Here is a 57671-nt window from a genome sequence, read left to right as displayed (position 1 = left end):
ATGATCTTTATGATCACAAAATACTCGTGAGCCGCTATAACGTTAATGCTTTGCCTGACGAGCTTAATAAACGTTTAATTTCAGATGATCTTCATCTTATTCAGCATATGGCAATAACGGGCCATGGTATTGCTTTATTGCCGTTAATTTTGGTGAGAAGTGCATTAGAAGCAGGGGATTTATGTTGCGTATTAGCGGATGAAAAGCATCCAGAGATTAAACTTACGTTGGTTTATCCTGCTACTCAATATTTACCTGAAAAAACCCGAGCAATGGTTAAATTACTCCGAGATGTTTTTGTTCATGGGGTGGAGAGTTTGTAAGTTTTATATTAAAAACGCCGACGTGGATATTCGTCGGCGTTAATGGACAGATCAGGCTACTGAGCTTTCTTTTCCATTGCTAGTCGATATTCATCAACATCATGGACCCATGACGGTTTATTGATATATTTTCCGATAGCGATCGCTGGAATAATAAATAAAAACATGGTGGTAGCTTCTTTCAAAAACGCAATAGCTTGAGCTGTATCATGTGATAAATAATTGAGTAGAGCGAGGGCGCAGGTAATGATCCCCAACATAACCAACACCGCAAATCCAACTAAGGTTAAACCAAGAAGTTCACGAAAATAGAGTTTAGACGCTTTCATTTTACACTCCTTTACTGTGATCGCGGGCGCGTCTGGGGGCGGAGGGATCACAGAGGCTATTCAGTCCTAAGAATAATTACGCTGTTATTAATACTACTCTGATTGGAAGAGGGAGTAGTGATTTGGATCACAAAAATATTTTCATGATTATGAACGTGAGAAAATTCATAGTTTTATGAGATAAGAACATCATTTTTTAATAAAAATAAGTGAAAAATCATATGTATATCTAAAAAGCAAATTAAATACCTAATAATTATTTTTTAATCTTTAAAAATGCAAAATAACAAATCAATTAAATATTAATGAAATAAAATTCTTACTAAAGTTAACAGTGATAAGAGATATTATGATTTCTTGGTATTTTAGTTGGATAATTATGTACCATTTTCTGAAATAAATACCAATTGAAAATATCGAAGACCTTTTCTCTATTAAATAACGTATATTTGTATGATAGCTTCATTAAATATGTACTTGTTCAAATAAGGATATATTTATGAATAAGATTTTTGGCTTTTTAAAGAGCATGACTTTTCCTAGTGCATTTACCATCCTCTTTTCTATTACTATTATTGCGGTTGCATTTACTTGGATTATTCCTGCTGGTTCCTATTCAAAGCTGTTGTATAACACCAGCGATAAAATGTTGCAGATTACCTCTCCTGCCGGTGAAGTAACACAAGTTAATGCAACTCAAACTGAACTGGATAGATTAAATATAAAAATTAACATCGAGCAATTTACCTCTGGTGTAATACGAAAACCAATTGCTATCCCAGATACTTATGAAGAAGTTGCTCCAGTTCATAAAGGGATGATGGATGTAACACAAAGCATGGTTGAAGGCACAATTGAAGCTGCTGATATTATGGTTTTCATTTTAATTTTAGGCGGAATGATCGGCATAGTTAACAAGACAGGTTCCTTTAATTCAGGCTTAATTGCACTCTCTCGTAAAACGAAAGGGCATGAATTTTTACTTGTTTTTTCAGTGAGTCTTGTGATGGCTTTAGGTGGAACAACCTGTGGTTTAGAAGAAGAGGCGGTAGCATTTTACCCCATTCTTGTACCAATCTTTTTATCCTTAGGTTACGACTCTATTATCTGTGTGGGTGCGATATTTCTAGCTGGTTCAATGGGGAGTACTTTTTCTACCATAAATCCATTTTCTGTTGTTATCGCATCTAATGCTGCAGGAATTCCATTTACAGAAGGGATTATTTTTAGGACTTTAGGTTTAATCATCGCTTTTTCTGTTGTTATTTCTTATTTGTATTGGTACGCCAAAAAAGTAAAACAGACACCTTCTTTCTCTTATACCTATTCTGATCATGAAGCATTTGAAAAACGATTTTTAGAAGATGTAAATCTTGATGCTCCCGCTCCATTTAATATTAGGAAAAAATTAATTCTTACTCTATTTGTTGCTGCATTTCCACTAATGATATGGGGGGTCTCTGTCGGTGGGTGGTGGTTTCCTTCGATGGCCGCATCATTTTTAACTATCACCATCGTGATTATGTTTATTTCAGGTTTAAAAGAAAAAGAGCTCATTGATTCATTTATTAAAGGAGCTTCAGAATTAGTCGGTGTGTCCCTTATTATTGGCTTAGCAAGGGGAGTCAATATCGTATTGGATCAAGGTATGATCTCAGATACGATTCTTTTTTATGCTTCTAATATTGTATCTGGCATGGAAGGCAGTATTTTTATTATATCGATGATGTTTGTCTTCTTTTTGCTGGGCTTTATTGTTCCTTCCTCTTCAGGGCTTGCTGTTTTATCAATGCCAATAATGGCTCCATTAGCAGATACCGTGGGGATCCCAAGAGATATTGTGGTTTCAGCTTATAACTGGGGCCAATATGCAATGCTATATTTAGCACCTACTGGACTTATATTAGCGACGTTACAGATGCTAGATATGTCATATAATAAGTGGTTAAAATTTGTATGGCCTATGGTGCTCTTTGTCCTTAGCTTTGGTGCTATTTTGCTTGTGATTCAGGTGAAACTGAGTGGTGCCTAGTAACGTAACTATATAAGGTTTACTGGAGAATTCATTCTTCATGGTTTGATAAAGGTAGCGTGTCATTTAAGACCCAATGAAAAGCTTTCGCAAAGAGGGCTTTTCCATCTGTATCAATAACTTGTCCATGTGAAAGAATAATTCGGTCAAAAGGCCAAGTAAGAATTTCTTGTAAAGACTGGCGCATTCGAGTTTTATTGTGAAAGCTCAATCGCCAGTAATAAGGCATAGCAGGGTTGAAATAACAACCATTGATTAAACCTAATAAAATTGAAATAGGAGAGGTTCGATTTTTTAACCACACCAATGAATCCCCGATAATTAATGTACGAGACAAAGGATCACAAAATATTACTTCTTCCATGGTGTCACTGCCTTTAAGAACGGTTTGCAGTAATTGTCCATGCCATAAAGGTTCAGTTTTAGTGTTTAGGGTGCCATCAAAAACCAGATCAGAGCGTTTTTGTTGTAACCCTGGCGGGGCATAAAAATAAGCCGATGGATAAGCTAACCACCATTCAGATAAAAACAGATGGTGGTTAAGGTTTGGTGTAACAACCATTGCAACGTGTCCGAGCGTTGATAGCTCAAGTTGCAGTTGTGTGGTCAGTTGGATTGGCGAATGAATGAAGAGTTTCTCGTCCGCTAATTTAATGATGGTCATACGACTACCAACAGCAATCCCCAATTGTGAAAATTGCCCATCTTGGTACCAGATACGATCCTTCATCCATTCAATCATACGACTTCCTTATCGTTATTAAATCCCCATTAGACCAATAAGCTCTTCTGCTGTGGTTATGGCTTCCTGACGATTGGCAATTCCTAACTTTTGATATAAATTACGGATATGAGTTTTAATGGTTGTTGCTGCAACATCAAGCTCTGATGCAATTTGTTCATTACTGTAACCTGAATAAATTAATCCTAAAACCTGCCATTCTCGTTGGGTGAGGGGGCTGGTGCGGATAAGCTCAGGGATATTGGGTAGCGTTAACAGTTTCTCGACAAAGTCTTCATCGAAATGAACAGAGCGTGTCCGTTCTTTATTATTCATTTCACGCAGTAGTTGCTGAGCTCGATACAATGCTAGATCGGAAAGATGCTGTTTTTGAATCAATTCATCGAGTAGTTTTGCTACAACTTCGGCATCACATAGGAAGTTACCAACCATGCCTGTATTATTAGTCAACAATAATGCATTTTTGAGTTTACTCAAAGCAACTTCTTTATTACCCATCTGTTTATAGATAACGGCTTCGAGTACTAGATTTCGGTTATTATCTGTAACTAGATTATGTTGCTGGCATGCTGCATCAAGCATATTCATAATGTCTAACGCTTGCTGATAATGGCCTAGATACATGTTGGCGCGAGCAATATTACGCCATTGTAATTGCTGAAAGTGATTACACGTCTGCTGTGGTTGCTCCGCTTTTACTAAGTAATGTTCAATGGCTGTAATTTCACCTTTTTGATGCCAATAAAGCAGACTGGAAAACTCGCTGTTTGCCCGCCAATCGATATGAAAAGCAGAACGCTCCATTAATTCATCACATAAAGTTAGGTAACGAGCGGCTTTGTCTAATTCACCACGAGTTAATGCGATTCGAGCTAACATTGAGTAAGCGTGTAAAGAGTATTTATCTTCAAAGGGCGCCAAAACATCTAAGCTTTTTTGTGCGCACTCTTCGGCTTCATCTAACCGATTCCAACACCATAAAATTTGAGCTTTTAGACGCAGTACAAATTCATGAAGAGGGACTTGCTGTAAATGTTGTTCGCGAATTAATTTGAAAGCTTGTTCCAGAAGTTCAAAGGCGGCTTGTACATAACCTTGTGCTACCAGTATTTCACTTTGCTGGATCAGAGCCCATAGAGCTTGGTGGTAAACATGGTATTGACGTGCTAATTTTTCTGTCTGTTGCATCATAGGTAAAGCTCGGTTTAGGTTACCGATACAGTGGTGAACTTCACCAACAACAGAGGTTGCAACAATGCGACTGCGATAGGTATTTGATGGTAATTGCCCTAATGATAATTCGGATAATTCAAGGGCTTCTTGTGGATTGTTTTGGTTAATCGCAACTTGAGCACGTAAGGCATTAAATTCACCTTGTAAGCCATCATCCAGAGTAATATTACGATGAGCCATTTCAATTTCAGCTTCGTTGAGCAGTGCGCCTACATCATCATATTGGTGCTGGCTTTGTGCTAACCAGGCGCGTAATAAAGCAAGACGAGGAGTGCTAAATAAAGCATCACGGCTTAGTGCACTAATTGCACCTTCAAGTAATTGTAATTCACCATGATGAAAGAGTTTCCAGCCATGCTCGACAATAATATCAACAGTCAGCTGTTCATTTTGTCCTTTTAATGCGTGGGCTAATGCTTGTTGTGGGCTATTTTGTTTCAACCATGCTTGGGCTGCAAGAGTATGGAGTTGATCTTGTTGTTCTGGTAATCGGCTATGACGCTGGTGGTTGAGAAATTCTGCAAATAAGTTGTGGAATCGGTACCAGTTATCATCGCTATCTAAAGTTGTTAAAAATAAACCAAATCGATTTAACGCTTCAAGTTTTGCTAGGCTATCGCAATACCCAGTCAGTTCTGTTACTAACACAGCATTGAAGGTATCGAGTACCGAGCACTGTAATAAGAATTGCTGCGTTTCATCATCTAATTGATCAAATACTTCTTCAGCTAAGTAATCCCACAGGTGACCGCGATTAAATTGAGCCATGGAGAGAACGGATTGAGCCAAATGTTGTGGTTTTTGTTGGGCATGGAGAGCAATTAATTGTAGCGCAGATGGCCATCCCTCAACTTGAGAGTGCAGTGTGTGTAGCACTTGAGGTTCCACATCGGCTTTTATTCTTTGGCCAAAAAAGCGTTCAGTCTCTTCTTCATCAAAAGCAAGCCATTCGTTATCAACTTCAATCAGTTGATCTCGAACGCGAAGATTCGCCGTATTAAGTGGTGGTTGGGTACGACTGGTTAAGACTAAGGTTAGGTTATCTGGCATATGTTTTAAAAAGAAACGCATACCATCGTGAATGTCTTCATTGGTGATGACATGATAATCATCTAATACCAAATAAGTTTGCTGTTGGTAATCGGCAATTTCTGCAAATAACTCACCAAACAAAGTGGTTAGACACGCAAACTGGCGACGTTCCGCCATAGCTTGAGTTTTAGGCGCTGCGTCTGAAGTACCACGGTTTAACGCTTGAATCAGATAGTTAGCAAAGCGAAAAGTATCATTGTCGTTATCATCAAGGTTTAGCCAGCCCGTAGTTGGGTGCTCGCTAAGCCATTGAGCTGCCATGGTTGTTTTTCCGTAACCTGCTGGAGAGCGGAATAAAACCAAACGATAAAATGGGGCATGCTCAAGGGTGGCTAACAGTCTTGGGCGCAAAATTGCGTTGTATAGACGGGCTGGGCGAGTGAGTTTCGATGGTATCCACATAATTCTTACTTCACTTATCGGTTGCCAGATAAACGACAACAGTAGGGATTTATCAAGATTTGATAAAAATGTGTCCTACATATTTATTCAAACCTAATTTATTTATGTTTACTTTACCTGTTTAGAGGCAAATTCGATGCGATATCTTTCATCTCAACCCTAAATTTATGAGTGCTGTCACATATCTAACCTATGCAACTAAATAATAACGAGCAATTTACACATTGTTCAATACTATAGATTGCATATGTACTTTTCAGTCTCCGCCCTCAAACTGCGGTGAATGTCACAAAATACAGGGAATTAACGTCACTACGCCCTTGCTACTCCTCCCTAATCTTTTCTTTTTAGGAGGATGTTTTTATGGCTCTCAGGGCGCAGGATAGAAAGTAATCGGACTAATCGAAGAGTGAGATAGCAACATGACAACTCGTGCTCCAAAACAGCATTTTGACAAGGAATTATTCAAAAACGCCGTTAAGAAACATTTGTCGGCAACGTATGCGCAAAGTAGCGCAACAGCATCATCTCGTAGTTGGTACTTAGCTTTAGGTCGTGCTTTAGCTGAAATTAGTACTGAAGGTCTATTAACCACTGCGGATGCGGTCGCAAAAGCTAATACTCGCAGTGTGAACTACCTATCTTTAGAGTTTTTGATCGGCCGTTTAACCGGAAATAACTTAATTAGCTTGGGCTTATATGAAGAAGTATCTCAAGCAATGGAAGAGTTGGGCCAAAACCTAACGGATCTATTAGAAGAAGAACGAGATCCTGCGTTAGGTAATGGTGGTTTAGGTCGTCTTGCTGCATGTTTTATGGACTCTCTAGCAGCTCAAGAATACCCAGCCGTTGGCTATGGCTTACATTATGAATATGGTTTGTTCCGTCAATCGTTTGAAGATGGTCGACAAACTGAAGCGCCTGATGCATGGCGTGGTGTTGAAGGTTATCCTTGGGAAGTCGTACGTCCTGAGTTGACACAAAACGTGGGTTTTTATGGCCATGTAGAGCTGTATCAAAATGAGCAGGGTGAAACTTGTTCACGTTGGATCCCTGGTATGTTCGTTGAAGGCATCGCATGGGACCTACCAATTATTGGTTATGCAAATAAGAGCGTTTACCCGCTACGCTTGTGGGAATGTCGAGCACCAGCTCCATTTAATTTAGCTCGTTTTAATGATGGTGACTATGTTGGTGCTCAATACAGTCAGCTAGAAGCCGCTAATGTCACGAAAGTTTTATATCCAAATGATAACCACGAGCAAGGTAAAGTACTGCGTCTAATGCAGCAATATTTCCATTGTGCTTGCTCAGTGGCTGATATCCTTCGCCGTCATAACGCATTAGGTCGCGATATTCATGACCTTGCGAAGTTTGAATCTATTCAATTAAATGACACTCACCCAACGATTGCGATTCCTGAATTAATGCGCATTTTACTGGATGAATATCAACTAAGTTGGCAGCAAGCATGGGCTATCACATCAAAAACCTTTGCTTACACTAATCATACTTTGTTGCCAGAAGCTCTTGAAACATGGAGTGAAAACTTAATAGCACAGTTGTTACCTCGTCATATGGAAATCATTTTCGAGATTAACCATCACTTTATGCTGCAAGTGGAAGCACATTGGCCAAATAATAATGAAGTAAAACGCAAGCTTTCGATTATCCAAGAAGGGCCTCAACGTATGGTTCGTATGGCTAATCTTTGTGTTGTTGGTTCATATGCAGTCAATGGTGTTGCAGCGCTACACTCAGAGCTAGTTAAGCGCGATTTATTCCCTGAATTTAACGAATTATTCCCAGGTCGTCTGCAAAATGTGACCAATGGTGTAACGCCTCGTCGTTGGTTGAAATTCTGTAACCCAGGTTTGTCTGCATTAATCAGTGAGAAAATTGGCACTGAATGGCCTGCGAAGCTGGAACAGCTATCTCAACTGGAGAAATTTGCAGATGATAAAGCGTTCCAGCAACGTTATATGGCAGTAAAGAAAGCCAATAAACAACGTTTTGCTGATTGGGTGCTTGATAATATGGGCATAGAGTTAGATACCAACGCTATCTTTGATGTTCAGATTAAGCGTCTGCACGAATATAAACGCCAGCATTTAAATCTGCTTCATATTCTATCGCTATATCATCGTCTACTGAATGAACCAGAATTTGATATGCACCCTCGTGTATTTATTTTTGCGGCTAAAGCTGCACCAGGTTATGCGTTAGCGAAAGATATTATCTTTGCCATCAATAAAGTGGCAGAGAAAGTGAATAATGACGCTCGTTTAGGCGGTAAGTTGAAGGTTGTGTTTGTGCCTGATTATCGTGTGAGTTTGGCTGAAATTATTATTCCAGCGGCAGATGTATCTGAACAGATTTCAACAGCAGGTAAAGAAGCATCAGGCACTGGTAATATGAAGTTAGCACTAAACGGTGCATTAACGATCGGTACTATGGACGGTGCAAACGTTGAAATTCGCGAAGAAGTCGGCGATGACAACATCTTTATCTTTGGTTTGCTTGTTGATGAAGTGATGAAAACCTTAGAGCAAGGTTATCAGCCATATGACTATTACCACAATAACGCCTTATTAAAAGCGGCTTTAGACCTATTACAAGGTGATGAATTTACACCAGGACAATCAGGTCAGTTACAAGCCATTCGCTATAACTTGCTTGATGGTGGTGACCCATACCTTGTTCTGGCCGATTTTGCAGATTATGTGAAAGCGCATGAACGTATTGATGCTGAATATCGTGACCAACAAAACTGGGCTCGTAAAACGATATTAAATACAGCATTAGTAGGTAAATTCAGTTCTGACCGCAGTATTCGTGACTATGTGAATAACATCTGGAAACTGACTGCGGTTCACCAGAAATAAGTTAAACCTATCTATAAATAGTTATCGGTATATCAGTGGCTTAGTATGGTGTCTAAGCCACTGCAATAATAAATTTGAATCGTTGCGATTGGGTTAGTCGCTAACGGAGATTTCAATGTTAGAAAATTCAGTACTAAAACACGTTGCTCATATGGCTGGTATTACAGATAAGTACATCAGTGCTTGGGGTGATGAAGCAACGGTTGAAGATGAAACATTAAGCCGTTTATTGGCTGCGCTTGGTTATGATGTTCGTAATGATGAAGCCCTATTAGAATCTGCGCGCAAAAAAAATCGTACTGAAGTATTAGCTCCAGTTAAAGTGATTCGTGCTGGTGAACCAATGCAGGTTGAGCTTCATCTTGGTGCCAGTGCTCGTGTTAGTGATTTCAGCTGGCGATTAGAAACAGAACAAGGTGAGGTTTTTGAGGGCTGGTTACAATCTCAATTGGTTGCAGATGAACGAGATGAAGGCCAGCCCCTTGTTTTCGCGTTACCGAATGATCTTGCTTGGGGTTACCATAAACTGACGGTTTCACGTAAGCGTCGCAAATCACCTTATGAAATGACTCTAATTGTTACGCCAACTGCATGTTATAAGCAGACTGCGCTTTTAAATAATAAAAAGCTCTGGGGCACCAGTGTTCAATTATATTCGGTACGTACCCAACATAACTGGGGTATAGGTGATTTTGGTGATTTAAAACAATTGGTTGCTGATATCGCGAAAAATGGCGGTGATTTTGTAGGCTTAAACCCAATTCACTCATTATTTCCTGCCAATCCTGAAGGGGCAAGTCCATATAGCCCATCATCTCGACGTTGGTTAAATGTTATTTACATTGATGTAAGTTCAGTGTGTGAGTTTGCGCAAAGTGATGCGGCCCAACAATTGGTGGGGAGTCATGAATTCCAGCAACGTTTAGCTGAAGCTCGCCAAAGTAACTGGGTGAATTATAGTGAAGTCGCATGCTTAAAAATGGCGGCCTTGCGTCTACTGTTTGATACGTTTGTTACGCGTCATTTAGAGAAAAACACAGAACGTGCAAAACAGTTCTTAAATTTTGTCGAACAAGGCGGTGAAAGTCTACTGCACCAAGCGGCTTTTGATGCATTGCATGCGTTATTAAAATCTCAAGATGACACCATGTGGGGATGGCCTGTATTCCCAGAATCTTATCGTCATTTTGACAATCAAGCAGTACAAACCTTTATTCAAGAAAATCAGCATGAAGTGCAGCTTTATATGTATTTACAATGGCTTGCTGATTGCCAATTAGCTGAAGTGCAGGAGTTGGCTGAAGAGAAGGGTATGGTGATGGGACTGTACCGAGACTTAGCAGTAGGTGTTTGTGATTCTGGTGCTGAAACATGGGCACAACATGGTGAGCTGTGTCTGGATGTGAGTGTTGGTGCTCCACCTGATATTTTAGGTCCACTAGGTCAAAACTGGGGCTTGCCACCATTAAATCCCGAGGTATTGGTTGAGCGTGCTTATCAGCCGTATATTGATCTATTACGAGCAAATATGCGCCATTGTGGTGCTTTGCGTATTGATCACGTGTTAGGTCTATTACGTTTATGGTGGATTCCAAAAGGTGAATCGGCTAAAGCAGGCGCTTATATGTATTACCCAGTTGAAGACCTACTGGCTATCTTAGCGCTTGAAAGTCATCGTCATCAATGTACGGTTATTGGTGAAGATCTTGGTACTGTGCCAGATGAAATTGTTGATAAGTTAGCGACTGCTGGTGTTCACTCTTACAAAGTTTTCTTCTTTGAAACTGCTGAAGATGGTGGCTATTTCTCTCCACGTCATTATCCAGACCAATCAATGGCGGCTTTATGTACTCATGATATGCCGACATTACGCGGTTTTTGGCATTGCGATGATTTAAAAATGGGCAGTGAGCTTGGTTTATACCCAGATCAAGATGCTCTGAACGGATTATTTGACTCTAGAGCAGAAAGTAAGCAAAGAATTCTTGATAGTTTGGATTGGCACGGTTATCTTTCACAAAACATTGGGCGCAATGCTGCATATGTACCAATGGACAGTAAGCTCAGTGAAGGTATGCAACTTCATCTGGCAGCTGGTGCCAGTGCATTATTAAGCTTGCAGCTAGAAGATTGGTTAGAAATGGATAAACCAGTCAATATACCGGGAACGGTTGATGAATATCCAAACTGGCGACGTAAATTGTCAACTACGCTAGATGACCTATTTACACGTCAGGACATTATCGATTTAACACGTCGTTTAACAGAAGCTCGTCAACAAGCGAGTGAGAAGTAAATTAGGAGTACCGCGTTGGACACAGGAATCGTGACACGCAGTGAAAAGGAATATATGCAGCTCGCAAGGGCTGCTTTTTCAGATCCATTTTCATTTTTAGGGCCGCAATACCACAATTTAGGTATTGCTCTTCGCGTTTGGATGCCAGGAGCTGATGCGGTTAGCGTTAAGACTCAAGCTGGTGATATTTATCCGCTTTCTCGTGATAAAGAAAGTGGATTTGTACTTGAAGGGGATCTGGACCTTACCTCTTCGCTTTATCAATTAATCATTAGTTGGCCTCAAGGCGAACAAACCATCAATGATCCTTACCAATTCCATCAACTCATCTCACACCCTCAAGCGTTAATCTCTCCCGAGCAAATGCACAGTGAGATGGGCGCTCAATTACTCAGTTTAAATATTGGAAATCAACCAGTTGCTGGTGTTCGCTTTTTAGTGTTTGCACCTAATGCATCGGCTGCCAGCATTGTGGGTAATTTCAATGGTTGGGACGGCCGTCGTCATCCCATGCAGCGCTTAGACGATGGATTATGGGGATTATTTATCCCAGGTCTTGAAGAGGGCGTACAATACAAGTACGAGCTAAAAGATGCTCAGGGTAATGGTCTTCCTCATAAAGCCGATCCTTGGGGATTCGCATCAGAACAATATCCATCTTTTACTTCACAAGTGTACGATCAGCACCGTTATCAATGGCAAGACAAAGCTTGGCAGACAAGAGCGGTCACTGAAAAGCATAAAGAAGCACTCTCATTTTATGAGTTGCATGCAGGCTCTTGGCGTAAAAATGCAGCAGGGGATTTTCTCTCTTATCGTGAACTAGCAACAGAACTGGTTCCGTACTTAGTTGAGATGGGATACACCCATGTTGAATTAATGCCAATTTCTGAGCATCCATTCTATGGTTCTTGGGGCTATCAACCGATAGGATTGTTCTCACCTACAAGCCGTTACGGTAGCCCTGATGACTTTAAGTATTTTGTCGATCAGTGTCACCAAGCTGGGATCGGGGTGGTATTAGATTGGGTTCCGGCTCACTTCCCATCTGATGAGCATGGTTTGGCTAACTTTGATGGTACTGCATTGTATAACGATCCCGATCCTCGCCGAGGCTGGCATCAAGATTGGCACAGTTATATTTATGACTATGGCCGCGATCATGTTCGCCGTTTCTTAGTCTCCAATGCTTTGTTCTGGTTTGAGCACTATCATATTGATGGTTTGAGAGTGGATGCGGTTGCTTCTATGCTTTATCTGGATTATTCCCGCGAGCATGATCAGTGGATCCCTAACTGTGATGGTGGCAATGAAAACTATGATGCGATTAGTTTATTGCGTTGGGTTAACGAAGAAGTTTATCGCCACTACCCAAATGCGATGACAATTGCAGAAGAATCAACGGCATTTCCTGGCGTTTCTCGTCCTACAAGCATGGGAGGGTTAGGTTTTGGCTTTAAGTGGAATATGGGCTGGATGCACGACAGCTTATCCTACATTAAAGAAGAGCCTGTTCATCGTCAGTATCACCATAATACGATTACCTTCCCATTGATTTACGCCTTTAGTGAAAATTACGTGTTATCGCTATCACATGACGAAGTGGTATACGGTAAAGGCTCACTCTTAAATAAGATGCCCGGTGATGAGTGGCAGAAAACGGCAAATCTACGTGCTTATTTGGGCTATATGTATGGTCAGCCGGGTAAAAAACTCAACTTTATGGGTACTGAAATTGCGCAAAGTGCAGAATGGGCTCATGAAGGGCAATTAGAGTGGCATTGGTTGCAATACCCAAGGCATGAAGGTGTTCAGGCTCTGGTTCGCGATCTTAATCATCTGTATCAAGATTTACCTCAATTACACCAGCTAGATTGTGATCCTGCTGGGTTTGAGTGGCGAATACAAGATGATGCTGAACGCAGTATTTTGGCCCATGAACGCTTTGATGAGCAAGGAAATAAAGTTTTAGTTGTAACGAATTTTACACCGGTTCCCCGTGAGAATTACCGTCTAGGTGTGCCTCAAGCGGGTGAATATGAGTTGGTACTCAATACAGATTCACCTCAATATTGGGGAAGCGATTACGCTATTTCTAATTTATTACCAACAGAAGCGATCGGTGCTCAAGGATTAGAACAATCGATTAATCTTACATTGCCGCCATTAGCCACGGTATTTTATCGATTTAATAAAGTGTAATCTGATCTCTATTTACTATGAGTTAGTGCACCTTTGGCTTATGGTATGAGAAATAAAAAAACCTCACTGTAAACGAGTGAGGTTTTTCTCTATTCTAGCTTTGCTTACTGAATTACTTAAACTCAGCCGCACGCATACGGTTTAGTACCGCCATTACTTCCATAACACGAGGTTTTGCTAGATCGCCGTAACGAGGCATCATTGTTGCCCAGTTTTCATTTAGCATCTGCGCAAACGCACGAACTGGTGCTTTTTCCCAGCCTTTATTCTGTGCCATCATAAACCACAAACAACCAATAGCATGAAGCTGACTTTGGTGTGCAATTTGTTCTAGAGCTTGCAGATCAACGAACTCACGACCAAAACGTAATGAATGTTTGTTCTTCGCTTGAATACGGAATTTGCCTTCTTCTAGCATTAATTTCAATGCTGAGCGGTTAAGCTGACGAGTACGTGGACGAGCGATGGTCTCTGAGCCTTCAAAGCTACGGCGAGTAGGGTGTGAAGCCACAACTTGACGCGCTTTCTCTGTTACATCAATCGCTTCGTAGTTATGCATTTGAATCACAGTATCAGCAACATCTAAGTAGTCACCAGAACCACCCATAATCAACATTACAGATACATCAAGTTGATCACGAAGTAGAGCGATACGATCCACCAGTGGTGTAATTGGTTCTTCATCTTTTGCGATCAAAGCCTGCATACGCTCATCACGAATCATAAAGTTTGATGCTGAAGTATCTTCATCAATCAACAGTGTTTGCGCGCCAGCTTCTAGAGACTCTTGTAGCCAAGATGCTTGAGAGGTAGAGCCCGATGCATCTTGAGTCGAGAATTTGGTCGTATCTTTACCCATTGGCAAATTGCTAATGTATGGAGAAAGATCCACATTATGAACACAACGACCGTCTTCTGCTCGGATTTTGGTTGCCGTTTCATCCGTTACAATGTACTCACGACCATCCCCTGGAATGTGATCGTAAACAGAGCTTTCGACCGCACCAAGTAGTGTTGATTTACCGTGGAAACCACCACCAACAATCATAGTGATACCTTTAGGGATACCCATACCACGGATTTTACCGTTATGTGGCGTATCCAGCTCAATTGCAAGTGCATCTGGGCTCTTAAACGGAATCGCATCAGGCATTGGTAATTGGCTGTTACCCGCAAGGCGAGGCAAGATACTGCCATCAGCAACAAACGAAACCAAATTATGTTCTGCTAGTTGATTACGAAGTGCTACTTGGTTTTCTGCAGCTTCACAGTGACGTTGTAACTCTTCCATTGGCAATTCGCGAGCAATTGTTGCACGACGAATGATTTTTGGCATGTGGAAAGTTAATAAATTCAGTGTACGCTTGGCAATGATCGTGCGGCCATCTGATGGCAGGTTAACACGAAAACGTAGTTCAATACCTTCATCATCAAAGACAACAGCAGTGCGGTCTAAAATCACTTGTCCTGGGCGATCGATTAAGATGGCATTTTCATGCTGTGCTAATTCAGCAAAGAAACGTGCCATAAAATCACGGGCAGCACGTTGATAATCAGCTGATTTATCACGTAACCATTCAAGATCTGTTAGCGACCAAGCTCGGCGAGCACGTACTCGAGACGCAGGAGCGAATGGGTCTGTTTGGACCGTATCGATAAAGAAATCAAAATCAACAAAATGATATTCGCCACGTAAGCTTGAATAGCTACGGTAGTTATGACGGTCAATTTTATGAAGTTTTGCTTCAAGTAATTGCATAGCGCCTCGATGTAATACGTTTTATATAGGTTTTGGGGGCAGGATATTACACTAAACTCATGATATTTGCATGTAAGTTTGATAACTGAGTTGCTTGAAAAATAAAGAAAGGCCGAAAACCCTATAAAGTAGAGGTATTCGGCCTTGATTCATCAATTTATCTAGCTTGTATATATCGCTAGTGACGAGGAAGGGGTAAGGTTAATTCAGCCTTTAAGCCACCTAATTGGCTACGGCTAAGCTTTAATTTACCTCGATAGCTGTGGCAAAGTTCGTTGACAATATTTAAGCCAAGTCCTGTACCAGGAGTACTCTCATCTAATCGAACCCCTCGTTTTAGAACTTCGCTAAACTCATTATCAGCAATACCTGGGCCATCATCTTCAATGATAATAGTCACAAAGCCGCTCTCATCACGAAGCTTATGTACTCGAATTAAACTACTGGCCCATTTGTAACTGTTTTCAATAAGGTTGCCAAGCATTTCATCCGTATCACGCTTTTCAACTGCGATCATTAACTCACTATCAAGCTCGTTAACTAAAACAACTTCTCTTGCCGCATACACTTTATCCATTGCCATCGAAATAGCATCTACCCGAGGTGCTGGGGCTGTTTTTAGACCAAGAATATTGGCCGATCCTGCCATTCGTGCTCGACCTAGATGATAGTCAATATGCTGTTGCAGTTGTTCGAGTGCTGGACGTAGCTTAGCTTGTTGTGTCGGCTCCAATAGTGCGACTTCATTGTTTAGGATCGCTATCGGTGTTTTTAAAGCGTGCGATAAATTACCAGAATGATTTCGTGCCCGTTCTAATACTTCTTGATAGTGGAAAAGAAGAGCATTGAGATCATCAACTAAAGGTTGGATCTCAAGTGGATATTCACCTGTAACCGTATTGATATTACCTGCGCGAACCTCTTTTAAATTACGTTGTAACTTACGAAGGGGCCAAAGTGACCATGAGATTTGCACGGTAATGAGAATCAAGATCCCTATCACCATAATACCAAGTAGAGCCCAGACTTGATGCGTTAGCTCTCGTATCGTTGTTACTAATCTATCTTGATTAATCGCAACCATAAGGTGAACAGGGTGATCACTTTCAGGTAATAAGAATTTACGTTCAACCACGATCAAAGGCTGTTTTTTCGGCCCTTCATAACCAGATTTTTCGTTACCGGTAATGGTTGTATCCCACAGTGAACGAGAACGTAGCTGTTTTTTGTCTAGGTTTAATGTCCAATATAGGCCACTGTACGGTGAATAAAATCTAGGGTTACTGAGTCTACCTTGTACTTTGATATGACCTGTCGGTGTTAGGTCGATCATGCCCGTTAATTGATCTAAATAGAGGTAGAGTTGCGTTTTTTCTTGTTCGATAAGATAGGTTTTAATAAAAGAGGGAACAAGATAACCCGTTAGCAGTGATATGACCGATAGCCACACAGCCGCTGCAATTAATAAGCGGCTGCGAATACTTCGACGAGGACGCTTATTTGGCATTGATTCGGTATCCTAAACCTCGGACAGTCTTGATAACATCAGTGCCTACTTTACGGCGAATACGACCAATAAAAACTTCAATGGTATTTGAGTCACGGTCAAAATCTTGTTTATAGATATGCTCGACTAACTCTGTACGTGAAATCACCTTATCTTGGTTATGCATGAGATAAGAAAGCACTTTAAACTCAAGCGCGGTTAATTCTACGGGCTGACCATGGAAGGTAACTTTAGAGCTGCGAGTATCTAATTCAAGTGGACCTGCTTGAATTACAGGGGATGTGTTACCAGTAGAACGACGTAACTGAGCACGTAAACGGGCAACCAGTTCTACCATTTGAAATGGTTTAGTAAGATAGTCGTCGGCACCGGCATTGAGTCCTTCAACACGTTGAGTTAGTTCACTTCGCGCACTTAAAATCACAATAGGACAATCGACATTTTCTTCTCGAATACCTTTTAGTACGGTGATACCATCCAGTTTAGGCAGTCCTAAATCCAGTACGATGGCGTCCCAAGGTTCTGATGTTGCACGATATAAAGCATCAATGCCATCTGTTGATAGTTCTGCTACCCAACTGTTTTGTTCAAGACCTGCAACAATTTGTTCACCAAGTTGGATTTCATCTTCTACAACTAGAATTTTCATTGGGTTAATCCTTTTAGAACGTGTTCAAGGCCACGCCCTTTAATTTCAATAATACTGAGAGTTCGAGCGTCATACTCGACTTTTATAATATGATTGTTGGGATCAATCAGTTTAAGTTCATATACCCACTCATCATCATCTTCATCGAGCTCGACTTTGATAATGCGGCCATTAAGTTGTTTTGCTACTTTGGCTTCAAGCGCAGAGTAGGGTTGAATAAGCCCCTGATCGACGGCTGCCATTACTTCATCATGGTCTTCGTCAATCTCTAGATTTGGGGCAGCATGAACAACAAACGTGATGCCCAGCAAGAAACCCAACAAGTATTTATAACGATGATATCTTTTCATAAGACAAATAATAGTCAACGAGCCATGAACAGAAGATGAATAATACATTTATGTTGCCAATCGCATTAGTTGATTGGTTATCCTCATTATTATGGCGATTTACCACCGAGGATACTTGCTACTTTGCGTGATTTGTCGCACACTTTCAAACAATTAAAGAGATAAACTTCGTGTTATTCTAAGTTGTTATCTCACGTTTATACTGACAATCAATAGGCTGATATCTCATGGCTTCTAGCGCACACGCACTTCACATCTTAGTTAAACATAAAGAATTGGCTGATGACATTCTAGAGCAGTTAAAGAAAGGTGCTAAGTTCCAAGACCTTGCAAAAAAACATTCAACTTGTCCATCTGGTAAAAAAGGTGGCGACCTGGGTGAATTTCGTAAAGGTGCAATGGTTCCTCAGTTTGATAAAGCCGTTTTTTCTGGTAAAGCGATTAGCACAAGCCAAGCTTTAAAGCTAAAGAATAATAACTTGCGAGGTTTGATCCCAGAGCCAGTAAAAACTAAGTTTGGTTGGCATGTGATCAAGGTTCTATACGTGTTGTAAGTTAGTTAGATATATTAAGAGAAGCTTACAAGAGCTTCTCTTTTTCTTTGTGGTTTTATTTGTAGCTATGATATTTATTTTTGGATTAAAGCCTCAAAATTAGTCATTCATTTTGCTCTCAATAATTTGTTGCTTCAGACTGAATTCCTATCAAGGTAACGTTTAATAGAGAATTCGAGTGGATATAAAGGAATATTGTAATATCAATGAATATAGACTCAGTGAGCGTTCTGTTAATGCGGTTCATCAAATAAATAATACCGTTGAACTTGGTAACTATACAGCAACATTTGCAGCCGCTTTACCATTGGTTCAGATATTCTCTAATCCAACACCTCATGAAGTCATTAAAGAAATTACGACATATGACTGGGAAGAGTTTTCCTCAGGAATGATGTCTGCTAATAAAATAGTAAGACGAAAAGTTGAAACTATCGCTGAGCAAGAAGCGTTTTTTGGTGATGGACAGGATTCTACTTTTTGGAAGTGTGTTACAGAGGCCGTAAGATGAAGAAACTAGTAGCATTTATTGGAATTTTCTTTCCTATAATAGCTATCTCGACGCCATTAAAGATGGCTGAAAAGAATTATTTCCAACAGATAGAATATTGTAAACAACAGAAAAGAAGTGTGGGGAATGTTTCTGATTCTTGGTTCAATGCTCAAGACTTAGCCAAGAAGAAAGCAATAATTTTTAAACTATATCAACATGCTTATCAGCTTTGTTATGAAAATGAAGAGCGAGAATATGCATATCAAGCTGTATTACTTGCAGCAGAATCTGGCGACAAGTCTGTTTTAGATTCTATAATCCAGCTTAAAACGCCACACAATAAACAAGATTGGTCAATGTTAACATTGGATGATGAGAAGGAAATTCAACGTTTATCTGAGACTGAATTATTTAAAACGCCATTTGATTTATTTAGTGTGATGATAAAGTAAGATATGTATGGTATAGCCCATTGAATAGCAAGGGTTAAGATAGCAATATGGCTGAAGATAAAAATATCGAGATAAAAGTAACCATTCGTCCATATCAAGAACAAGATGCTGAACATTTATGGTCTTTATTATTTAATACCATCCGTAGTGTTAACATTCGTGATTATAGTCAAGAGCAAGTCGAGGCGTGGGCTCCAAAGCCTCACAATGCTAAAGCTTGGCGAGATCGTGTAAATCAAACTCAGCCATATATTGCAGAGCTAAATGGGGTCATTGTGGGCTTTGCTGATCTTCAATCGGATGGGTTAATCGATCACTTTTTCTGCCATCACCAATATCAAAGACAAGGCGTCGGCTCGGCACTAATGGCGCATATTTTTATCAAGGCTCAAGAGCTGGGGTTACAGAAGCTGTATTCAGAAGTAAGTATCACCGCAAGACCATTTTTTGAGCAATATGGTTTTAAAGTTGTTACAGCACAGAAGGTGGCACTACGAGGTATAGTACTTGATAATTTTCTTATGCAAAAAGTGTGATTAGCACAAAACGATCCGCTATTTAAATAGATAACTTATCGCTTTGTACTTTACGGTGTTTATATAACAATATTACGCAACGCGATGACTTCGATGATCAGCAATACTTTGATCACAGGTGTTACGATCTCGACAGTGCTTATAAAGCTGTTTTATTTCAGTTGGGCGATCGTGGCGGTTATCATGATCACAAGAAGAACACCCTACCAACGTTAAGAGAACAGCACATAAAATAATCGGCTTCATGACATACACACTCTCAATTTTCCTTCTGAAATTCTATCTAATTTCTGCTACAAAATAGATAGCAAACAAAATCTGTGAAAAATACAGATGCTAATAGGAAAGATTTTTAAAAACAGAATGTTAATGAGACATAATCCACAGATTCTAATCTTTTCTTCTTCTTTTTTTCCTCGCCATCTACAGTATTAAATAAGGGAGAAAAAGGAGTTAGATTGGAATGAAAGGATTTATTCTAAAAGCGGCCAAAAGCGCAATATTTGCATCAATTATTGGAAGTAGCGTGGTATTTGTCGGGATTATTGTCACTATGATACCTCATCACTTACAACAACTTGTTTGGCTAATGAAAGGAGCTGTAGCTTATTATCTGTTTGCAGTGGTATGTTCTATTTTAATGCTATTTGTCTTTACACCCATTTATTGGTTGTTACGGCAGTTAAATTGGAACAGCTATGCTTTAGTGACGGCTTTTGGTGTGTTTCAAGTGTTCCTCATTTTTCGATTTCAAATTCCAATCAGCGAAATCTATTTTCCTATTGCTGGTGGTATTGTTTTTGCTCTTTTTCACCATCAGTTTATGACGACTAATAAGGGACAACAAAACTCTCTGATATAAAGAATTGATTGTTCATTATAATAATTCCATTGATTGTTCCTATTGATACAACAGGGTAAAGCAAGTGTTAATTGTGTGTTCCTTTAGGTATGTTTATTGTGAAAACATAATAAAAAGGAATAATCATTATGAATAACGTGAAACTAACTCAATTTATCGCAGAGATTTTACGGCTTGAAAATTTCAATCCCAAAGAGTGCGAATTGGAAAATATCAAGAAAGATTTGATAGCCACTATTGATGCTAAACGTTTTATTAACTACAGTATTTTCCGAAATATTGTTGCTGAACACGTGGTATCAATAACGAAAACTTGCTTAGATGATCTAGATCGTCACGATCTCTCTCAAGATATTATTCGCGCAGACATTTTGTAGTAAAAAGTAATAGGCAGGGTAGATTGTTTACTCTGTCTAATATTTTGGTTACGAATCTATTGTTTGCAGATTAATCTTCTAGGTTATTCTGGATACACAAAGACATAAAAAATGCTCTTTTATTCCTAAAACAACCTAAAAACCTTTCCTGTGTCACATTATTAATGAAAAATACGCGCTAATTATTCACATAAAATACCAAAAAGGAATTATGTTGTATGAAATTAGCGTTCAAATGGCCTCAACTCCTAGCTGTAATTGCAGTAACAGCTTTGTTGTATAGCCAACTTCCTCCTGCGGGTTTATCTACGGAAGGTTATCATCTCGCTCTGCTCTTTATCGCAACCATTGCTTCTATTGTGTTAAATATCATGCCTACAGGAGCTATTGCGGTATTATCTATTGCAGTTTATTGCATTATTTTGCCCGTAGAGTCAACGGGTAAGGCTGCGATTACAGCGGAATTACACGATTTCAATAACTCGCTTATTTGGTTAATTGTGATTGCTTTTATGATGGCAAGAGCATTTGCTAAAACGGGGTTAGGTGAACGCATTTCTCTGGTTCTGCTGAGTAAGTTTGGCCAATCTTCATTACGAATTGCTTACTGTTTAGGGCTAGCGGATTATATTTTAGCTCCAGCCACCCCAAGTAATACCGCTCGATTTGCGATTACTTCTCCAATTGCAAACAGCTTAGCAAAAACCATCAATGAGAAAGATCGCAAGCTAGGAGAGTTCTTGATTTCAAATGCATCAGCTATGAATGATGCGTCAGCAGTTGGATTTAGTACGGCATTTGCAGGTAATCTGGCCCTTATTGGAATTGCATCAACATTGTTGGGTATTAACCTTACATTTGGTACTTGGGTTACGTATCTATTGGTACCTTCTCTTTGCCTATTTTTAGTGATTCCATTTGTGCTTTATCTGTTTATCTCTCCGGATACAAAGCAAACACCAGAAGCGCCCGTTTTTGCCAAAGAAAAACTCAAACAATTGGGACGTATTTCGATCCCAGAGCTGATGTTGGCTATCATCTTTGTCGCTCTTGTTGTTATGTGGATATTTGGCGCGGCATTAAATCTAAACGCAACAGGCGCTGCTTTTATTGGCTTGTCAGCTATGTTGATGCTGGGTGTATTAAGCTGGGACGATATTAAAGCGGAAAAAGGGGCATGGGACACCTTAATTTGGTTTTCTGTATTGATGGGTATGGCAAACCATTTAAGAAGTTTAGGTGTAGTGAAATGGCTTGGGACCAATGTCTCTGACTTTTTGTCATCGGCTATGCATGGCGCATCTCCAACCATATTTTTACTGGTATTGATGCTATTTTTCTTACTGACTTCTTATCTGTTTGCTTCTGGCACAGCTAAAGTTGTTGCGCTTGGTGGGGTTATTATTGGCTCATTACTTACTTTAGGGGTTCAACCTATGATTGCACTTCTTTCTGTAGCTGGGGTTATGAACATCGGTTGTAATCTGACAACGTATTCACATGCGCGAAATCCATTAGCAATGGGCTACGGTTACCATACACCAGGGAAATGGATGATAAATGGTTTGGTGATTTGTGGTACTGGGTTTGTACTATTTATGCTAACTGGTTTAATTTGGTGGCGCTTGCTAGGGGTTTAATTGGTACAAGGAGCCTTTAGATGATAGAGGCTCCTTGGTTTTTAGCATAGCAGAAATGCGCGGGGTTATTTATCAAAAGAAATAGGAACGACAATCGCTGATTGCTTTCTAATATCACACCATGAGAGGAGTTGTCGGTAGTGGTGTTTGAGTAAATAGATAAGTGTAAAATTAATCACGCCAATCCACTGACATAAGGCGCTATCGGTTGTGGTTGCAGTAGGATCGAACAAGAGCAACATCCCAATAAAAACCAGCAGTAAATTAAGAAGCTGTACGATAAAATAGCTTAAAGAGAAAAACGGTTTAAAAGTGATTAAAAGAGTAAATAATCTTGCTTTTATCTGTTTCATATCAGCTCCTTAGTCCTAAAAATGGATTAAGTATTTTATTCTTCGTCGTCTTTTATTCGTTTTTTGTACGGCGTTGGAATAGTCCTTAACAGTTGATCCATCTTACGGTTTTTAGAAAACAAAATTTCTAACTCAAGCCACACTCCTGGATTTATATGGTGGTTATGCTCACGAGGAAATTCAATTTGTGGAGTAAGCGTTGTATATAACCAATTTTTGTATAAATTTCGTTTCCAACTAGCACTTAGCCATATATTTGATACTTTCTTAAGCTCATCGGTTTCCGAGCTAATCCCCACTGAATATTCCATCAAATTCCGTCGCGATACCCGATCAAAGTAGGTAAAGGTCTGAACCAATTCCCAAGTATCGTCATTTTCTAAATATTGGGCACTCGATGCTGATTTAAAGATTTGGCTATGGTCTTCTTTAAAAGCATAGTAAAAATCCAACTCAGTAAGGGAGCCAGGCCCTTTTGAATGGTAATAGAAAAGCTCTTGTTTGAAACGTGAAGTCCAGTTATCACTCAGGGCATCAACTCGACGAATATCGGCTCTTACGAAAGGGTCAAGGGGAAAACGGAACTTGATTCCGACATCAAAATTAGTTTTCCAACTGCCAAAGTAAAGATCTTGCAATCGAACCCCACCAACCGCTTCGCTAAAAGAGCTGGTTCCATTTGTTGGTGTATTACGCTGTTTGCTTTCTAATGAATCAAAATCATCAGGGTCTGTTTCCAGAATCAAATTCCAGTCTTGTTTGGTATGGGGGAGATCAACTTTTAAGGAAGCCCGAGTATCAAATTCAAATTTATCACGATAGCTATAACTTGGTGTTAGACGGATTTTTAAATAACTATTATTGATGAGCTCTTTTTCATCCTCATCTTTAGCCATTGAGTGATCGAGATAGCTACTCACATCATGAACTTGATCTGATATGGTGCTTTGTCCTATTTCTACCCATTCTGGAATGGTAATATCTTGCTCTGCTTCAGTTGATAATGGTTGGGCATAGTTAGTGGCAGAATAGATAAGACATAAAGGCAAGCTCAGCCAGAGTTGTTGCTTGTTTTTATTGTTTCCCCTCAATGTGGTGTTATCTCCATACACCATAGATCTCTCCATAATACATATAGTTATTTTTATCTTTAAGGTATTAAATTCAGTATAGGAAGAGTTATTAGTCAATCACAATTTTAATTCGTGAATTTGCGAGATTATCCCGAAGATATAAGCAGTAATTACAACTTAATTCAGCCATTTTATCTTTTGATGGAATAATTTGTCCTCAAGAGAATAAAAGTCTAACTACACTTATATTCAAGTAACTTTAATTAGTGACATTGACCTAAACCTACAGATTGAAGTCACTTAGGTATCATTTATTGCGTCGAGAAGAGAGTACGATTATGAACTCATTAGAGATCGCAAGTATCAAGCGAGATTTGTCGGGACAAGTTGAAACTGTGTTTGATAAATTGGAGCAAGAAAACAATGGATTGCCTACATTAGAAGAATTTCGAGCAAGGTTTGCATCATGTGTTGATGATTATTTAGAGAATCTCCCTATATCTCCGGTCGAGCATCTAGAATACCGTGATAAATTGGAACAAGCGTTGTGGGTTGCGGCGAATGAATTGGAAGCTGAATTGCGCCAATTAAGAGAAGAATCGTAAAGGAGTGTGATCTTGCTACAAAAGTAGAGATAACTTGAATATAGTTATGAAAACTCTGTTTACACAAACAAAATTAAAAACAGTGTATTATGTTCTATATTATTAATTGTTGGTTCATTATCGGTTCTTAGAGGAAGAGGATCATGGCTGAAGGAAGGATCCTAGTATCATATATTGAGTGCGTAACTGGTAACAAAATTGGGGTAGTAACATTAGATAACCCAAACTCACTCAATGCACTAAATTATGACATGCTACTAGCAATTAAAGCGCAACTTCAACAGTGGGAAAGAGATCCTGCGGTTGTCTGCATTTTTATTGATTCGGTTGACGATAACGCTTTTTGCGCTGGTGGGGATATCCGAGAGATGTATCGCGCTATGGCTGATCATAGTGATGATGTTACTCAGCAGTTATTTACTCAATATTTTACAGCTGAATACAGTTGTGATTATGAGATTAATTCTTGCTCTAAACCAGTCATTGCTTGGGGACATGGTTTAGTCATGGGCGGTGGGATGGGTATCTATATGGCTGCAGACTACCGCATTGTGACGGAAAATTCACAATTAGCGATGCCTGAAGTACGTATTGGACTCTATCCTGATGTGGGAGCGACCTACTTTTTAAGCCAACTGCCATCAGGTATTGGCTTATTCTTGGGGCTAACCGGTTGTCGCGTCAATGCTAGCGATGCGCTTTTTCTGGGTATGGCAAATGCTTTTATACGTAAAGAACAAAAAGAGCAGTTTATTGAGGCATTACAGCAAATCTCATGGCGTTCTAACGTTGCACCAGAAGCTCAGAATGAAAATCGTCAACATATTGAGTCACAATTATCAATATTAAGTGAAGAGAACGCGGCTTTTTATCCTGCGAGTCAAATGGTTCCCTATCTGCCACAGATACAAGCAGCATGTCACCATGGCGATCTCAATATTGTTGCAGAGCAGATTTTAGCTATCGATGGACTTGGCCCATGGCTTGAAGAGGCTAAGCAAGGGTTAAGAGATGGTAGCCCAATTTCTGCTCATATCTGTTTTCGTCAACTGACGCAGTATAACCATATATCATTGGCTGAGAGTTATCGGCTAGATTTAGGGCTCTCTATTCGTTGTGGGTTATTAGGTGAGTTTCAAGAAGGCGTTCGAGCAAAATTAATAGATAAAGATCAATGTCCCGATTGGCGCTATAAATCATTAAAAGAGGTGGATTCATCCCTCATAGATACGCTTTTTGAGCCATTATGGCTTGCTGATGATCATCCATTTTCAAGTTTTAAATAATTTATCTTCAGAGGATATTTATGGAGATTCAAGATCGTGTTGTTATTGTGACGGGGGCTGGGCAAGGCCTTGGTCAAATGATTGCGGTTAATTTAGCAGAGCAAGGTGCTCAATTAGCACTGATTGATGTTAATGAGTCTGCTTTACGCATCACTCAAGATCAATGTCATTTACTCAATAGTAAGGCAATGATCTATACCGCTGATGTGAGTAATGAACAAGAAGTTGAAGAAGCTTTTCAACATATTGTTGAAGACTTTGGTCATATTGATGTGTTGATTAATAACGCAGGTATTATTAATGATGGTCTGCTGGTTTGTAAACGTGATGGTGTGATCCGCAAGATGCCATTAAGTCAATATCAGAAGGTGATGGATATTAATGCTACTGGCTCTTTCTTGTGCGGACGTGAAGCCGCTGCCCATATGATTGAGCACGATACTCACGGTGTCATCATTAATATCTCTAGTGTGGCTCGTGCTGGTAATGTGGGGCAAACAAATTATTCAGCATCTAAAGCGGCAGTTGCAGCAATGACAGTTACTTGGGCAAAAGAGTTAGCTCGATACCAGATTCGTGTTGCAGCTGTAGCTCCTGGTGTGATTGATACACCTATGATTGAGCAGATGAAGCAAGAAGCTTTAGAGCGCTTAGAAAAAAGTGTTCCGGCTGGGCGTGTAGGTAACGCTGAAGAAGTAGGGCATGCTCTTAAATTTATTCTTGAAAATGACTACTTTACAGGGCGTATTCTTGAAATTGATGGTGGTCTTCGCATTTAATCGTATTGACTGAATATTTGCTGACTGCAATTGACAATCGGTCGACCAAACAAAAATGCCGTTATCTCTTTGTTGAGGGATAACGGCATTTTTTGTATTACAGCAATGATTAGCTATGACCACCAAACAGCATGGTTACTGCCATAACCGCACCTAAGACAAGCATTGCCATAGATACGATATAAGCAAACTTTGCCATGTAAGGATAGATTTTATCCATTGAGTGATCTCCTCATTAGTGTAAATGATTAGGCTTAGAATGGTTGTGGTGCGTAACCAGTTACTTCTTTTAAGCCCATGCTACGGCCAAGCGCTGTCATTGGGTGAACAACTACAAGTCCTTTAACTGATTTTTTCAGTTTACCCATATCTGCTTGCTCTTGCTTAGTTAGCGCACGGTGGAAAGACAGTGATTTAACATCTTTACTTTGTGTGGTCACCTTTGCAGAACGACGATGCTTAACGTTTTGAATCTTTTTACGAAGCTTCTCGATCTCATCTCTAAACTGTTTGATGATCACATCATCATTACGCGAGATAGCTGCCGCAAGTTTACGCTGACACTTATCCATACGGTTGTTTAGACTTTGAAGCTCTTGGTTTAAATTCATTGGATTACCTTTAACTATAAGATCGCTATCTACTGTTCTCTAATAGATAGAATACCGCTAGTATAACCTATCTTATTGACTCTGCGCATGCTCTATAAAAAAGGAAATCGCGAATATGGCAAATAATGTTCATGAATTTTGTGTTGTTATGACCACTTATGCGAATGAAAACGTTGGGAAACAGTTAATTCATGCATTGATTGAAAAAAGATTGGCGGCTTGTATTCAGTCAAAACAAGTTGAAAGTCATTACCATTGGCAGGGAAAAGTCTGTTGTGATATTGAAACACAGCTAATGATTAAGACTAAAACAGCGCTATTTGATCAAGTAGAAGCTGAGATCAAAGCGATACATGATTATGAGACTCCAGAAATCATTGCATTGCCTATAACGGCAGGCTCTCAAGATTATTTGGATTGGATTTCAACTGAATGTAAGAAAATTGACTGATTTATGTGATGATGCTTTGATTTTTAGGTTGTGATTAGGTAAAAAGAAGCTATCACTTTTTTCACGGATTGAATCATTAAGTGATAAAAGACATGAACGTCTTGAATCCCATTGCGGTTCATTACTTAATGACGACAAGTTTAACATGGAAGTTAACTATGCAACCAATTACCAATTATCAAGCTCTTTCCTTGCAAGATTCTGAACTGCGAGTGCGTTATAACGATGTCACTCGAGGGGTTTATTTTATTGGAACAACCCCACCCAAAACCAGCACTGAGTTATCAGATGTCGACGGTATTGCCGATAAACTTGTTGATCGTATTAAAGATCTCGCATTTGATGGCCTGATTGTTTATGACATCCAAGATGAAGGATCTCGTATCAGTAAACCGAGGCCATTTCCTTTTAAATCAACGCATGATCCTCGCTATTATTCCTCATTGCTAAATAAAAAAACTGGACGTCCAGTTATTACCTATAAAAGTGTGGTGCAATCAGAGCCCGAAGTTTTTAACCAATGGCTTAATGAGGCATGGGAGCAGTATCAAGTTCGCGATATTGTGCTGGTGGGAAGCCCATCAACACAGAACCAAGTTTCACTCCCTTTACATGAAGCATATAAAACCATTGCTGATAATGAGCACCCATTTTTTACGGGTGGAATTATGATAGCAGAGCGTCATGCTAAAAAGGGGAATGAACACCAGCGCTTGATAGAGAAATACCAGCAAGGATGTAACTTTTTTATCTCGCAAGCTATTTATGATACGCAAGCAACCATCGATCTTTTGACTCGATATGCAATTGAATGCCAAGAGAAAGGGTTAAAGCCGCAGCGTATTATTCTTACCTTTTCTCCATGTGGAAGTGCTAAAACCTTAGAGTTTATTGAGTGGCTAGGGGTAAGCGTACCTGAAGCAACCAGCTTACGAATTCTTAATGCGGATAACCCATTACATGAATCGATTAAAATGTGCTGCAACAGTTTAAATCAAATATTAGAAGCGGTTGTAGAATACGATTTACCATTGGGGCTAAACATTGAGAGTTTAACCAATCGAAAAGAAGAGATAGAAGGTTCTATTTTGCTGTATAAACTCTTGCGCTCAACAATGGACATGTATTTAGCACAGCATGAATTTAGAAAGCAGCAGGGGCTTAAAAAAGCGTTTTAATTATATTGTGAGTCATGAAAAAAGAGCCTGCTATCTGCAGGCTCTCTCAGTATGAATAGGTAAGGCTACTTACGCTTTAGCATGTTGTTCCATTGCTTGACGTTTTTTACGATCAAACATAATGATTACACAAGTTAAAATAACAAGAATTGCAGCAATAGAACCTAGAAGAATAAATACACCATTCCAAGAATACGCGTTTTTAAGCATGGCAATAGGCGCACCAGCAAGAGCAGCACCCACATATGTTACACCACCTTTTAAGCCAGTTGCAGCTCCTGCACCGTCTGCGTGAGATGCTTCAATGATACCTAATGCAAACAACATTTGCGGCGCATAGATACCCGCACCAATAATAAAGAAACATAGCGCAACAAGCATGTAGTCGATATGAATGGTTAACATAACGCCAACCATACCAGCGATTAGAACAAAGCTATAAATTAGGATGGTTTTCCAACGGTCTGCACCAAAGAATTTATCAGAAATAATACCAGAAGTTAGGCCGCCTAAAATACCACCAGCTTCGAACCATGCCACAAGTGAGTTTGACTTCATTAAATCCCAACCAAGTTGCTTAACAAAGTAGACGTTAACCCAGTCGGTACTTACGGTACGAATGATGTAGATACATAAGTCACCACCAATTGCTAACCAAATAATAGGGTTAGTTAGGATGTAGCGCTTAAACATAGTCCACATGCTTAAACCCGCTTCAGAGTTCTTATTGATCTCTAGCTGTTTAGTATCATTTTTCCAAACACCAACATTGGGTAAACCGTAGTTTTCAGGTTTACCACGCATAAATACTGCGGCAATAATCGCTTGAACGGCTGTAATAATAGCAGGAACGTAAAATGCGTAGCGCCAGTTACCTGTTGAGGCAATAACAGCAGAAGCAATTAATGGGGCTAGAGCACCACCAACGTTATGGGAGGTATTCCACAGTGAGTACCAACCGCCACGTTCTGATTTTGAGTACCATTGGCTGATCGCTTTTGCAATAGGAGGGAAGCCACAACCTTGTACTACAGCGGTTAGACAGTATAGAGTCAGTAGGGTAGTCACACTGTTAGACATACCAATACCAACGTTAATGATCGCAATGACCACTAGAACAGGAGCTAAGAACAAGCGAGGGTTAATGCGGTCTGCAAGTAAACCAGAGCTAAATTTAGATAGGCCATAAAGAATGTAATAAATTGAAGAGGCCATACCAAACTGAACGGCAGTCATGCCTAAATCTTCCATTAGTAGCGGAGCTGCAGCAGCAAACGCTTTACGGGAGATGTACATAACCGTATAGGTCAAGAAGGTGGTGATGATAATTTGCCAACGAAGTCGTTTATAGGTTTCGTCAAGTTTGTAATTCGTGCTCATTGTTTAATGCCACATGTAAAATTTTAGTGGCGAGAGGTTAGACCTATAAATCCCCAAAGACAATATTGTTTTGATTGAATATTCTAAATTGGAATTAATTGTAATTTGGATGATTATCCTGATTAATTGCTTTTATTTTCTACTTTATTAGGTTATTTAACTAGTTTCTTGTTATCTATTATTGTTTATATTCTTTAAATAGCTTATTTTTTGGTTTTTCATATGTGTGATGAATGCAACATATAATTTTTATTTATTAAATAATGTTAATTAATATTGTTCAATAAAAGGTCGTTTTATTTAGTGAGAGCCGAAAGATTGACACTAATACGTCAGAATTTAATGTGATCGATAGAATCAATGCCTATATTTGGGTGTGTCATAAACCCAATTATTCTCGCTGAACCTCGCATCTTGAGGTTACTGGGTATATAGGCATTGGCTTTGGTTAAGCAATAAACAAATAATTATTTGCCGAGTTGTTCATAATATTTGGCTATGTCGGCAATATCTTGATCGGTTAGATTACGAAGTTGGTCTTTCATCATTGAAGACATTCCACCTGTTCTTTGGCCATTTTTATAGGCTTGCATTGAATCATACAGGTATGGGGCATGCTGACCTTTGAGATTTGGATAAGCGGGACGAGGAGCAATACCATCTACACCATGGCAAAAACGACAACTAGGTGTTTTTAATTCGCCTTTAGATGCATCACCATCTGGCATTGCAAATGCATGAAAAGAAAAAACAACAGTAAACAGAGTTGAGGCTAAAAAAAGAGGCTTTTTCATTTATTTCTATATCCTTAAGAATTTCAGCGCTATATTAATAGAAATTATCTGTAGATCAAACAGTAAGCATCTTATCTACAACGGTATTTGGCTAGTGAAATAGCGAATGATAAGAGTGAATCTGCAATTCTGATTAAATGGAGATTTTTGATGACTATTTCTGGTTATCAGGTACAACCTGGCGATATTGTTGCTGTTGATTTTGGGCGATATGACCATTGGGCTTTAGTGTCAGACAAAGTGTGTCATCAAGGAAAGCGAATGTTGATTTCAGCCACCAAACGAAATGGAACGGTGATGGAAGAAACCTGGGATGAAGTAACGCAAGGACAAAAGGTTGTACTGTCAAAGTTACATTGTCACAATGATGTGAGTGGTAGTTTAGAAAAGGCACGTAGCCAAATTGGGGTATGGCGATATTCTGTCTATAAACGTAATTGTGAGCATTTCATCTATTGGGTTTTATCCGACAAGTTACGCTCTAAGCAAGTTATTGGTGGTGTAAGTGGTGCGGTATTAGGCGCGATAGGGGTTGTTACCTTAAGTAAAAAGCCTAGTGTTCTTAAAGTATTGGGTGGTGCGTGGGCCGGATTGAGTTCGGGTGTTATTTTAGCTAAAGCATCCAATAAAACCCGAAAAAAATCATAGCAGTTGCATTGCTTTTGCTTTGCAGTAAGCCGCGAGCGTTTTGTTATCTTGAATTTGATTTGCAGCAATCTTCTGTTCAAATTCTGTTATAGAGAGAGTAACCACATCCATAATTTCATCATCATCTAATTCACCATTCGCTTCACTTAACTCTTGAGCAAGAAATAGGTATTGAATCTCATCACAAAAACCAGGAACGGGTAATAACTCCCCAAGGCTTTGCCAGTTTTTTGCTTGCAGTTTTGCCTCTTCTGCTAATTCTCTTTGCGCACAAGCTAGAATATTTTCTTTATCTTCTAATGTTCCTGCTGGAAATTCGTAAATCCACTGTTTTATGGCAGGTCGATACTGATGGACAAGAATTAGATCGCCGTTACGATCTATTGGTATGATCACAACTGCGCCAGGATGTTTGATTGTGGTAAAAGGAATGGTTCTACCATCTGGCAGTTGATGCTGCTCTTCATCAATAGAAAAACACTTCCACTGATAATGTGTTTGCACTGTTGTCATGATTTAATTTGAGAGCGTTAAGTAAAAGTACCTATTATTGTACGCTTGATAACAAGGTAATCAATGAGATAGCAATATGATATTTCATAGGGTTATTGTGGTGATGGGATAATAAAAAATCCGCCCAACATGACGGATTTTGAAGTGGTGATAGGGTGATATATTGCTATTCACTGATCGCTAATTGATTCCCACCCCAATGTTTCGCTCTCATTACAGCATTATCCGCTTTAATATAGTTATAATTAAATTCACGAAATTGGATTGGCGTTAATCCCATACTCAGGGTTACTGAAATTCGATGACCAGATTCTAATTCTAAGACCCAACTGTTTACTTGTTCTTGTAAGCGCAGCGCAAATTTTTCAGCTTGTTCTAATGAAGTATCTGGTAATAGGAGACAAAACTCCGTTCCACCTAAGCGGGCGATTGTGTCTTCTTTTCGACTCAGTTGTTGCAAGCATTTTGTCAACATCATTAATACTTTATCACCAGTCTCAAGGCCGTAACGGTCGTTGATGTTTTTAAAGTCATCAACACTGAGCAGTAACATCGAAAAATCTTTTAGATAACGTTCGCTACGAGCGGCTTCAGCTTGGTAAATAGGCAATAGACCTTCTCGATTGTAGAGGCCGGTTAAAAAGTCATTAGTTGCAGTTTGCTTAACACAGTGAATCGCTTCGTTTCGGTGCTTGGCTAGGAGATAGGCCATCACAAACACTAACGAATACGCACTCATATTTTGTAGTGCATCATTAAGCTGCAATTGTTTTTCGCCAATTTCTGAAATACTTAAGATAACGTAACAAAAACCAAATAGACCGCTATACCAAGCAGCCGTCTTTTGTTTTAACGCAAAAAAGCACAGTAAAGGAATCGTTAGCCCTATGGTATTGCTGATATGGTGAGTTTCACTAAAGCTATAACCTGTAATGCAAGCCAAAGTGGTGGAAAGAATAAAAATCCACATTAAAACTTTAGGATTGACGTTTACTCGATTAAAAATTGCCAACGTATAAGAGATCGATAATCCTAATAGCGCTGAATAGAGTGATACTAATGAAGTCTTAGCGACAAAATACGCAAAAGCAACTAAGGTGCAAATAATACCTGAAGAGGTAAACAGAAGAGAAAGTTGGCGTTGTAGGGTATTTTTGCTTAATTCGATATAGGCAAAGTTAACAGATTCAAGCTGAGTACTTTTAACTAATGTCGCCATTTTGTTACGTCCTTGTTCCATAAGAAAGCCATCAATGCAACTATGTGCACCGATGGCATAAGGATAGCGATTTTGTTAAATATGTCTAATTTTTTTTGATATATAGTGCAATCAATTGACCTGAGATAAGAATGATTCGATGGTTTTGGCAGTTAATTCCGGCTTTTCATTGGTAACCCCATGAGCTGTCTCTGGAAATACAACAATAGGAGCCTGTAGATAATGACTTAGCGCGATCCCGTTTTCTAATGGGAAAATTTGGTCTTTTTCTCCCCAGATCAGTAAGGTTTTCGGTAGAGTATCAGTGGATATTTTACCTAAACGTTCACGATCGGCTGTGAGTGTATTAAGTAATGACTCCCGCTCTGGTTGCCAATCTTTAAAATAACCATCATAGATCTGCTCTGCGATGAAATCGGGTATATAAGGTGATTTAATGAATACCTGATCGTACAGTTTTTTGATTCCGCTTTTATCTTGTGGCACAAAAAGCTCTTCAGGATTCTTAACATTTGCTCGCTGGCACAGTTGTGCTAAATGTTCATCACTAAAAATAGGGCCAGGGCTCGCAATAATAATGGCTTTATTGATTCGTTCTGGTTTAGCCATCAGGCTGTAAGTAACAAAGCCTCCATAGGAGATACCAGCCACATTAACGCGCTGTACTTTTAGGTGATCGAGCAACTGCCAAATAGCTTCGGTCTGCGTTGTTAAATTAGAACGACCTAAACTGTGTGATTTACCAAACCATAATAGATCGGGGGCAATAACATAATAATGTTTACTCAGCTCTTGCATGGTGGCTAACCATGTCGCTGAGGCGCTACCGCCAAAACCGTGTAGTAACAGTAGAGGTTCGCCTTGTCCACCTTGCCAATAATTTAGCGTTCCGCCTTCTTTTAATAGCAGAGAGTGCTCTGAAAATCCTTGTTTTTTTAAGCTATGAGTATCGTATTGGCCTTTCCATTTTACAATTTCACAACCAGATAGACTGGTGAGCAGACTGCCACACAAAATGACAGATTTAAGTAAATTCTTCATCAATTCCTAGAATCTTCAAAAAACAAACGATAGATTAGTAAAACAAAATAAATAAGATTAATTATACGGTGTTTTATTTTAAATGAAAACATCGATATGATTTTAGGGGATGGCGTGTCGCTCACCATCTTTCATAAGAGACTGCTTGCAATTGGTTATGTTTAACAGCATTATACCGAGCAAGAAAATGTGATGTTATTGATTATTTATTAACTATTAAATCAACTGGTTAATGATTATAACATGACAAATTATCTGAATAAGGGAGAGCACGATGCGTGTTTTAGTTACAGGTGGTATGGGTTACATTGGTAGCCATACTTGCGTTCAAATGATTGAAGCTGGCATGACGCCAATTATCTTAGATAACCTTTATAACAGCAAAGAGACTGTTTTAGAGCGTGTTGAAAACCTAACGGGTGTTCGACCTGCTTTTTATAAAGGTGATATTCGTGATCGCGCATTCTTAGATAGCGTTTTTGCTGAAAATGAAATTGACGCAGTGATCCACTTTGCAGGTTTAAAAGCCGTAGGTGAGTCAGTAGAAAAGCCACTTGAATACTACGACAATAACGTTCACGGTACGTTAGTTTTAGTTGAAGCGATGCGTGCAGCGGGTGTTAAGAGCTTAATTTTCAGTTCATCAGCAACGGTATATGGCGATCCCGCTTCTGTGCCTATCACGGAAGATTTCCCAACTAGCGCTACAAACCCATATGGTCGCAGTAAGTTGATGGTAGAAGAGTGTCTAACTGATATTCAGCACGCTTATCCTGAGATGAGTATTACGCTTCTACGTTACTTCAACCCAGTGGGTTCACATAAATCAGGCACTATGGGTGAAGATCCGCAAGGTATCCCAAATAACCTAATGCCATTTATCTCTCAAGTTGCTGTTGGTCGTCGTGAATTCCTATCTGTGTTTGGTGATGACTATCCAACTGTTGATGGTACTGGTGTGCGCGATTATATCCACGTGGTTGACTTGGCTGATGGCCATATTGCTGCTCTTAAATACAAAGGTAGCGAAGCGGGCCTTCATATCTACAACCTAGGTACTGGTAACGGTAACAGTGTATTGCAGATGGTGTCAGCATTTGAAAAAGCTTCTGGCGCAAAAGTTGCGTATAAGATCGCACCTCGTCGCCCTGGTGATATTGCAGAATGTTGGGCTGATCCTGCAAAAGCAAAACGCGAACTACACTGGGAAGCAACGCATACTATTGAAGATATGACAGCAGACACTTGGCGTTGGCAATCAACCAACCCAAATGGTTACCCTGACGCATAATTTCATGGTTTGATCGTGAAAAAATAAGAGACAAAGGCGCTAATCAATAGCGCCTTTGTTGTTTTTGGCTTCCCAGTATATTTTAGGTTTCTTCAAGCGGTTTTGTGATATAATCCGCAACCAACATTACATCAGTGCTTTCAAAAAGATGTGATGTTGATCGTGATAAACCTTTTTTGATTCTACACTCTATCTAAAGAGCGATTTTACCGGAGCATCATTTTGCATTTTAAAGATCTTGGATTAGACCCACGCCTACTGAAAAAACTGTCTCATTTGGCGTTTGATCAAGCAACCGAAATTCAACGTACCGCAATTCCTGTTGCCATTTTAGGTAAGGACATTCTTGCGTCGTCGAAAACGGGTTCAGGTAAAACTCTTGCGTTCTTGCTACCTGCAATGCAACGTATGTACCGCAGCAAGCCATTTACACGTCGTGATCCTCGAGTTCTTATCTTGACTCCAACCCGTGAATTGGCAAAGCAGGTATTCGCTCAGTTGAAACCATTGAATGCGGGAACACCGTATGATGCTGCACTTATTGTTGGTGGTGAAAACTTCAATGATCAGGTTAAAGCACTGCGTAAAGATCCTATGTTCGTGGTTGCAACCCCTGGCCGTTTAGCTGATCACCTTGAGCATCGTAGCACTTACTTAGATGGTCTGGAGATGTTAATCCTTGATGAAGCAGACCGTATGCTTGATCTTGGTTTTGAAAAAGAGCTGCGTCGAATTCATGAAGCAGCAAGTCACCGTCGTCGCCAGACATTAATGTTCTCAGCAACATTGGATCACCCTGAAGTGGTTGAAATGGCGCACGAAATGCTGAATGCACCAAAACGTATTTCTATTGGTCACTCAGCAGAAGAGCATAAAGATATTACTCAACGCTTTATTCTATGTGACAACTTAACGCACAAAGAAGCGTTGCTAAATAAGATCTTAGAAACAGAAGACTACAACCAGATGATCATCTTCACAGCAACTCGTGCAGATACCGATCGTCTAACCAAAGAGCTAAATGATCGTAAACTAAAAGCGGTCGCTCTAAGCGGTAACTTAAACCAGACTCAACGTAATAGCATCATGAGTCAGTTTGAGCGCTTCTGTCATAAGATTCTGGTGACAACAGATATTGCATCTCGTGGCCTTGATATCAGTAATGTATCGCACGTTATTAACTTTGACCTGCCAAAACATGCGGAAGAGTATGTTCACCGTGTTGGACGTACAGGCCGTGCAGGTAATAAAGGTGATGCAATCTCATTTGTTGGTCCTAAAGATTGGAAGAGCTTTAAAAATATTGAAGCATTCCTTCAGCAGAGTATTGAATTTACCGCAATTGATGGTCTAAAAGCGAAATTCAAAGGCTTTAAGATCGAACAGAAGAAGAAATTCAATAAAAAGCCAACAGAGCAAAATAACCAGAAGAAGAAAACACAGGCTGCGAAACCTAAGCGTCATATCGATAAGCGTTTTTATGATAACCAAGCTGTGGGTCATGAAGTGTTTATGCCAAAGAAAAAGCCTCGTAATGTAGCGGCTGAAATCGATAAAGACCAAGAATAATCAGATTGTTAAAAGTATCATCTATTACATTAAACCAGATCTTCGGATCTGGTTTTTTTTTGCTCTAAATTTATGATGACTCTATTGTGGTTACTTAATGATATGTGTAAATTCAACAAATTGGATGTTTTTTATTCTTTTTTGTTGTGAGTGAGCCATGAAAACGTTAATAAAATTGGCCGTTCCACTCATTATCTCCCAACTTATCGCGCAAATGCTGATCTTCACCGATGTATGGATGATGGCAAAACTCAGTATTGTCGCTATTGCTGGTGGTGGTTTAGGGGCAGCGGTTTATTCTTTTGTATTTATTATTGCCAGCAGTACTGTTGGTTGTGTTGCAAACTTAATTGCGATTGCGTATGGAAAGCAACTACGTCAACCCGAAAAAGGGGAACATGATGTACGTTTAGCCCTTAAAGGCGGGATTTTACTTGCCGTATTGCTCACGCTTTCTTTACAACCGCTTTTTTATCTAATGAAAGGATGGCTCCTTAAGGCCGGGCAAGATCCAGAAGCTGTCGATTTAGCGATCATTTATTTGCACGCAATGAAGTGGTCAATGTTACCAACATTAATCTTGTTGGTTCTTAGAAGTCTTGTTAGCGCCTTTAGTGAGACACGATCTATTATGGTGATGTCGCTCATTACCGTTATTCTCAATGTTCCACTTAGTTATCTATTGGCTTTTATACTTAAGATGGGCATTGCAGGATTGGGATATGGAACCTCTTTGGCTGCTTTCATTGTTATGATTGGTTACGGATATTGGGTATTTTCTCGCCCAAAGTATCGTCGTTATATGCCATTTCGTGACTTTCATGAATATCGTTTAGGCATTATGAAGCCACTGATGGTACTGGGTATTCCGATTATGATTGCTACCATGTTAGAGCATGCTCTATTTTCTGGTGCCGCACTTCTAGCAGGAACATTAGGTGCAGTATCGTTAGCGATTCATCAGATTGCTATGCAGTGTTTAAATTTTTCGTGGAACCTCGCTTTTGGTTTGTCACAAGCGGCTTCAATTTTAGTCAGTCAGCACTTTGGTAAAGATGAGCCCGATATGGTACGTCAATACGCCAAGTTAGGGCTAGGGCTTGTTACCGCGACGAGTGCCGTGATAGGTATTTTGTTAAGTATTTGGCCTGAGTTTTTAACCCACGTATTTAGTATTGAAGGCGATGCTTTGGCAGAACAATTGGTTGCTCAACTACCAGGTGTGATGATCATGGTTGCTCTTTGCTTTGTTGTAGATGCATGGCAATTATCAGCCATTAGTATTTTGCGAGGTATGAAAGTGGTTGTGGGACCAACAATTTCGACAGTGATTGGCTATTGGTTTGTGGGTCTTCCCGCGGCTTATCTTTTGATGAAGTGGGCTGGGCTTGAAGGTATCTGGGGCGGGCTTGCCATTGGACTGGCTGCCACTGGGGTTATGTTAGTGGTACTCTTGTTTAAGAACTTATCTGCTTTTGATAAATCGGTCGCAGAGAAGGCAATAGTGGCAGAGAAGGCATAAAGGGCAGTGACTTAACGCTACAGAATAGATAAAGCCAGATCATTGGATCTGGCTTTTTGTTCTGGTCTATAAAATATAACCAGTATGATTAACGCATACGAACTACGTTAGTTTCTTTATCTGCCTGAACATTGGCAAAGCTACGAATAAATGGGCCTTGCGCTTGTACTTGAGATGGTAGGTAACCAATAGCTTGGCGAGCAGCTTCACGGCTTGGGTAGTCACCCATAATCACAACAAACCAGCTTTGACCTTCTACACGGTTCCAGTTAACCCATACAGGTTCGTTAGTTGGTAGTAGGCTAATGTAGTTGTGTAGATCGCTTTCACGCTTAAGTGCTAGAACCTGAACTGTGTAATGGCTTGGATCGAAAGAACCGTACGCTTCATCTGGCGATACTGAGTTATTTTCATTAATTTCTGGTTCTGTCGTTGTGTTATCCGTTGTTTGATCGTTGTAATCCGTTTCAGGTGCTGTTGTTTCAGGTTGCTGACACTGGAAATTATCACCATTAATTTTTGATGGTATTAGGTAACCAGTGTCACATGGGTTATCTGCAGAAGAACAGCCTGCAAGAAGGATAGATGCAAGAAGAGCAGGGACTGTCTTACGAGAAAGCAATTTCATTGTTATGATTCTCCATTAATGTATTCGGATAGAGATATCGCAGTTAGGTGGTAGCTCTATACCGAAAATCCCCTGCAATATTTTTCTGTATATTATTGTAAACAAATTAGACAAAACATTGACGTATTTCTCATAGTTAGGTGAATTGATTGCTGTTTTTTTAGACGTAATTAACTTGGCTCTGATATTAGAATTTTGCTTTGCTTAATATTTATTCGAATAAATGTAGTGATCACGAAACTAAGATGACGCAAATCGCTATTTTTACTTATACTGTATAAATACGCAGTATTATGAGCGAATGTCTGTTGAAAGTAATTTTGTATACTGAATCTGTCTCCTGTGGATTTCCATCGCCAGCAGAAGGCCATCAAGAAACCTTAGAGTTAGAGGATTATTTAATTCGTCACCCTAATGCGACGTTTTTTCTACGAGCTTGTGGTGAGTCGATGGTTGGTGCTGGGATCTATGATGGTGATTTACTGGTGGTTGATCGTGCCGAAGAAGTCAAACCTGGTCGTATTGTTATCGCCCGTATTTATGATGAATTCACCTGTAAACGGCTGGTTCGTTACGATGAATCGTGGTGGTTACAGCCAGAGAACCCAACCCTGCAAGCTTTTCCTATGCCAGAAGATTCAGAGATTTTCGGTGTAGTGACTCGCAATATTCATAATTTACTTAATTAGCCTATGTCACCGTCAATGATTACTCGTTCTAAAGAAGTATGGGCTTTAGTCGATGCGAAAAATTTTTATTGTTCCTGTGAGCAACTATTTGATCCTTCATTAGTCGGAAAGCCATTAGTGGTGCTATCAAATAATGATGGATGTTGTGTCGCTATTTCCCAGCAAGCTAAAGCCCTTGGCATAGTACGAGGTGCGCCATGGTTTAAAATTCAACGTGAAGCCATTCAGCAAGGGGTGCAAGTTCGCAGTTCGAATTACACCTTATATGCTGATATGAGTCGTCGCTTTATTGAGGAACTCTCCCGTTTTTCACCGCATGTGGAGCAATATTCTATTGATGAGGCATTTATTCGATTAGACGGTTTTCAACTTAATGAACTCGCCGATTATGGAAGAGAAATTCGAACAACCATTTTAAAGAATATTGGTTTACCCGTTCGAGTAGGTATCGGTGCTACCCCTACATTAGCTAAATTGGGCAATCACGCAGCGAAAGTCTATGAAAAACAGGTTCGTGGTGTAATTCAAATCGATACTGAGCATCGACGTCAGTGGCTACTTGAAAGAACACCAATACAAGATATTTGGGGGATTGGAGCTAAAACGGCAACCCGATTAAGAACTGCAGGTATTCAAAATGGTTGGCAATTAGCGCAACAGGACTCAATTGATATTCGACGGTTATGGAATGTGACGTTAGCGAGAACCGTTTTAGAATTACAACAAATCAGCTGTATAAGTCCTGGTGATGTAGAAGAAAAACGCAAACAGATTTTATCAAGCCGAACCTTTGGTCAGGGCATCAACCAACTGGATGAACTCAATGCCGCTCTAGCGTTTCACTGCCAAAGGGCGGGGGAAAAACTGCGTAAACAACAGAGTCAAACTGGTGTTGTTGGTGTGTTTTTACGTACTAATAAACACAAGAATTTACCACAACATCATCGTAGTGCGGTTATGCCTTTGATCAGTGCTACACAAGATACTTATCGTATTTTAGAGGTAGCCCAAGCACTATTAAATGAGATCTATCGCAGTGGATATGAGTATTACAAAGTTGGTGTTATTTTAGAGCAGCTTACAGATGTGACAGATGATGCGATTCAGTTAGATATGTTTGACAGCTCCGCTCTTTATGAATCAAAACGACGAGAACTGATGGCTGTAGCCGATAGGGTAAATGCGCGTTATAAGAATGGGATTAAGCCCGCTTCAATTATTAGCTCAACCAACTGGCATATGCGTCAGGCTCATCGTTCAAATCGTTGGACCACACGGCTTGATGAGTTACCTATAGCGCGTTGTTAATTTTATCTAATATATATATAGTTTTTTTCTATGTATTAGATAAAAAGGATCTTGGTCAATTAGCATAAACTTCGCCATTCTTTAGAACAGAACATAATAAAACAGGATATCTAAGGAATGGAAAAATCTAAAGATAGTCGCAAGTTACTCATTATATCGGCCCTACTTCTAGTTACAGCGTCACTTTTTGTCAAAGGACTAACTGGCGCGTTATTGGATCTTACCGCGTTCACTTTGATTTTATTTGCGGTTTATCGTCTTCGTTAACCATCAGTAACGTACATTTTATCTAACTAAGTATAAATTATTACATCGGGTGAAGCGTTTTTTGGTATTGCTTAGGGGATAGACCAAACTGTTTTTGAAAGCGTTGGGTAAAACGCACTTCCGATTGATAGCCGCATTGTTGTGCTAGCTCTAATACCGTCTGAGACTTTTCTTGTAACAACGATAATGCGTGTCCCATTCTGACTTGAGCTAGTACTTCTCTAAACTGAGTCGATTCATCATTTAAACGGCGCATTAAAGTCGCTTTACTCAACCCAAACTGTTGGCAAACTTGTTCAATCGTATAGTTCTGGCTTGGGTCTTGGCTGAAAAACTGAGTTAACTTTTCGGTCCAACTGATCTCTTGTGGTGCATATAAGAGATGTAATTGTCCATTTTCAGCAAGATACTGATATAGCCCATTCACCAATTGCTGTTGTATCGCTTGGCTTAACTCTTTAGGCATTGAAAGCAATAGTTGCCATAGATAACGACCTTCATCATTGACAATAAATTCGGGACTATCGAGATGATTAGATACCGTGTCAGCATTTTGCTGTGAAAGCAGGATCATCTCAGCGGTCGGTGGAATTAAAAAGCTGATTTGCGTTGAACGAAATTGAGTTTGATGCGGATTATTAACAAAAGTAATTCGACTATGTGCTGGAATTAATAACCAGTTTTTCTTATGAAATCGAATCCAACGACCATGCCATTGAAATTGTTTTTCACCTTGTTCTACCGCCACAATAGAGGGCAGTAGGATAGGGACATTTCGCAAGTTTTGTGCTTGCTGGCCTTGATATTGGGTGATAACGATTGCTGATGTGGCCATAGGCTTCCTTACTTAACGAGCCTCTATAACAAATTTGGATTATTGTTATAGAGGCTCTTTAGATTAATGTATTAAATAATAAGCGTATTTAAATACCATTAACGAACGTAAGTTGTGGTGATAGTTGATTTTGCAAGAGACATACCGTGTAGCATAAAGCTAACTAGCGCACATGATGCATCATCTGGCACATCCAATTTTTCTACAGGTAGTGCCCATACAGTAAATTGGTAACGGTGCATACCATGACCTTCTGGAGGACATGCGCCACCAAAACCATTGAAACCGTAATCGTTACGCATTTCTAAACTCGCTGCTAATTTACCTGATGCGCCTTGTTCTAGCTCGGTAGTTTCCGCAGGGATATTGATAACTTGCCAGTGCCAGAAACCACAACCTGTAGGAGCATCTGGATCAAAACAGGTTACAGCAAAGCTTTTAGTACCTTCTGGCGCATTTTCCCAAGCTAATTGAGGTGAAATGTTATCACCATCATGACCAAATCCATTAAAGGCAAATTGTTTGTCTTTTAGTTGGCCTTCAAAGATATCGTTACTGGTTAGTGTAAAATTAGACATGGTGATATACCTTTTGTTGTTATCGTCTTTGTTGCTAAGAACTATACGTCTTTGCTAAATGTAGTGTAGATCTAAAAGTCTCAAACTGTCATCTAATAATCTTTATTTTGATTCTTTTTGTGATTATTTTAAGCTGTATTCAAAAGGGAATAAAAAGTAGACGGTTAAGTTCAAGGAGTGATTATGTCTTCAATACCAACAACAAAAGAGGAATTGGAAAAAGCAATTAATGATTCTTTTTCTAAATTACTCATAGACTTAAAAGTAATACCTGAATCTGAATCGCGCCGATGCGAAATAGAGGGAAACAGCAAAGGGTGCTTCATCAGTGTTTGTGACAGTGTGGCATATCTTATTGGTTGGCAAAAATTGGTTTTAAAATGGTATTACCGAAAGAGTCAGAATCTGGCGGTTGATTTCCCTGAAACAGGGTACAAATGGAATCAGTTGGGTCTATTAGCACAAAGTTTTTATGTAGAATATCGCGATTGGACTTATTCAGAACTGCTTTCTGAGTTTGAAAGTAATATGGAACAGATTCTTGTTATTGTCGCATCATTATCTAATCATCAACTCTATCAAGAACCATGGTACGAAAAATGGACGTTAGGGCGAATGATTCAGTTTAATACCTCATCGCCAATGAAAAATGTCAGAACTAAGGTACGAAGATTTAAAAGAGGGATGTGACCCTATTTTTTGCTTTTGGTATCCTTAGTGCTTATCGCTAAGATCATTAGCAAAAGTATAAACATAGGTACTACATGCTCACAATCTCAAACAATGTGACGATTTCCGATTGGGAGATTGAACTTAACGCTATTCGCTCTGCGGGAAATGGTGGGCAAAACGTCAATAAAGTAGCCACAGCAATTCATCTTAGATTTGATATTAAGAAATCATCACTGCCAGTTATTTATAAAGAAAAATTACTTAAGCTATCAGACAGTCGAATTTCTTCTGATGGTGTGATCATCATTAAATCGCAGCAATATCGAACCCAACTGCAAAATAAAGAAGCTGCTCTTGAGCGATTAAAAGAATTGATTTTATCTGCGATGGTTGTACAAAAAGCCCGTCGTCCAACAAAGCCAACCAAAAGCTCCCAGCGTCGTCGTTTAGAGTCAAAAACCAAAAGGGGAACGACTAAAACGATGAGAAAGAAGGTTGATTATTAACAAAAAAGCCGACTCAATCTAGTCGGCTTTAATTTATGCAAAGATTAAATAGCTTACGCCATAGTCGCTTCAATATAAGCCAATGACGCTCCACCGATAGCAAGCCATAATATGACACCTAATAAAAGTGGTTTCGCTCCCGCATTACGTAGTTTATTGATAGTAATACCTGAGCCAATCAAGAACAAACACATGACCAATAGACGCTTTGAAAACGCAAAGATCATATCGTAAGCGGGTTGTAGGCTTGGAACAAAATGAGCAAAGACAATCGCTAGACAGTAAAAGACGATAAAGAAAGGTACTGAAATCTTCTTGCTATTGCCTTTAAACAGTAACGCACTGATGAAGGCTACAGGGATGATCCATAACGCACGAGCCAATTTTAAGGTCGTAGCCGTTTTAAGTGCTTCATCACCATAAGACCCCGCAGCACCCACCACCGATGATGTATCATGAATAGCAATTGCAGCCCAGGTACCAAACGCGTGCTGGCTCATATCTAATAAATGGCCAATAACCGGGAAGATAAAGAGGGCAATCGCATTTAATACAAAGACAGTTGCCAACGCGAGAGATATTTCATCGTCTTTTGCATTAATTGCTGGTGCTACTGCAGCGATTGCACTTCCGCCACAGATTGCTGTACCAGATGCAATTAGATGACCCGTTTTCTTATCTAACCCCATGAGTCGAGTGACAACCCAACCTAAAATTAAGGTAAAGAAGATAGAGCAGACGATTAAACCTAAACCTTGTTTGCTTGCTTCGATGGCTTCATTTAAGTGAATACCAAAGCCCAAACCTATGATGGAGTAAGACAGTAATTTTTTCGTGGCTGCTGCAATATTAAACTGAGTGGGAACCAGACCAAGACTTGCTAAACTAAAGCCAAGAATCAGCGCGATTGGAGAGCTAACAAAAGGAAGTAAACAAAAGAGAGCAGCAATAAAGAATAGCGCGTCTGACGGTTGCAGTCGGGCAAAGAGTTTTTTTAATGACATAGGATAATGGCGATATAAATAGTGTGGTTATAGTTGAACCAGTATATCGACATTCATGCATATCATTGAGTTTAAAGTTCTGAGAGAGGGGTTAAGAAATATTTAACCCCCAATTGGTAAATTTGAACAATCTATTACCTTTGATCTATTAGTCGGTGTTATTTCTTCACCCATTGCCCAGTAGTAGATTGATAATATTGACCACGGGGAGTTTTACTCACAGCTTTCTTGTAAGCCAAACGTGCGACTTCATTGACAGATAAACCATGGGAAGAGCCAATGCTTTGATATTTGCTTTTACGCTGTTGGTTGACTTGCTGAACAAGACGCTTGACCTCTGCTGAAGGAGACCCTGTTACAATAGCGATATAGCCATTATTTGCTTCACCGACTAAGCCTTGTGATTTTGCTTGCTGTAGTGAAATAGCAAAAGCATTAACTGAAAACAGCAGTGCGCAGAGGAAAAGGGTTATACGTTTCATCTTGAGCTCCTAACAAACTAAAAGACCGCTTCATCCTTGAAGAGATTGTCGATCTCTTTATCAACTTTAATGCGGATCTCATGTTCGATCTTCACATTAAGATTGACTTCAATTGGCTTATCCGATGTTGCCACTTGTACCGTGGGAGTACAACCGATAAGTGCAAAAGTTATGAGCACGGCAGCACCGAGTACCGTAAGTTTGTGAATCACGACAGACTGTTGCATTTCCATAATCAGAGTAACCTTTTGTGTGAGTTGCTGTTTGCTAGGTTATGGTTTCCTAGTAATGGTGTATCACTGCTACAGTTATTCCTGCTTACCAAACTGCTCTTGTAGATAACGCTCTACGTCCGATGAATTTAACAGACTGAGTGTTTTTATAAGTGCTGGAACATTATCTTCAATGTTTAAATTTAAGTGTATTGGCCGCCCATTCTGAAAATCTGGGTTGTAACCTTTAAACTGGGATTTTGCTTTTAGGATCCCTTTATTAGAATAGTCTATATCAACAACCAACGTTCGATAGTGATAATTTTTAAGAAGCTTACTCACAACGATGGGGTTGCTATCGTCCATAGCCTCTACTTGATTATCGATAGTCGATCCCTGTTTGTAACGAAATAGCCCTCCAGGATACCTTGCAATTAGTTTGCCATTATGGATATCAAAGAGTCCTTTATGTAAAGCAAGTGTTAATTTTCCATCAAGAATACCGGTTAATTCAATATCTTGTTGATCGATTTGTGACATAAGCGTCGCTAAATTGATGCCGTGGATCGAAATAGGTAACGACAATTGTTGCCAGGGCTGTCGGCTTTGAGTTGGGGTTGTGGTTATGAAACCATCGAGTAACTCAATGTAACCATGATTGAGTTTATAAGCGTAATCTTGATAATGGCCGCTTAACCGTATGTTAGTAAGGGGAATACCGAGCTTGATTTTTTCGATATCAACAATGGCTGGAGAGCGGGTTTGTATACCATGCTGATCTTGTTGAAGCTCCAACTGAATGTTGGCATTGTGAAACGGAATATTAAAGAACATTCCGCTTAGCTCTTTAGTATATAAGGAAACTTGGGATGATATTGGCTGAAATTGACGATAACGTGTCACCAAATGGCCTTCAAGTTTACCTGATACCAATTCAATACCTGTTGGGATTTCTGGTAGGTAATATTGAGAAAGTCTTCGCTTTGAGTCAAATTGCCAAGGTGAGAGTCGAACATCTAGCAGGCCACTTTGTTGATTAAGGTTATGACGAACTTGAATATCTGCCAAGGGTACTGATTGTTGGTTTGGTAGAAGGCTATGTATTCGGTTTTCTAATGATATTTCTCCCTTGGCTAACTGTAGTTGAGTATTGAGATCGAGCTTAGGGAGCGTTTGTCCATTTAATATGGGAGAAAGCTGTGAATGAATATGGCTTTTGATCTTAATGGATTGTTTTGATTGCTTATCGACCCAAAAAGACCCCATTGTCATTTTAAGTGGTGAAGTTATTTTCTGTACGGGATGACTTGCTTGGCTATTCGTTTCTATTGCCACTGTTGCTTCTGCATTACTGGTAAAGGTGATGTCCTTATCTTTAGGGGCATACCATTGCCATTGATGCGTGTTGGCTAAAATTACCCATTGCGGCACAACTAATTGATTGTTGCTAAGCTTAAGACTATAGCTTGGCTGTTGGAGGCGAAACGACGGTAACGAAAGCTGATTATCGGTTAACTGACCAATAAATTGCTGGTCTTTGTATGTCAACTGCCAGTGACTTTTGGTTTGTAGGATAAGTGGGGAACTCGTGTCAATTTGTTGAGGTAAGGATGAAAATAGCAGAGAATATAGGTGATTGCTGATAACACCATTTCCGTGACATTGTAACTTGGATGGAAAGCATTTTAACTTATTGATATCTATATTTGTTTTTACTATATGTTGCTTTTTATTTTGTATCGAGACACCTAAGGATTCCTGTTTGCCTCGAAGAGATAACTGCAAAAACTTCTCAGCGTAACGCAACTCAATACTTAATTTACCATCGTTGGTTACTTGAACTTGACGTGGAATGTTTAGCAAATCCCAAGACCATGCTTTTGGCAACTGGATGTTGATTTTTTGAGGCAGCTTCAAGTCAACATGATAGTGAGCCGATTTAATATCATCGTTTTTTACCTCATTGGGGATCAAATGATTAATCTGCCTAGCTTGTAGTGTTATTGGCTTATTTAAAATGGCATTAGGTGCGTCTATTATTTGCCAATTATCAGTAATATCTTTGGTCTGTTTAAGGTTGAGCTGACAATCAAGTCGCTTTGGCAGAGGTAAGTCTGCGCTTATCACACTATCACAAAAAACTGAATTTCCTTTCTTGCCGACTAACCCAGCTGTGACCGTCATATTTTTAAGATCTTGATAGAACAGAGATAAATCCATTTTATAGGGCTGTTGACTTAGCACATGGCCTGAAAAATAAAAATGAGGGCGTTGGGGTTGCTCTTGATCTGTTACCAAATTATCTAAGGATGGCTGTTGGAGAAAGACTTCCGCGTTATAAATAAGCGGTAAATAGGTCAACTGATTAATAGAAAAGTTAACCGGTAACTGAGCGAGATTCGCAATGGCTTGCCCAATATGAAAACCTTGATATTCACTGTCACTCTTTTTTATATCGAGCGGTAGATATTGAGGTTGAATCAAATGAGCTTGGTTAATTTTAATCGTGGTTTTGCTCTTCCAATGTGTTAAGTCGGTATCTATATGGATATTTTGGATTGTCTGTTCTATCTCTTCTAAAGATTGCCATGAAGGCTTTATGGCGTCGATTGCGACCGAGAGCGGAATGGGTTGTTGCATTGGATTCTTTTTGGCTATTTGTAATTTAGCACTCAGTTGTTTTAGATTTGCACGGTATTGAATAATCTCTATATCTGGTTGATCTTCTACTTTTGTCTGTACGGGTACTGTCACATCAATATCATGGATTTTGGCCGCTATCGCATAGCTATTGTTTGAATAATTATTGGTCGAATCGCCATCGTTGTTTGGATCTACCTCTATATGTAGCTGGTGTATTTGCTGCTGATATATGTGAGTAGGCTCTTGATTAATAGTTAAACCTATAGTTGCTTTGTTGATCTTAGCGGTAAACATCTGATCAAGACGCCAAGATGGGGAATGCATCTCCAACTGTTCTAATTGAAGAGAGCTAAATTGATAAGGCTGTAAAGGTTCTTGATCTTTTTTAGGGATCTGGGACTGCACTTGTTGGATCTTGATGATTAATGGAGATGTATTAATTGATATATGATTCATCTCAATCGGCACACCTTGATATACAACGGCGAGTTTCTCAATATGGGGAGCAGAGAACAGTTGGATGCCTGAAATACGGTGTATCTGTACTTCATGTTGTGCTAATAATTTCAACAACGTATAGGCAGAGATTAAACTTAAGCCCAAAAGAGCAGCAAGCAGAAAACCTAATCGGCGTAACCATTTCTTTTTATGATTTGATGTATGGTTAGTTGCCTGGTCAGGGCTTGAATTTGAAGATGCTGGTATTTTCTTTGGATAGGAGTCCAATGTCATAACTTACCCGTCTACTGTCTTCTTTAGACCTTAGCTAATTATTATCAAATAGACGAAAAAAATGCTCATTACTGCGTGGTATAGACAGGACAATGTCACAGTAATGAGCGATTCCATGTTGGGTTATTTACCATATAATTATAATAATCTTGTATTAAAGGAGATTAAGGTAACCAATACATAAGACCGTGTGTTTCGTGTTTACTTTCAAGTTCTAATAACATTTTGTCAGAGAAGTTATTAACTAAATGAACGATTAACTAAGTGTCAACCAGCCAAAACAGGATCATTTTCATACATGAGTTTAGGGATAGATGGTGATTGGTGATTTAATTCATATAAGGCATTAAAGATTGCTTCACGGGTTGCAACAAGATCTTCTCGCTCTAAAGCAACCAATGCTTGAGTAAGTGCCTTTTCTATAACCATGATTTGCTGCGAAGCGATCTCTAATTCTGTCCGCTCAATAGCTGTAATTTGTTGAATCATATGAGCTGACATCACTTCACCAGTAAGAGATTCTGCTGCCATCATTTGGGTAGTAACACTTTTTAATGCTTGAATGGTTTGATTTAAAGAGTGGGGCGCTGACTTCATAAGGTTCTTCCTTTCCCTAAAGTAGTGATAACTGTCCTGTTGATTCAGAAGTTGGTGACTTAGGAATACTTTAGCTAAGAACGATGGTTAGGAATGGAACCGAGATCAAATAACAAAACTAACCATATTTTTGTAATAAAACAGAAAGATAAATGGAGTTTTGCAGATTATTTAATCGATCAAAGAGAACAAATAACTAGGCAGATTACGTGCTATATATACCTAGTTAGTCGATACCTTAACTATTGAAACTTCAATACGATTCAATAGATATCGCTATGCGTTAAAATGAATTAATTTTCAGCTAAGTTAAAAAATTCCCGACGATCTATTTTTATATTTGACTAAATATTCATTTTTTTTGTGTTATTTAATAAGGTTTAATTCCATTTCGACAACACCATCTTCCATCTGAATATCGACATGAAATCCCATCTTTTGCGCTAACATGATCATTGAGCGATTATTTGGCATTGTCATCCCAGTAATGCGTTGTAGTCCTTTATGCTGACAGTAGTGAATGATCTTCTCCATCATTATTCGACCTAAGCCAAGCCCTTTAAGATCAGAGCGGATCAAGATGGCAAATTCGGCATCCACGTTATCAGGATCTGAGAGAGCTCGAACAACACCTAAGATCTCGGTATGGCCCTTGTTTTCAAAAACGGCAATAAACGCCATTTCTCGGTCATAATCTATTTGAGTAAAATTCGACATGGCCTCATGATTAAACTCACCAACGTCAGAGAAAAATCGTTTATAGAGATCTTCTTGAGTAACATGAGAGATAAAGCTTTTATGCTCAGGTTCATCTTCTGGCAGGATAGGACGCAGCAAAATAGTCTTGCCTGATTTAAGTTCGACCCACTGCTCCAATTCTTTAGGATAAGGTCGAATAGCGAGGCGCGGGATCTGATTGGAGTCAGTATTGAGAGTCATTGAAGCGTCAATTATCGTAAGCTCAGGGCCATTAGCGAGTAAGGGATGGATATCTAAGCTCTCAATATTAGGGCAATCGATAACAAGCTGTGACACTGTCACTAAAAGTGAGCATAGGGCATCAATATCAATGGGTACTAATGTACTGCGTTGCTTTATCTTATGGCTCTTAAGGGCATCGATAATCATATACCGAGCTAACGCCATATTAAGAGGTGGCAAACCAACGGCGCTATCTTGATAACAATTCCAATTCATTAACTCTTCGCCCAAGAAAATAACTGGGCCAAAAATAGGATCATTTCGAACCGCAACCCTTAATTCTTGAGCTCCAGCTCTATTTGCCATGCGTTGTACTAATAGGCCGTCAATTTGGGCTGTAGGGTAGTCTATGTTGACTCGTTCTAACATCGCTTGTGCTGCAGACTCAACTTCTTGAGCATCTCGCAGATGAAGCATAACGCCATGAACCTCTGATTTGTGTTCAATATCTGGCGAACGCAGTTTTACCGCAACGGGATAACCAATTTGCTCTGCGATATGAATGGCTTCAACAGCATCGTTAGCTAACCATGTTGGTAGTGTTTTAAATCCATAACCTTTTAAAATTGGCTGTACTTCATGGGTTTCTAGCTGAGTGATATTGTGATTAAGTAATTCTTGAATGATTGCTTGGGCTTGCTGTGGCGAAAAATTCTTATTGCTGGTGGAGATAGGCTCGAGTGTTTTTGGGGTTTCTCGAAGTAGCTTTTGATTTCGGCGGTATTCAACGAGATACATAAAGGCAGAAACGGCACTCTCTGGGGTTCGATAGGCTGGAAATCCTGCTTGAGCGAAAATGTCACGAGCAACTTGTCCTTCATATTCTCCTGTCCAGTTGCTGAGTACGTTAAATTTTTTGATGTTGGGATGCTGTTTTAGGATTTGAACTAAGCGTTCTGCTGTTTGTTGGCTAGGGGCAATGGCTGATGGTGTATGCATGATAAGTAAAGCATCGGCCTCATCGCTGTCTAACAGTGTATTAATTGCGTGCTCATAGCGTTCAATTGTGGCATCCCCAAGTAAATCGATTGGATTAGATGCTGGCCAATAATTTGGAAGTTGTTTTTTTAGCTGGTGGAGTGTGGTGGAGCTAAATTGCGCCAGTTTTCCTCCTCGTTCAGAAAGTGAGTCCACAGCCATGATGGCAGGACCACCACCATTGGTAATAATAGCAAGTCGTTCGCCTCTTAAAGGTACTGAATGGGCTAAGGTTTCCACCGCTGCAAATAACTCATGGGTATTTTTTACTCTTAATAGCCCCGCTCTTCGTATCGCCGCTTCATAAACTATATCGGCTCCAAGATTACTACCTGTATGATGTTTAACTGCTTCACTTCCTGCCAATGTGCGACCACCTTTTACGACTAGTATTCGGCGATTACGAGCGGCAGCTCTGGCGGCAGACAAAAACTCTCGGGCATTATTCACTGAATCCAGATACAACAAAATAGCTTCGGTTTTTCCATCTCGACTAAGCGCATCAAGTAACTCTGCAAAGTTGATATCCAGCCCATCACCTAATGAGATAAATGTTGAAAAGCCAATGTTTTTATTTCTCGCCCAGTCCAAAATCGTGGTACATACGGCTGCAGATTGAGAGATAAACGCAATGTTTCCTTTATTTGCAGGCGTTGGGGCAAAAGATGCATTCAAATTAAGCCAAGGCAGAATAATCCCCATGCTATTTGGCCCGAGTAATCGAATTTGATACCGTTTTGCTAGTTGCTGCAGATAGTCGGCAACGGTTGTGCCTGTTTCATCTTTTAATGTAGAAGTTCCTGCGGCAAGAATCACTGCGGATTTAACCCCTTTTTCGCCCAGTTCTTTGATTATTTTGACGGTCTTACTGGCGTGGGTACAAACAATCGCGATATCAGGTGTCCGAGGTAAATCAGAGATAGTGGGATAAGCAAGAATACCCGCTACCGAATCATATTTTGGTGTGACGGGAAATATTGGACCATTGAAGTGACTTTGAAGCAGATTATTTATGATCACAAAACCTGTGCGGTGGGTTTGGTTAGATGCTCCAATCACGGCAATGGATTTGGGATTCAGTAGGGCAGATAAAGGGGTTGTCGCCATATAAGCTCCTGATCACTTCAGCTATATTTAGCTCGGTATAACTATAGTAATCAGGTACAAAACAGGAAGGAAATACAATCATAGGGGCTGTGATCAACCCCTTATTTTTAAGCCAGCTCTATTAGATCTGGTAGCGGCTTTTATCGCCAATATCAAAATGAAGCGGCATTCGCCATTTAGAAAATGCGGCAACAGCCAGTAAAATAGCACTTGCCATGCTAAATAGAATACTGATTTGAGCTTGACCAAATACTTGGCAGAACCAGAAACCAGCTAAAGCCAAAGGGGTTACCAGTAAGACTTTCAGTTGAAAGCAAAAATATTCTTTTACCGCCAATGCACTGAAGACAAATAGAGCAGCACCTTGCGCCAATGGGCTCCAAAGTCCAGTCATATACCATACACTTGCAAACAATCCCGCTCCCTGAATGAGCCAGCGAAAGCGTTTGTCATAGATATGAACGGTTGTAGACGCTAATAATGCAGCGATGATGATAGCTACAGTTCCGAAGTTAAATTCCCAAGCGATAATAGACATAACGCCTGCTGCAAATGTCAGTGAACTTCGGTAAAGAAGAACGGTAAGTTTATCTAATCCATCGAGTTCACATTGAATATGCGGATCGGCCATGATGAGTTCCTATTATAAATATTACGCAAACTACAAATATGATACCCGAGTTTTCTGCGCTACAGAATGATACAAATCAAGCACTTTGAGTCGTCTAGTTCTGTGTATGGCCTTTCTCTTGATCCTAAGTAATTATCAGAGCAAAATACTTTTGGTTTTAATTATTGATTTGAAAAATAATGAAAAAGATTGCTCTTGCTATTTTAGCTTCGTTGTTAGCTGGCTGTGTAACGTCGCCACAACATTCAGCACCTGTTCAGGCGGTAAATATCCCTCCAACGCCTGAAGTGAAATCTCAACCTCAAACTGTTGTCGTTGAGCCTGCTCAATTTAGTGCAGATGGCTTAGGATTTAATGAAGAATCATTAACAGGAAAGTCTGTTGAGGTTCCAAATCATGTTAAAGAAGTGATTAAACTTTCGCCGTCTGTTGCTGAGCCAGAAGTAAAGCCAGCATCTAAGCCGACCTATCAATATTCAGATTTGAACAAATCAGCTTATGCTATTCAGTTAGTCGCTTCTGGAAGTAAAGATCAGCTGTCTTCTTATGCGAAACAGCTTCCGAAAGGAGAGGCTTTATGGATAAGTAAAACCGATCGTAATGGGCAACCTTGGTATGCTTTATTATATGGTCAATATGACTCTCGCGATGCAGCTCATGAGGCTATTCTGGCTTTGCCGTTAACTGTTCAGCAAAATGGTGCGTTTATCAAAAACTTGCAATCATTGAAAGAGTCGGAAAATACTCAAGTTTCATCTTTTAACTAAGTAAATAAATCATCTATGTGTAACCTTAAAAATCTATGTTTTCACTAGTTGATATATGGTTTTGTACTGTAAATATGATGTAAACCTGACTTTTTATTCTAGATTCATCACAAAAATTATGAGACACATCAGTTAGTATTCATGACAAATTAATTGACCGATTGAGCATAGTTGAGATGAAGACTGAATTTGAAAAAATGATATCGGGTGAAATATACAATGGTATGGATCCCGAAATTGATACGCTTCGAACTGAAGTAGAGAAGCAATTGATTCCTCTTAACCAAACAACAATTAGAGAGCAACGACCTTTGCTTGAGTCTCTTCTGGGAAAATTTGGTTCAGATTCGGTTATTCGTATGCCTTTTAGCTGTGAATACGGAAAAAATATTTTCATTGGTGATCAAACGTTTGTTAACGCAGGTGCTGTATGGCTCGATAACGCACCCATTACAATCGGGGCTCATGTCCTCATTGGTCCTAATTCACAATTTTTCACTCCAACACATTCATTAGATTATCGTTCTCGCCGTAATTGGGAAACATGGTGTCTTCCTATTACGATTGAAGATGATGTTTGGATAGGTGGCAATGTTTGTATTTGTCAGGGGGTAACCATTGGGGCTCGCTCGGTCGTTGCAGCAGGTAGCGTTGTAACCTCTGATGTTCTCCCTGATACGTTAGTTGGTGGTACGCCAGCAAAAGTGATTAAAGCGTTAAATAATGACTAAAACTTGTGCGCTAAAACGAGCATCATGTCAAAAATGGTGCGATTTAATACATAATCAATAAGATAAGGTGCACAGCAAGCCCTTTTTTGATTAAGATTAGAATAATTTTTGATATTAGGCTTTGAACAAGAGTGATTTGATAATCAAAGCCATAAGCTTGGCCCGTGTTTGGCGAGCTGTTTTTATAATTACAAGGGATGATCATGAGTACTATCCATGTCTTATTATTGTGCGGTGGCGGTAGTTCAGAGCACGAAGTTTCACTCGTTTCTGCAAATTACATTGAAGAGCAGTTAAAGCATATTGACGGTGTTAATTACACCCGAGTTGAAATGAAAAAAGAGGGTTGGTTTAATGCAAACAATGCTCTGTGCCAACTTAACTTAGATCGTACTTTACAAACGGGTGATACTAAACAAATCATCAATTATGTTATCCCTTGTGTTCATGGTTTCCCTGGCGAAACTGGCGATCTACAATCTTTCTTAGATATGGCTGGTTTACCTTATTTAGGCTGTGGCGCAGAAGCGAGTCGCAATTGTTTCAATAAGATCACAACCAAACTATGGTTTGATGCGCTAGATATCCCTAATACCCCGTATGTTTTCTTAAGCGAAAATAACGAAGATGCTCACGCTAAAGCCAGTGAAGCATTCGATAAATGGGGTAAAGTGTTTGTTAAGGCGGCATCTCAAGGTTCATCTGTTGGTTGTTACAGCGTCACAGATAAGGCAAGCTTAGCTACAGCGGTTAATGATGCCTTTGGTTATTCGGATCAGGTTTTGATCGAAAAGAGCATTAAGCCACGTGAACTTGAAATTGCAGCTTACCAATATGGCGATGAACTGATTATCACAAAGCCAGGTGAGGTGTCTTGCCCTGATGATAAGTTCTATAGCTATGAAGAGAAGTACAGCTCTGATAGCCACTCAACAACAGCCGTTGAGGCGACAAATCTGTCTGAAGAGCAAGTAGAAGCGCTACGTGAATGTGCACGTAAAGCTTTCGTTCATATGAAGCTAAAAGATCTATCTCGTATTGATTTCTTCTTAAGTGAAGATAATGAAATCTTGTTAAATGAAATCAATACATTCCCAGGTATGACGCCAATTTCTATGTTCCCTAAAATGCTAGAGAACCATGGTCATAGCTTCACTAAGTTTATTGAACAAGCGATTAAAAGCGCAGCAAAATAATGTTGGTGCTGTAATCGATTAGATGAAGGCTTTAGAGTGATCTAAAGCCTTTTGTGTTTCTCAGATTAGAGTTTATTGGTCGGAGAATATCTCTAATCGATATCTTTTTGATTTTTCTTCGCAAAGTGTTTGAGTTCCCGATCTCTATATCCTCGATCGCCTATGTATTGCGCGGGCATAGCAGGACTTTTCCAGCGACCCTGAGTTTGAATTTGATGTACTGAAAGACCTGATCGTGCTAAATCTTGGCTGGCACCAACTCGTGGTGATTGACCTGAAAAAATAACATCTACCGGTAAGTCTAACTCTTGGCTTGCACGGCGGAATACGCGATAAATAGAAGAGTGGTCTAGGGGATTATCTCCGATATTGCCATGGCGATCGATTCGTCGAAAAATAAAGCCTGTGTCAATAAGGGATAGGGTAAGCCATTTTTTCACAGCTTCTGTCGCTAACTCACTCAGTTCAACAAGGTGACTATTGATTGTAATAAGACTTTTATTGTCTATAAATTCAATATCATTCACTGTCAGTGCTGCAACTTCACTGCGTTTAAGCATTCCTTCAAAGGTAAGTGCCCAAATAGCCATATCACGGACATCTTTTGGTTTAGTTGCACTTGAAAATAGAGTATGTAGCTGCTGTAAATGATTATCACAAAAACCTTGAGCCTGGGTGTAATCGTCATGTTTATCCATGCGTTGTTGGAACATGGCTAGTTTCACGTCACTGCTAGTGCAAGGGTTTGGTAAAGCGTGGCACTTATGAACTAAACCTATAGTGACAATGTAACGTTTTAAGCTGGAAAGCTTTCTTGTTTGTGCTATTTTTTCAATAAAGCGGCAAGTTACATCTGCAGATGCTGGTAAACAACATTGATTTAACTGATTGCAGAATGAAATAAACATATTCCAATCATTCTTAAACGCCACCAAGGTGCTATCTGCATACATTTTGTGGGTTAATTGTTGCCACAGTTCAATGGTGTCTACAATCGACTTAAATTGTTCAATACTGTGTTGTTTTATATGGTCATCTTCGATGATAGGAATCTTCTTTGCCATAACCCTAATGCACTATAACTTTATTTATTGCTATT

The 57671-nt window shown here is 39.6% G+C and carries 56 protein-coding genes (1 of these 56 cut by a window edge); 29 read left to right on the top strand and 27 right to left on the bottom strand.

Translation table 11 applies throughout. The features are described 5' to 3' along the window. A protein-coding gene (locus WAX86_RS16860) for a LysR family transcriptional regulator (RefSeq protein WP_068969386.1) crosses the window boundary here: on the top strand, positions 1-323 show its end. It extends 556 nt beyond the left edge of the window; only the last 323 of its 879 coding nucleotides appear in the window; its start codon lies off the left edge, out of view; it ends in the stop codon at positions 321-323. A 56-nt stretch (positions 324-379) separates the two neighbouring features. Here WAX86_RS16860 and WAX86_RS16855 read toward each other — a convergent pair whose 3' ends face one another. Further along, the gene (locus WAX86_RS16855; RefSeq protein ID WP_036765655.1) at positions 380-652 is read right to left on the bottom strand and encodes a hypothetical protein; all 273 of its coding nucleotides are present in this window, start codon (positions 650-652) and stop codon (positions 380-382) included. A gap of 499 nt (positions 653-1151) precedes the next feature. Between WAX86_RS16855 and WAX86_RS16850 the strand changes: the two genes are divergently transcribed. Continuing rightward, the gene (locus tag WAX86_RS16850; RefSeq protein WP_341489737.1) at positions 1152-2684 is read left to right on the top strand and encodes a YfcC family protein; all 1533 of its coding nucleotides are present in this window, start codon (positions 1152-1154) and stop codon (positions 2682-2684) included. Positions 2685-2715: 31 nt separating this feature from the next. Here the strand turns inward: WAX86_RS16850 and WAX86_RS16845 are convergent, their stop codons facing one another. Both WAX86_RS16845 and malT read right to left on the bottom strand, forming a co-directional pair. Next, positions 2716-3426 (bottom strand): DUF4336 domain-containing protein, encoded by a 711-nt coding sequence (locus tag WAX86_RS16845; protein WP_237035869.1) that lies wholly within the window; start codon positions 3424-3426, stop codon positions 2716-2718. Between the two features lie 18 nt (positions 3427-3444). Then, positions 3445-6153: an HTH-type transcriptional regulator MalT gene (malT, locus tag WAX86_RS16840; RefSeq protein ID WP_341489736.1), complete on the bottom strand. Its 2709-nt coding sequence runs from the start codon at positions 6151-6153 to the stop codon at positions 3445-3447. A gap of 422 nt (positions 6154-6575) precedes the next feature. Here malT and WAX86_RS16835 point away from each other — a divergent pair, with 422 nt between their 5' ends. From WAX86_RS16835 to glgB, 3 genes are all read left to right on the top strand, one after another. Continuing rightward, positions 6576-9038, top strand: coding sequence for a glycogen/starch/alpha-glucan phosphorylase (locus WAX86_RS16835; RefSeq protein WP_341489735.1), 2463 nt, complete (start codon positions 6576-6578; stop codon positions 9036-9038). A 115-nt stretch (positions 9039-9153) separates the two neighbouring features. Beyond that, entirely contained in the window at positions 9154-11334 is a 2181-nt protein-coding gene (malQ, locus tag WAX86_RS16830; protein ID WP_065171835.1) for a 4-alpha-glucanotransferase, read from the top strand. A 54-nt stretch (positions 11335-11388) separates the two neighbouring features. Then, complete coding sequence (gene glgB, locus WAX86_RS16825; protein WP_341489800.1) at positions 11389-13536, top strand: 1,4-alpha-glucan branching protein GlgB; 2148 nt, start codon at positions 11389-11391, stop codon at positions 13534-13536. A gap of 112 nt (positions 13537-13648) precedes the next feature. Here glgB and WAX86_RS16820 read toward each other — a convergent pair whose 3' ends face one another. The 4 genes from WAX86_RS16820 to WAX86_RS16805 form a co-directional block, all read right to left on the bottom strand. Continuing rightward, positions 13649-15295 carry an ABC-ATPase domain-containing protein gene (locus WAX86_RS16820; RefSeq protein ID WP_068946367.1) on the bottom strand — a complete coding sequence of 549 codons (1647 nt, stop codon included), beginning with the start codon at positions 15293-15295 and terminating at the stop codon, positions 13649-13651. A gap of 178 nt (positions 15296-15473) precedes the next feature. Further along, the gene (locus tag WAX86_RS16815) at positions 15474-16802 is read right to left on the bottom strand and encodes an ATP-binding protein (protein ID WP_341489734.1); all 1329 of its coding nucleotides are present in this window, start codon (positions 16800-16802) and stop codon (positions 15474-15476) included. Further along, the gene (locus WAX86_RS16810; protein WP_005305028.1) at positions 16792-17451 is read right to left on the bottom strand and encodes a response regulator transcription factor; all 660 of its coding nucleotides are present in this window, start codon (positions 17449-17451) and stop codon (positions 16792-16794) included. The genes WAX86_RS16815 and WAX86_RS16810 overlap by 11 nt, the downstream gene beginning before the upstream one ends. After that, positions 17448-17819 (bottom strand): PepSY domain-containing protein, encoded by a 372-nt coding sequence (locus WAX86_RS16805; RefSeq protein WP_370466091.1) that lies wholly within the window; start codon positions 17817-17819, stop codon positions 17448-17450. Before WAX86_RS16805 ends, WAX86_RS16810 begins: the two co-directional genes overlap by 4 nt. 209 nt (positions 17820-18028) lie before the next feature. On the opposite strand from WAX86_RS16805, the gene WAX86_RS16800 reads away from it, so the two are divergent. The 4 genes from WAX86_RS16800 (at position 18029) to WAX86_RS16785 (ending at position 19836) form a co-directional block, all read left to right on the top strand. Next, entirely contained in the window at positions 18029-18355 is a 327-nt protein-coding gene (locus WAX86_RS16800; protein WP_005305024.1) for a peptidylprolyl isomerase, read from the top strand. 178 nt (positions 18356-18533) lie between these two features. Beyond that, positions 18534-18866 (top strand): hypothetical protein, encoded by a 333-nt coding sequence (locus tag WAX86_RS16795; RefSeq protein ID WP_341489733.1) that lies wholly within the window; start codon positions 18534-18536, stop codon positions 18864-18866. Continuing rightward, on the top strand, positions 18863-19300 hold the full coding sequence (locus WAX86_RS16790) for a hypothetical protein (RefSeq protein ID WP_341489732.1): 438 nt from the start codon (positions 18863-18865) through the stop codon (positions 19298-19300). Before WAX86_RS16795 ends, WAX86_RS16790 begins: the two co-directional genes overlap by 4 nt. 47 nt (positions 19301-19347) lie before the next feature. Further along, on the top strand, positions 19348-19836 hold the full coding sequence (locus WAX86_RS16785) for a GNAT family N-acetyltransferase (protein WP_158134006.1): 489 nt from the start codon (positions 19348-19350) through the stop codon (positions 19834-19836). Between the two features lie 72 nt (positions 19837-19908). Here the strand turns inward: WAX86_RS16785 and WAX86_RS16780 are convergent, their stop codons facing one another. Next, positions 19909-20082 carry a hypothetical protein gene (locus WAX86_RS16780; RefSeq protein WP_341489731.1) on the bottom strand — a complete coding sequence of 58 codons (174 nt, stop codon included), beginning with the start codon at positions 20080-20082 and terminating at the stop codon, positions 19909-19911. 217 nt (positions 20083-20299) lie between these two features. On the opposite strand from WAX86_RS16780, the gene WAX86_RS16775 reads away from it, so the two are divergent. The 3 genes from WAX86_RS16775 to WAX86_RS16765 all read left to right on the top strand — a co-directional run bounded on the left by WAX86_RS16775 (position 20300) and on the right by WAX86_RS16765 (position 22715). Further along, a complete protein-coding gene (locus tag WAX86_RS16775) occupies positions 20300-20698 on the top strand; it encodes a hypothetical protein (RefSeq protein ID WP_341489730.1) in 399 nt (132 codons plus the stop codon). A gap of 128 nt (positions 20699-20826) precedes the next feature. Further along, positions 20827-21075, top strand: a complete 249-nt coding sequence (locus WAX86_RS16770; protein WP_065171022.1) for a hypothetical protein — start codon at positions 20827-20829, stop codon at positions 21073-21075. A 218-nt stretch (positions 21076-21293) separates the two neighbouring features. Further along, complete coding sequence (locus WAX86_RS16765; protein ID WP_237030574.1) at positions 21294-22715, top strand: DASS family sodium-coupled anion symporter; 1422 nt, start codon at positions 21294-21296, stop codon at positions 22713-22715. A 65-nt stretch (positions 22716-22780) separates the two neighbouring features. On the opposite strand, the gene WAX86_RS16760 is transcribed toward WAX86_RS16765, so the two are convergent. Together WAX86_RS16760 and WAX86_RS16755 are read right to left on the bottom strand one after the other, a co-directional pair. After that, positions 22781-23068, bottom strand: a complete 288-nt coding sequence (locus WAX86_RS16760; RefSeq protein WP_284648557.1) for a hypothetical protein — start codon at positions 23066-23068, stop codon at positions 22781-22783. 35 nt (positions 23069-23103) lie between these two features. Beyond that, positions 23104-24183 carry a hypothetical protein gene (locus WAX86_RS16755; protein ID WP_341489729.1) on the bottom strand — a complete coding sequence of 360 codons (1080 nt, stop codon included), beginning with the start codon at positions 24181-24183 and terminating at the stop codon, positions 23104-23106. A 296-nt stretch (positions 24184-24479) separates the two neighbouring features. Between WAX86_RS16755 and WAX86_RS16750 the strand changes: the two genes are divergently transcribed. From WAX86_RS16750 to WAX86_RS16740, 3 genes are all read left to right on the top strand, one after another. Further along, on the top strand, positions 24480-24746 hold the full coding sequence (locus tag WAX86_RS16750) for a hypothetical protein (RefSeq protein ID WP_341489728.1): 267 nt from the start codon (positions 24480-24482) through the stop codon (positions 24744-24746). 143 nt (positions 24747-24889) lie between these two features. Further along, the gene (locus WAX86_RS16745) at positions 24890-26032 is read left to right on the top strand and encodes an enoyl-CoA hydratase/isomerase family protein (RefSeq protein WP_341489727.1); all 1143 of its coding nucleotides are present in this window, start codon (positions 24890-24892) and stop codon (positions 26030-26032) included. Between the two features lie 20 nt (positions 26033-26052). After that, positions 26053-26811 carry an SDR family oxidoreductase gene (locus WAX86_RS16740; protein ID WP_044179938.1) on the top strand — a complete coding sequence of 253 codons (759 nt, stop codon included), beginning with the start codon at positions 26053-26055 and terminating at the stop codon, positions 26809-26811. Positions 26812-27065: 254 nt separating this feature from the next. On the opposite strand, the gene WAX86_RS16735 is transcribed toward WAX86_RS16740, so the two are convergent. Next, the gene (locus tag WAX86_RS16735) at positions 27066-27422 is read right to left on the bottom strand and encodes a YibL family ribosome-associated protein (protein ID WP_065171026.1); all 357 of its coding nucleotides are present in this window, start codon (positions 27420-27422) and stop codon (positions 27066-27068) included. 115 nt (positions 27423-27537) lie between these two features. Here WAX86_RS16735 and cutA point away from each other — a divergent pair, with 115 nt between their 5' ends. Together cutA and WAX86_RS16725 are read left to right on the top strand one after the other, a co-directional pair. Further along, positions 27538-27873 (top strand): divalent-cation tolerance protein CutA, encoded by a 336-nt coding sequence (gene cutA / locus WAX86_RS16730; RefSeq protein ID WP_065171027.1) that lies wholly within the window; start codon positions 27538-27540, stop codon positions 27871-27873. Positions 27874-27965: 92 nt separating this feature from the next. Beyond that, positions 27966-29051 carry a methylenetetrahydrofolate reductase gene (locus WAX86_RS16725; RefSeq protein WP_237030568.1) on the top strand — a complete coding sequence of 362 codons (1086 nt, stop codon included), beginning with the start codon at positions 27966-27968 and terminating at the stop codon, positions 29049-29051. A 69-nt stretch (positions 29052-29120) separates the two neighbouring features. Here the strand turns inward: WAX86_RS16725 and WAX86_RS16720 are convergent, their stop codons facing one another. Next, positions 29121-30431, bottom strand: coding sequence for an MFS transporter (locus WAX86_RS16720; protein ID WP_068969371.1), 1311 nt, complete (start codon positions 30429-30431; stop codon positions 29121-29123). 467 nt (positions 30432-30898) lie between these two features. Beyond that, positions 30899-31225 (bottom strand): cytochrome c, encoded by a 327-nt coding sequence (locus WAX86_RS16715; protein WP_264955563.1) that lies wholly within the window; start codon positions 31223-31225, stop codon positions 30899-30901. A gap of 150 nt (positions 31226-31375) precedes the next feature. On the opposite strand from WAX86_RS16715, the gene WAX86_RS16710 reads away from it, so the two are divergent. Next, the gene (locus tag WAX86_RS16710) at positions 31376-31873 is read left to right on the top strand and encodes a lecithin retinol acyltransferase family protein (protein ID WP_106338460.1); all 498 of its coding nucleotides are present in this window, start codon (positions 31376-31378) and stop codon (positions 31871-31873) included. Here WAX86_RS16710 and WAX86_RS16705 read toward each other — a convergent pair. The 3 genes from WAX86_RS16705 to WAX86_RS16695 form a co-directional block, all read right to left on the bottom strand. Then, positions 31868-32386 (bottom strand): NUDIX hydrolase, encoded by a 519-nt coding sequence (locus WAX86_RS16705; RefSeq protein WP_036765614.1) that lies wholly within the window; start codon positions 32384-32386, stop codon positions 31868-31870. The two genes, WAX86_RS16710 and WAX86_RS16705, sit on opposite strands and share 6 nt — an antisense overlap. Positions 32387-32552: 166 nt before the next feature. Further along, positions 32553-33626 carry a GGDEF domain-containing protein gene (locus WAX86_RS16700; protein WP_341489726.1) on the bottom strand — a complete coding sequence of 358 codons (1074 nt, stop codon included), beginning with the start codon at positions 33624-33626 and terminating at the stop codon, positions 32553-32555. Between the two features lie 90 nt (positions 33627-33716). After that, positions 33717-34646: an alpha/beta fold hydrolase gene (locus tag WAX86_RS16695; RefSeq protein ID WP_065171032.1), complete on the bottom strand. Its 930-nt coding sequence runs from the start codon at positions 34644-34646 to the stop codon at positions 33717-33719. Positions 34647-34920: 274 nt separating this feature from the next. Here WAX86_RS16695 and galE point away from each other — a divergent pair, with 274 nt between their 5' ends. The 3 genes from galE (at position 34921) to WAX86_RS16680 (ending at position 39028) form a co-directional block, all read left to right on the top strand. After that, a complete protein-coding gene (gene galE, locus WAX86_RS16690; RefSeq protein WP_068969369.1) occupies positions 34921-35937 on the top strand; it encodes a UDP-glucose 4-epimerase GalE in 1017 nt (338 codons plus the stop codon). Between the two features lie 222 nt (positions 35938-36159). Continuing rightward, positions 36160-37506 carry a DEAD/DEAH box helicase gene (locus WAX86_RS16685; RefSeq protein WP_036765612.1) on the top strand — a complete coding sequence of 449 codons (1347 nt, stop codon included), beginning with the start codon at positions 36160-36162 and terminating at the stop codon, positions 37504-37506. A gap of 157 nt (positions 37507-37663) precedes the next feature. After that, positions 37664-39028, top strand: a complete 1365-nt coding sequence (locus WAX86_RS16680) for an MATE family efflux transporter (RefSeq protein ID WP_341489725.1) — start codon at positions 37664-37666, stop codon at positions 39026-39028. Between the two features lie 88 nt (positions 39029-39116). Here the strand turns inward: WAX86_RS16680 and WAX86_RS16675 are convergent, their stop codons facing one another. Beyond that, a complete protein-coding gene (locus tag WAX86_RS16675; protein ID WP_341489724.1) occupies positions 39117-39656 on the bottom strand; it encodes an SPOR domain-containing protein in 540 nt (179 codons plus the stop codon). 293 nt (positions 39657-39949) lie between these two features. On the opposite strand from WAX86_RS16675, the gene WAX86_RS16670 reads away from it, so the two are divergent. The 3 genes from WAX86_RS16670 (at position 39950) to WAX86_RS16660 (ending at position 41920) form a co-directional block, all read left to right on the top strand. Beyond that, positions 39950-40345: a translesion error-prone DNA polymerase V autoproteolytic subunit gene (locus WAX86_RS16670; protein WP_341489723.1), complete on the top strand. Its 396-nt coding sequence runs from the start codon at positions 39950-39952 to the stop codon at positions 40343-40345. 15 nt (positions 40346-40360) lie between these two features. Then, complete coding sequence (locus WAX86_RS16665) at positions 40361-41653, top strand: Y-family DNA polymerase (RefSeq protein WP_148109914.1); 1293 nt, start codon at positions 40361-40363, stop codon at positions 41651-41653. A 117-nt stretch (positions 41654-41770) separates the two neighbouring features. Beyond that, positions 41771-41920: a hypothetical protein gene (locus WAX86_RS16660; protein ID WP_154097840.1), complete on the top strand. Its 150-nt coding sequence runs from the start codon at positions 41771-41773 to the stop codon at positions 41918-41920. Positions 41921-41960: 40 nt separating this feature from the next. Here the strand turns inward: WAX86_RS16660 and WAX86_RS16655 are convergent, their stop codons facing one another. Further along, on the bottom strand, positions 41961-42755 hold the full coding sequence (locus WAX86_RS16655; RefSeq protein ID WP_341489722.1) for an AraC family transcriptional regulator: 795 nt from the start codon (positions 42753-42755) through the stop codon (positions 41961-41963). 98 nt (positions 42756-42853) lie between these two features. Beyond that, the gene (locus tag WAX86_RS16650; RefSeq protein WP_341489721.1) at positions 42854-43333 is read right to left on the bottom strand and encodes a YbhB/YbcL family Raf kinase inhibitor-like protein; all 480 of its coding nucleotides are present in this window, start codon (positions 43331-43333) and stop codon (positions 42854-42856) included. A 183-nt stretch (positions 43334-43516) separates the two neighbouring features. Here WAX86_RS16650 and WAX86_RS16645 point away from each other — a divergent pair, with 183 nt between their 5' ends. Continuing rightward, positions 43517-44023 carry a ClbS/DfsB family four-helix bundle protein gene (locus tag WAX86_RS16645; protein ID WP_284669624.1) on the top strand — a complete coding sequence of 169 codons (507 nt, stop codon included), beginning with the start codon at positions 43517-43519 and terminating at the stop codon, positions 44021-44023. A gap of 74 nt (positions 44024-44097) precedes the next feature. Next, complete coding sequence (gene arfB, locus WAX86_RS16640; protein ID WP_341489720.1) at positions 44098-44511, top strand: alternative ribosome rescue aminoacyl-tRNA hydrolase ArfB; 414 nt, start codon at positions 44098-44100, stop codon at positions 44509-44511. A 53-nt stretch (positions 44512-44564) separates the two neighbouring features. Here arfB and WAX86_RS16635 read toward each other — a convergent pair whose 3' ends face one another. From WAX86_RS16635 to WAX86_RS16605, 7 genes are all read right to left on the bottom strand, one after another. Beyond that, positions 44565-45515 (bottom strand): YeiH family protein, encoded by a 951-nt coding sequence (locus tag WAX86_RS16635; protein ID WP_044179888.1) that lies wholly within the window; start codon positions 45513-45515, stop codon positions 44565-44567. 158 nt (positions 45516-45673) lie between these two features. After that, positions 45674-45997, bottom strand: coding sequence for a YdbL family protein (locus WAX86_RS16630; RefSeq protein ID WP_036765606.1), 324 nt, complete (start codon positions 45995-45997; stop codon positions 45674-45676). A gap of 17 nt (positions 45998-46014) precedes the next feature. Continuing rightward, positions 46015-46230: a YnbE family lipoprotein gene (locus WAX86_RS16625; RefSeq protein WP_224756775.1), complete on the bottom strand. Its 216-nt coding sequence runs from the start codon at positions 46228-46230 to the stop codon at positions 46015-46017. 75 nt (positions 46231-46305) lie between these two features. Next, a complete protein-coding gene (locus WAX86_RS16620) occupies positions 46306-49584 on the bottom strand; it encodes a YdbH domain-containing protein (protein ID WP_341489719.1) in 3279 nt (1092 codons plus the stop codon). A 267-nt stretch (positions 49585-49851) separates the two neighbouring features. Continuing rightward, positions 49852-50181, bottom strand: coding sequence for a hypothetical protein (locus WAX86_RS16615; protein WP_036765605.1), 330 nt, complete (start codon positions 50179-50181; stop codon positions 49852-49854). A 366-nt stretch (positions 50182-50547) separates the two neighbouring features. Continuing rightward, the gene (locus WAX86_RS16610; protein ID WP_341489718.1) at positions 50548-53247 is read right to left on the bottom strand and encodes a bifunctional acetate--CoA ligase family protein/GNAT family N-acetyltransferase; all 2700 of its coding nucleotides are present in this window, start codon (positions 53245-53247) and stop codon (positions 50548-50550) included. A 121-nt stretch (positions 53248-53368) separates the two neighbouring features. Continuing rightward, positions 53369-53878, bottom strand: coding sequence for a DUF2301 domain-containing membrane protein (locus WAX86_RS16605; protein WP_036765604.1), 510 nt, complete (start codon positions 53876-53878; stop codon positions 53369-53371). A 179-nt stretch (positions 53879-54057) separates the two neighbouring features. On the opposite strand from WAX86_RS16605, the gene WAX86_RS16600 reads away from it, so the two are divergent. The 3 genes from WAX86_RS16600 (at position 54058) to WAX86_RS16590 (ending at position 56572) form a co-directional block, all read left to right on the top strand. Continuing rightward, positions 54058-54645, top strand: coding sequence for an SPOR domain-containing protein (locus WAX86_RS16600; RefSeq protein ID WP_065171040.1), 588 nt, complete (start codon positions 54058-54060; stop codon positions 54643-54645). A gap of 176 nt (positions 54646-54821) precedes the next feature. Further along, positions 54822-55376: a sugar O-acetyltransferase gene (locus WAX86_RS16595; protein WP_341489717.1), complete on the top strand. Its 555-nt coding sequence runs from the start codon at positions 54822-54824 to the stop codon at positions 55374-55376. A gap of 203 nt (positions 55377-55579) precedes the next feature. Then, positions 55580-56572 (top strand): D-alanine--D-alanine ligase, encoded by a 993-nt coding sequence (locus WAX86_RS16590; RefSeq protein ID WP_065171042.1) that lies wholly within the window; start codon positions 55580-55582, stop codon positions 56570-56572. Between the two features lie 92 nt (positions 56573-56664). Here the strand turns inward: WAX86_RS16590 and WAX86_RS16585 are convergent, their stop codons facing one another. Beyond that, on the bottom strand, positions 56665-57636 hold the full coding sequence (locus WAX86_RS16585; RefSeq protein ID WP_341489716.1) for a tyrosine-type recombinase/integrase: 972 nt from the start codon (positions 57634-57636) through the stop codon (positions 56665-56667). Positions 57637-57671 lie beyond the last annotated feature (35 nt).

This window comes from Photobacterium damselae subsp. damselae (assembly GCF_038086725.1).
GTDB lineage: Bacteria > Pseudomonadota > Gammaproteobacteria > Enterobacterales > Vibrionaceae > Photobacterium > Photobacterium damselae.
Note: the sequence above shows the minus strand (reverse complement) of the source record. Positions and strands in the feature narration are given on the sequence as shown.

What these genes read in the sequence shown, in the direction of transcription:
- WAX86_RS16855 (WP_036765655.1), bottom strand. Translation starts at nt 652, where the DNA reads ATGAAAGCGTCTAAACTCTATTTTCGTGAACTTCTTGGTTTAACCTTA.
- WAX86_RS16850 (WP_341489737.1), top strand. Translation starts at nt 1,152, where the DNA reads ATGAATAAGATTTTTGGCTTTTTAAAGAGCATGACTTTTCCTAGTGCA.
- WAX86_RS16845 (WP_237035869.1), bottom strand. Translation starts at nt 3,426, where the DNA reads ATGATTGAATGGATGAAGGATCGTATCTGGTACCAAGATGGGCAATTT.
- malT (WP_341489736.1), bottom strand. Translation starts at nt 6,153, where the DNA reads ATGTGGATACCATCGAAACTCACTCGCCCAGCCCGTCTATACAACGCA.
- WAX86_RS16835 (WP_341489735.1), top strand. Translation starts at nt 6,576, where the DNA reads ATGACAACTCGTGCTCCAAAACAGCATTTTGACAAGGAATTATTCAAA.
- malQ (WP_065171835.1), top strand. Translation starts at nt 9,154, where the DNA reads ATGTTAGAAAATTCAGTACTAAAACACGTTGCTCATATGGCTGGTATT.
- glgB (WP_341489800.1), top strand. Translation starts at nt 11,389, where the DNA reads ATGCAGCTCGCAAGGGCTGCTTTTTCAGATCCATTTTCATTTTTAGGG.
- WAX86_RS16820 (WP_068946367.1), bottom strand. Translation starts at nt 15,295, where the DNA reads ATGCAATTACTTGAAGCAAAACTTCATAAAATTGACCGTCATAACTAC.
- WAX86_RS16815 (WP_341489734.1), bottom strand. Translation starts at nt 16,802, where the DNA reads ATGCCAAATAAGCGTCCTCGTCGAAGTATTCGCAGCCGCTTATTAATT.
- WAX86_RS16810 (WP_005305028.1), bottom strand. Translation starts at nt 17,451, where the DNA reads ATGAAAATTCTAGTTGTAGAAGATGAAATCCAACTTGGTGAACAAATT.
- WAX86_RS16800 (WP_005305024.1), top strand. Translation starts at nt 18,029, where the DNA reads ATGGCTTCTAGCGCACACGCACTTCACATCTTAGTTAAACATAAAGAA.
- WAX86_RS16790 (WP_341489732.1), top strand. Translation starts at nt 18,863, where the DNA reads ATGAAGAAACTAGTAGCATTTATTGGAATTTTCTTTCCTATAATAGCT.
- WAX86_RS16785 (WP_158134006.1), top strand. Translation starts at nt 19,348, where the DNA reads ATGGCTGAAGATAAAAATATCGAGATAAAAGTAACCATTCGTCCATAT.
- WAX86_RS16780 (WP_341489731.1), bottom strand. Translation starts at nt 20,082, where the DNA reads ATGAAGCCGATTATTTTATGTGCTGTTCTCTTAACGTTGGTAGGGTGT.
- WAX86_RS16775 (WP_341489730.1), top strand. Translation starts at nt 20,300, where the DNA reads ATGAAAGGATTTATTCTAAAAGCGGCCAAAAGCGCAATATTTGCATCA.
- WAX86_RS16770 (WP_065171022.1), top strand. Translation starts at nt 20,827, where the DNA reads ATGAATAACGTGAAACTAACTCAATTTATCGCAGAGATTTTACGGCTT.
- WAX86_RS16765 (WP_237030574.1), top strand. Translation starts at nt 21,294, where the DNA reads ATGAAATTAGCGTTCAAATGGCCTCAACTCCTAGCTGTAATTGCAGTA.
- WAX86_RS16760 (WP_284648557.1), bottom strand. Translation starts at nt 23,068, where the DNA reads ATGAAACAGATAAAAGCAAGATTATTTACTCTTTTAATCACTTTTAAA.
- WAX86_RS16755 (WP_341489729.1), bottom strand. Translation starts at nt 24,183, where the DNA reads ATGGTGTATGGAGATAACACCACATTGAGGGGAAACAATAAAAACAAG.
- WAX86_RS16750 (WP_341489728.1), top strand. Translation starts at nt 24,480, where the DNA reads ATGAACTCATTAGAGATCGCAAGTATCAAGCGAGATTTGTCGGGACAA.
- WAX86_RS16745 (WP_341489727.1), top strand. Translation starts at nt 24,890, where the DNA reads ATGGCTGAAGGAAGGATCCTAGTATCATATATTGAGTGCGTAACTGGT.
- WAX86_RS16740 (WP_044179938.1), top strand. Translation starts at nt 26,053, where the DNA reads ATGGAGATTCAAGATCGTGTTGTTATTGTGACGGGGGCTGGGCAAGGC.
- WAX86_RS16735 (WP_065171026.1), bottom strand. Translation starts at nt 27,422, where the DNA reads ATGAATTTAAACCAAGAGCTTCAAAGTCTAAACAACCGTATGGATAAG.
- cutA (WP_065171027.1), top strand. Translation starts at nt 27,538, where the DNA reads ATGGCAAATAATGTTCATGAATTTTGTGTTGTTATGACCACTTATGCG.
- WAX86_RS16725 (WP_237030568.1), top strand. Translation starts at nt 27,966, where the DNA reads ATGAACGTCTTGAATCCCATTGCGGTTCATTACTTAATGACGACAAGT.
- WAX86_RS16720 (WP_068969371.1), bottom strand. Translation starts at nt 30,431, where the DNA reads ATGAGCACGAATTACAAACTTGACGAAACCTATAAACGACTTCGTTGG.
- WAX86_RS16715 (WP_264955563.1), bottom strand. Translation starts at nt 31,225, where the DNA reads ATGAAAAAGCCTCTTTTTTTAGCCTCAACTCTGTTTACTGTTGTTTTT.
- WAX86_RS16710 (WP_106338460.1), top strand. Translation starts at nt 31,376, where the DNA reads ATGACTATTTCTGGTTATCAGGTACAACCTGGCGATATTGTTGCTGTT.
- WAX86_RS16705 (WP_036765614.1), bottom strand. Translation starts at nt 32,386, where the DNA reads ATGACAACAGTGCAAACACATTATCAGTGGAAGTGTTTTTCTATTGAT.
- WAX86_RS16700 (WP_341489726.1), bottom strand. Translation starts at nt 33,626, where the DNA reads ATGGAACAAGGACGTAACAAAATGGCGACATTAGTTAAAAGTACTCAG.
- WAX86_RS16695 (WP_065171032.1), bottom strand. Translation starts at nt 34,646, where the DNA reads ATGAAGAATTTACTTAAATCTGTCATTTTGTGTGGCAGTCTGCTCACC.
- galE (WP_068969369.1), top strand. Translation starts at nt 34,921, where the DNA reads ATGCGTGTTTTAGTTACAGGTGGTATGGGTTACATTGGTAGCCATACT.
- WAX86_RS16680 (WP_341489725.1), top strand. Translation starts at nt 37,664, where the DNA reads ATGAAAACGTTAATAAAATTGGCCGTTCCACTCATTATCTCCCAACTT.
- WAX86_RS16675 (WP_341489724.1), bottom strand. Translation starts at nt 39,656, where the DNA reads ATGAAATTGCTTTCTCGTAAGACAGTCCCTGCTCTTCTTGCATCTATC.
- WAX86_RS16670 (WP_341489723.1), top strand. Translation starts at nt 39,950, where the DNA reads ATGAGCGAATGTCTGTTGAAAGTAATTTTGTATACTGAATCTGTCTCC.
- WAX86_RS16665 (WP_148109914.1), top strand. Translation starts at nt 40,361, where the DNA reads ATGATTACTCGTTCTAAAGAAGTATGGGCTTTAGTCGATGCGAAAAAT.
- WAX86_RS16660 (WP_154097840.1), top strand. Translation starts at nt 41,771, where the DNA reads ATGGAAAAATCTAAAGATAGTCGCAAGTTACTCATTATATCGGCCCTA.
- WAX86_RS16655 (WP_341489722.1), bottom strand. Translation starts at nt 42,755, where the DNA reads ATGGCCACATCAGCAATCGTTATCACCCAATATCAAGGCCAGCAAGCA.
- WAX86_RS16650 (WP_341489721.1), bottom strand. Translation starts at nt 43,333, where the DNA reads ATGTCTAATTTTACACTAACCAGTAACGATATCTTTGAAGGCCAACTA.
- WAX86_RS16645 (WP_284669624.1), top strand. Translation starts at nt 43,517, where the DNA reads ATGTCTTCAATACCAACAACAAAAGAGGAATTGGAAAAAGCAATTAAT.
- arfB (WP_341489720.1), top strand. Translation starts at nt 44,098, where the DNA reads ATGCTCACAATCTCAAACAATGTGACGATTTCCGATTGGGAGATTGAA.
- WAX86_RS16635 (WP_044179888.1), bottom strand. Translation starts at nt 45,515, where the DNA reads ATGTCATTAAAAAAACTCTTTGCCCGACTGCAACCGTCAGACGCGCTA.
- WAX86_RS16630 (WP_036765606.1), bottom strand. Translation starts at nt 45,997, where the DNA reads ATGAAACGTATAACCCTTTTCCTCTGCGCACTGCTGTTTTCAGTTAAT.
- WAX86_RS16625 (WP_224756775.1), bottom strand. Translation starts at nt 46,230, where the DNA reads ATGGAAATGCAACAGTCTGTCGTGATTCACAAACTTACGGTACTCGGT.
- WAX86_RS16620 (WP_341489719.1), bottom strand. Translation starts at nt 49,584, where the DNA reads ATGACATTGGACTCCTATCCAAAGAAAATACCAGCATCTTCAAATTCA.
- WAX86_RS16615 (WP_036765605.1), bottom strand. Translation starts at nt 50,181, where the DNA reads ATGAAGTCAGCGCCCCACTCTTTAAATCAAACCATTCAAGCATTAAAA.
- WAX86_RS16610 (WP_341489718.1), bottom strand. Translation starts at nt 53,247, where the DNA reads ATGGCGACAACCCCTTTATCTGCCCTACTGAATCCCAAATCCATTGCC.
- WAX86_RS16605 (WP_036765604.1), bottom strand. Translation starts at nt 53,878, where the DNA reads ATGGCCGATCCGCATATTCAATGTGAACTCGATGGATTAGATAAACTT.
- WAX86_RS16600 (WP_065171040.1), top strand. Translation starts at nt 54,058, where the DNA reads ATGAAAAAGATTGCTCTTGCTATTTTAGCTTCGTTGTTAGCTGGCTGT.
- WAX86_RS16595 (WP_341489717.1), top strand. Translation starts at nt 54,822, where the DNA reads ATGAAGACTGAATTTGAAAAAATGATATCGGGTGAAATATACAATGGT.
- WAX86_RS16590 (WP_065171042.1), top strand. Translation starts at nt 55,580, where the DNA reads ATGAGTACTATCCATGTCTTATTATTGTGCGGTGGCGGTAGTTCAGAG.
- WAX86_RS16585 (WP_341489716.1), bottom strand. Translation starts at nt 57,636, where the DNA reads ATGGCAAAGAAGATTCCTATCATCGAAGATGACCATATAAAACAACAC.